Raw genomic sequence first — 42,492 nt, forward strand, 5'->3', positions numbered from 1 at the left:
CATGCAGTCCGGCACCGTCGAGGAGGCGCTGACCAAGGCCGCCGCCGTCGGCGTGACGACGGTCGTCCAGGTCGGCTGCGACCTGAAGGGCTCGCAGTGGGCCGCCGACACCGCCGCCGCCCACGCGAACGTGCACGCGGCCGTCGCCCTGCACCCCAACGAGGCGCCCAGGATCGTCCTCGGCGACCCGGACGGCTGGTCACGCCAGGGCGCCCGCGAGGCCGGCGGCGAGACGGCGCTCGACGACGCCCTCGCCGAGATCGAGCGGCTCGCGGCCCTGCCGCACGTGCGCGCCGTCGGCGAGACCGGCCTCGACCGCTTCCGTACGGGCCCCGAGGGCATGGCCGCGCAGGAGCGTTCCTTCCGCGCCCACATCGAGATCGCCAAGCGGCAGGGCAAGGCCCTCGTCATCCACGACCGCGAGGCCCACGCCGACGTGCTGCGGGTCCTCGACGAGGAGGGCGCCCCGGAGCGGACCGTCTTCCACTGCTACTCCGGCGACGCCGAGATGGCCGAGATCTGCGCCGCCAAGGGCTACTACATGTCCTTCGCCGGCAACGTCACCTTCAAGAACGCCCAGCCGCTGCGCGACGCCCTCGCCGTCGCCCCCCTGGAGCTCGTCCTCGTCGAGACGGACGCCCCGTTCCTCACCCCCGCCCCCTACCGGGGCCGCCCGAACGCCCCGTACCTGATCCCGGTGACCGTCCGGGCCATGGCGGCGGTGCGCGGGATCACCGAGGAGGAGCTGGCCGGGGCCATCGCCGCCAACACCGCACGGGCCTTCGACTACTGATCACGCCCGCTGTCCCGCCACTGATCGCGCGGGATGGTTGCTGATCCATAACGGTTACAGCGGGTGTACGGGTCGCTTTGGAGAGTGACCGTAACTCCCGCTAGGGTCCCGGCCTCGTGAGCACCCCTCAGACCGGTCACCGCGCCGGAGCCCGCCGGGCCGCCCGGCGGCGCAAGGCGTCCCCGCCCGCCGGAGAGGGCCTGCGGCGGATCCTCCCGCAGGCCCTCGTCGTCGCCTTCCTCGCCGGCGGAACCAGCGCCTTCGTCGCGGACGACAAGGCGGTCCGGCTCTCCGTCGACGGCGTCCCGCGCACCCTGCACACCTTCGCCGACGACGTCGAGGAGCTCCTCGCCGACGAGGGCCTGACCGTCGGCGGCCACGACATCGTCGCCCCCGCCGCCGGTGCCGCCCTGGCCAGCGGCGACGAGATCGTCGTCCGCTACGGCCGCCCGGTCGCCCTCACCCTCGACGGCCAGCGCCGCCAGGTGTGGACCACCGCCCGCACCGTCGACGGCGCCCTGCGCCAGCTCGGGGTGCGCGCCGAGGGCGCCTATCTGTCGGTCTCCCGATCCGCGCCCATCTCCCGGCAGGGCCTCGCCCTCGACGTCCGCACCGAGCGGACGGTCACCTTCCTCGCGGACGGCCGCGAGCGGACCGTCCGCACCAACGCGGCCACCGTCCGCGAGGCCGTCGAGGAGGCCGGACTCACCCTCGCGGGCCAGGACACCACCTCCGTACCGCCCGGCTCCTTCCCGCGCGACGGCCAGACGATCACCGTCCTGCGGATCACCGGCACCCAGGAGATCCGCGAGGAGCCCGTCCCGTACGCCGTCGAGCGGGTCCGCGACCCCGGGCTCTTCGCCGGCACCGAGGTCGTCGAACGGCAGGGCGTCCCGGGCGTGCGCCGGGTCACGTACACCCTGCGGACCGTCAACGGCGTCCGCCAGAAGCCCCGTCGCGTCGGCGAGGAGACCGTGCGCGAACCCGTCACCCAGAAGGTCCGGATCGGCACCCGCCCGCTGCCCACCTCCGTCGCCGGGGCCGACGGACTGGACTGGGGCGCGCTCGCCGCCTGCGAGTCCGGCGGCCGCCCGAACGCCGTCGACCCCTCCGGCACCTACGGCGGCCTCTACCAGTTCGACCCGGGCACCTGGCGCTCCCTCGGCGGCAGCGGGGTCGCCCAGAACGCGCCCGCCTCGGAGCAGACGTACCGGGCGAAGAAGCTGTACGTGACGCGGGGGGCGAGTCCGTGGCCCCACTGCGGCCGTAGGCTGTACCGGTGAGCACCACCGATCCTGACGCCCTCCTCGGCCCCGCCGACATCCGTGAGCTGGCCGCCGCCCTCGGCGTGCGCCCGACCAAGCAGCGCGGCCAGAACTTCGTCATCGACGCCAACACGGTCCGGCGGATCGTCCGCACGGCCCAGGTGCGCCCCGACGACGTGGTCGTGGAGGTGGGCCCCGGGCTCGGCTCCCTCACCCTCGCGCTCCTGGAGGCCGCGGACCGGGTGACGGCCGTCGAGATCGACGACGTCCTCGCCGGCGCCCTGCCGGCCACCATCGCCGCCCGCATGCCGCAGAAGAAGGACCGCTTCGCGCTGGTCCACTCCGACGCCATGCACGTCGAGGAGCTGCCCGGACCTCCGCCCACCGCGCTCGTCGCCAACCTGCCGTACAACGTCGCCGTGCCGGTCCTGCTGCACATGCTGGACCGCTTCCCGAGCATCGAGCGGACCCTCGTCATGGTCCAGGCCGAGGTCGCCGACCGGCTCGCCGCGCAGCCCGGCAACAAGGTGTACGGCGTGCCGTCGGTGAAGGCCAACTGGTACGCGGAGGTCAAGCGGGCCGGCGCCATCGGCCGCAACGTCTTCTGGCCCGCGCCGAACGTCGACTCCGGCCTCGTGTCCCTGGTGCGGCGCACCGAGCCGGTCGAGACCACCGCCTCCAAGAAGGAGGTGTTCGCCGTCGTCGACGCGGCCTTCGCCCAGCGCCGCAAGACCCTGCGCGCCGCGCTCTCCGGCTGGGCCGGCTCGCCCGCCGCGGCCGAGGAGGCCCTGGTGAAGGCCGGGGTCTCGCCGCAGGCGCGCGGCGAGGCGCTGACGGTGGAGGAGTTCGCCCGCATCGCGGAGAACAAGCCGGGCGGCGAGCCGGCGGGCGCGCCGCGGAAGACGTCGTCGAACGAGGAGGGCGGCGCGTGAGCGTCACCGTACGGGTCCCCGCGAAGGTCAACGTCCAGCTCGCGGTCGGCGGCGCCCGCCCCGACGGCTTCCACGACCTGGCCAACGTCTTCCTCGCCGTCTCGCTGTACGACGAGGTGACCGCCACCCCCGCCGGGACGCTGACGATCACCTGTGAGGGGCCGGACGCGGACAAGGTGCCGCTCGACCGGACCAACCTGGCGGCGCGGGCGGCCGAACTGCTCGCCGCCCGGCACGGCATCGCTCCCGACGTGCACCTGCACATCGCCAAGGACATCCCCGTCGCGGGCGGCATGGCCGGCGGCAGCGCGGACGGCGCGGGCGCCCTGCTCGCCTGCGACGCGCTGTGGGGCCTGAACTCCTCGCGCGGTGAACTCCTGGAGATCTGCGCCGAGCTGGGCAGCGACGTGCCGTTCAGCCTGGTCGGCGGCGCCGCCCTCGGCGTCGGGCGGGGCGAGCAGCTGACCGGGCTCGAGGTCGGCGGCGCCTTCCACTGGGTCTTCGCCGTCGCCGACGGCGGGCTCTCCACCCCCGCCGTGTACGGCGAGTTCGACCGCCTCACCGCGGGTGTGGACGTGCCCGAGCCGGTCGCCTCACCGGTCCTGCTCGACGCCCTGCGCACCGGCGACACCACCGCCCTGGCCGGCGCCCTCGCCAACGACCTGCAGCCCGCCGCCCTCTCCCTGCGGCCCTCGCTGGCCGCGACCCTGGAGACCGGGCTCACGGCCGGGGCCCTGGCCTCCCTGGTGTCCGGCTCGGGCCCGACGACCGCGTTCCTGGTGAAGGACGCGGAGTCCGCCGAGTCCGTCGCCGCCGCCCTGATCGCCTCGGGGACCTGCCGTACGGCACGGGTGGCGACCTCCCCGGCGGGCGGGGCGACGATCCTCTAGGAAGCCCGCCGCTCAGGGGCCGCCGACAACAGTCGACGGCCCCTGACGATCAGCGACGGTCAGCCGTCGCATCGGGCCGAGGCCGCTTGCTACGGCTCGAGCAACTCCGCCTGGAGCTGCGGCGACGTGACCTTGCCGAGGGTTCTGGTGATCGAAGTCGCGGCGAAACCTGTGTTCTGGAACGCGTTCAGGGAGATCGCATCGCCGACGTTCAGCTGGACGATCGTGGACACCTCCTGCGAGTCCTGGCCCCCGAGGGTGGGGCCGATGGTCGCGGTATCCAAGGCGAACGGGGAGTCGTTGACGTCAATGGTGAGCTGGCGGATGGACTCGACCGTGTCGTTCTGGGCGATGAACCACAGAAGCCTTCCCTTGAGGAGGTAGCGCCCGGGAGTCTTGACCACCAGAGTGTCGGTCGCATTGTCGAACATCGTGTCCGTGTCGATGTCGGCTGCGTCGAAATTGACCTTGGTTCTGATCGCGCTCGGGATGTTCTGGTCCGTAGTGGCGTAGATGCTCGCGCCGACGTCGACCGTGTTCCCGGCAGGTCCGGTGGCGCCGGTTGCACCTGTGGCTCCGGTGGCTCCGGTGGGGCCGGTGGCTCCGGTGGGGCCGGTGGCTCCGGTGGGGCCGGTTGGGCCGGTGGCTCCGGTGGGGCCTGTGGGGCCGGTGGGGCCGGTGGCTCCGGTGGGGCCTGTGGGGCCGGTTGGGCCGGTGGCTCCGGCGGGTCCGGTGGAGCCGGTTGGGCCGGTGGCCCCGGCGGGTCCGGTGGAGCCGGCAGGTCCCGTCGCGCCATCCATACCGTCCGTGCCGGTGGGTCCGGTGGGTCCGGTGGGTCCGGTGGGTCCGGTCGGCCCCGTCGCCCCGGCAGGGCCTGTCGCCCCGGTCGGACCCGTGGCACCCGCTTCGCCCGGAGGGCCGGTGGGCCCGGTGGGGCCCGTGGGGCCGACCTGGCCGTTGGGTCCGTCGTGGTTCCCGCCGTGGTCGGGCCGACCGTGGTGGTCGTGACAGCGTTCCTTGGATATCCACCAGGCCTCGCATTCGTCCCCGCGCAGGACGCCGGCGGCTCCGAACGGGGCCCAGGCCCGGAGGTCAGGCTCGACCGCGTCCAGCGTGGGCGTTGCCGCGGGGGTCCGTGGGGCAGCGACGGCGGAGGTCGAGATGCCCAACAGCGCAATGGCCAGCGTGGCCATGGTTCCGCTGACCAGCCACCTTCGGCCACGGGGAAGAGGGCCGAGGCCCAACCGGGTCCTGTTCTCAGGACTCATTGATCACTCCTTGTGAAGTCCGGGGTATTGACTCCAGAGGCGCGGATGCCTCCAGAGGCATGCATGGGTCGCCAGGAGGCGGCGCTACCGCGCCTACGCCGTTCCTCAGGCCAATGGCAGACAACGGCGGGGGCCGATCGGGCGAATGCCCGGCGCGCTGTTCCGCCGTCGGGGAGGACCACCTCTATCTTTCGCGCCTATTCCCCGGCTTCGACCGCCCATCGCGGATCACCCACACCCCAGGCCGGACCACTGCGGTCAGGAGCCGGCGATCCGCCGCCGCACCGGCAGCGGATCCGACGGCGACTCGTTCACGAACTGCGGAAGGGCATGCTTGTCCCGTCCGGCAGCCTTCAGTCCTTGTTCTTGGAGATCCGGGCCAGGAGCAGGTTCGGGTCCGGGTTCACCGTGGCGAAGTAGGCCGCGCTGTTCACGTAGACGCTCTTGTGGCGCACGGCCACGGAGGTCGGGTTGCGCAGGCCGTCCTGTTCGGTGAGGACGGTCTTGTGGGTGCCGTCGGGGCGGACGAACTCGATCTCGCTGTCCATGATCAGCGCGGCGAGGACCGTGTCGCCGTGCCCGGTGAAGGCGAAGTCGTCGATCGCCGTGAGCCCGGTCGCCCGCGTCTCGACCGGGCCGGCGGGCCGGTCGTCGCCGGGGCCGATCGGGATGCGCAACAGGGTCCCGCGGTCGGAGTTGGACACCCACACCGCACCGTCGTGCAGCTTGAGCCCGTTGGCGCCGAAGCCGCCCGCCGCGGCGGGCTCGAGCGCGGGCCCCTCGGCCCACACCGTGGGCTCACCGCCGTCCTGGCGGATGCTCCACACCCTGCCGAGCGCCGAGTCGGCGGTGTAGAGGGTGCCGCACTCCTCGTCGAGGGCGAGGCCGTTGGGGAACGAGCCGGCCGGCAGCTGCGCGATCTGCTCGGGCGCGCCGCCGTCGCGGGGGATGCGCCAGATGCCGGTCTCGGCGGTCCCGGTGGCGAAGCCGACGTACAGGGTGCCGTCGTGGGCGCGGGCGATGCCGGTGACGATCGCGGCGCCGATGTTCGGCGTCTGCGGGTTCGTCACGGCGGGCAGGGTGGCGAGGACGGTCGTGCCGCCCTTCCGGTCGACGCGGACGACCTGCCGGGCGAAGGCGAAGGTCAGGTCGGCGGAGCCGTCGGGTTCGAGGGCGATGTTCTCCGGGGTCTGCCCGGCGGCGAAGTCGAAGTGGGCGACGACCTGCGCGTTCGTCACGGTCGGGTCGCCGCCCGAGGCGGGGCCGGCGGCGAGCACGGTGAGGGCGGCGCCGGCCACGGCGAGGGCGGTCAGGCGGGTGGAGCGGGGCATGGTCTCTCCTTAGGGGAGTCGCGACACCAGACGAACATGACGGATCGTCGGTTCGGGGGTGCGGCAGCCGGGGCCGGGGGGTCGCCCACGTGGCCGAGGGCGGCCCGCCATCCGTACTCATGCGCGGGATGAGTATCCGGACGCTGACGGCGGGCGGGGCGGGCGCGGGACCGTGCCCGCATGGGAATCAGCGAACTCGCCGCCGCCACGCCCGCGTCGCGCGACCGGTACGTCGATCTGCTGCGGGTCGCCTCGCTCGCGGTCGTGGTGCTCGGCCACTGGCTGATGGCCGCCGTGACGGCCGACGGGCAGGTCGGAAACCTCCTCGCCGTCGCCCCCGGCCTCCAGGCGCTGACCTGGGCGCTGCAGGTGATGCCGGTCTTCTTCTTCGTCGGCGGCTTCTCGCACGCCCTCGCCCACCGCTCCCGCCCGCGGTACGCGGCCTTCCTGCGGGCCAGGCTGCAGCGGCTGCTGCGCCCGACGATGGTCTTCATCGGCGTGTGGGGCGCCGCCGCGCTCGCCCTCCAGCTGCTCGGCGCGGACGGAGGCCTGACCGGCGTCGCGCTGCGTCTGGTCACCCAGCCGCTGTGGTTCATCGGCATCTACCTGGCCATGGTGGCCTTCACCCCACCGCTGCTCGGGCTCCACGAGCGGTACGGCTGGGGCGCGTTCGCCGGTCTGGTGGCGGGCGCGGTCCTGGTGGACGTGCTGCGGTTCGCGGCCGGGGTGCCGTACGTCGCGTTCCTGAACTTCGCCTTCGTCTGGCTGGCGGTCCATCAGCTCGGCTTCCTGCGCGCCGACGGCATGATCCGCCGCCCCGCGCTGCTGGCCGTGGCGGGCCTCGCGGGTGCGGGGCTGCTCGTGGCCCTCGGGCCGTATCCGCTGTCGATGGTCGGCATGCCGGGCGAGAAGGTCTCCAACATGGCCCCGCCCACGCTCGCCCTGCTCTGCCACGGCCTGTGGCTGGTCGGCGCGGTCGAGCTGCTGAAGGGGCCGGGGGCCCGGCTCACCGCCCGGGCGGGCGTCTGGCGCACGGTGGTCGGCGCCAACGGGATCGCGATGACCGCCTTCCTGTGGCACCTGACGGCCATGCTCGGCGTGTACGGGGCGCTGCTCGCCCTCGACGTGGCGCTGCCGGCGCCCGCCACGGCCGGCTGGTGGGCCCAGGTGCCGCTCCGGATCGGCGCCGCGGCCGTTCTCACCGCCCTGCTGGTCGCCGCCTTCCGGCGCTTCGAGCATCCGGTGCCGGCCGCCCCGTCGGCCCGCACCGGGGGCCTCCCCCCGGTCTCCGGCCGGGGGGAGGCCCATCTCGCTTCGCTCGCCGCGCTCGGCGTCACCCTGGCCCTGCTCGGCGTCCTGGGCCTGTCGATGACCGGCTTCGGCGGCCTCCTGGAGGGCCACACGGCGACCCTGGTGGTCCTCCGCGTGACGGCCCCGGCCGCCGTGGCGATGGCGCTCACGGGCTGGTTCCTGGTGGAGCGGGCGGGCCGCGGCTAGTGCCTCAAGCGGGCTTCGAAGCCGTCGAGGACCGCCCTGAGCCCGAACGCGAAGGTGCTGTCGGGCGCCGTGGCGCAGTCCGCCCCGCGGGTGGCGCCGGCGACGCGCTCGCGCAGGCGCGGGAAGGCCATGGCGACCTCCGCGGCCGCCGCCATGGTGTCGGCCGGCTCCTTCTCCGGGTCTCCGGACCTGCCCAGCCGCCGGGTCAGCGAGACCTGGGCGGCGGAGCCCAGCGCGCTGCCGAGCACGAAGACGAACCGCATGCCCCCGAACCTACTTGAACAAAGTTCAGGCCCTTGTCTACCGCCGTCCGACCGTGCAGCCGTGTGCCTTCGCCGAACGCTCGGCGAAGGCCCGCAGGGCGGTGCGGAGGCCGGGGTGGTCCAGGGCGAGGCCGGAGACGGTGAAGGAACCGCCGCGGGCGGGGGCGACGGCGTAGGCGGCGCGGTCCGCCGCGCCACGGCAGTCGGCCCACAGGACGTAGCGGCCGTCCGGGGCGTCGCCCGCCGGCCCGTCGGCCAGGTCCTCCAGGCGCTCCCTCTGGGCCCAGTCGAGGGCCTGGCCGTACGACGCGGTGAACGTGTAGAGCGGTGCGCCCCGCAGGCCGCCCAGCGTGCAGCCCTCGACCGGCTTCGGCCCCGGCGCGGTCTCGACGGCCGTACGGACGCCCCAGCGGGCGGCGGTCCCGGCGTCCACGATGCCGGCGCAGCTCCCGGACACCGACCCGAACGGCTCGTAGTCCCACGCGTTCACCGAGACCCCGACCTCCCGCACCGCCTCGCCCTCGGCGGCCTCGCACCCCTTCTGCCGGGCGTAGGCCGTCGCCGTCCGGGTCAGCACGGCGGCGAGCCCGGCGCGGGTCTCCGGCCGGCCGAAGTCGGCGCGGGCGATCCTGGCGCGCACCTCGGCGGTGACCGCGCCGCCCGGCTCGCCGCCGCAGTCGAGCAGGAGGGAGGCGCTCGCCTCGCCGCGCCTGTCCTGGTCGGGGTCGAACGAGAAGCCGCCGGTCCAGCCGTGGCCGAGCGGTGCGTCGGTGCGGGCCGCCGCCAGGTCGGCGGACCGGTCGTCCGAGTGGCTCACCGTCACGCGCAGGTCGACGCGGCCGGCCTCCTCGTCGTCGACCTCGCTCACCCGGCACTGCCACCAGTTCCGGTCCGACCTGATCCCCGCCGTCACCTCGGCCCCGCCCGCCAGCTCCCGCACCGGGTCGGCCGCCAGGGCGCCGTCGCACGCCGAGTCCAGGGCCCGGTCGTGGCGCCAGGCGTCCCAGCCTCCCGACAGCCAGAACAGGCCCCCCGCGACGGCGACGGCGCCCGCCGTCAGGCCCGCGGCGAGGCGCAGCCGGCGCCGCCGCCGGAAACGCTCCAGGATCTCGTCGCTCATGTCCACACCTTCCCGAGGACCTTCGTGTCACGGCAGTCGCCCGACGCGTCGAGGTAGCGCGCGAGGAGCGCGTCGGCGCGGGCGAGCAGCAGCTCGCGGTCCGCGCCCTCCAGGCCCAGCCGGTGCAGGGTCCGGCCGCCCGCGCACCGCGACTCGGCCCAGACGGCGAGCTCGTGCTTCTTCGCCCGCGCGTCCGGTGCCTTGCCCCGCCCCGCGCCGGCCAGTTCGTGCCCGTACTCGGTGCGCACCTCCGGCAGGACCTCGCCCCACCAGCTCGCGGAGCTCACGGCCACACCGCCGCCCGCCTGGGAGAGCGTCGTGGAACAGGCCCGGGCCCACGCGTGGGTGGCTCCGTACGCGGACTGCTCGGCGCCCTTCAGGCCGGGGCCCAGCGCCGGACGGAACCAGGCGCACTCCGCCGGGGGCCCGTCCGCCGCGTCGTCCTCGCCGGACGGCGTCACCGGCCGTACGTCGGTCTCCCGTACCGGGGCACCGCCGCAGCGCCCGCTCGTGCGGACGTCCTCGGCGACGGCGGCGACCAGCGCACCGAGGTGTTCGACGGCCTCGCTGCCCGTCGAGGCGTGCACGCGGAAGGAGGTGACGGGCCTGGGGTAGCCGGGCAGCCCGTGGGGGCAGGGCACCGTGATCCGCTCGTCGGCCCGCTCGTGCTCCCGGGCCCAGTCCGGCGTCTCCTCGTACGGCGTGCGCCCCACGACGTCCTCCGCCCGTACGCCCTTCAGCGGCGGGTCGAGCACCGGCTCCGCCGTCACGGAGAACCCGGGGTCGTCCTCGCCTTCCCCGTGGAGCGAGCACGCCACCAGACCCCGGGGCCCCGGCCCGGTCAGCAGCCTCCACCGGGAGTCGTCCGGCAGCAGCTCCACCGCGTCCTCCCGCGGCAGCACGCCACCACAGGCCCGCCCCAGCGCGTCCTCGTTGTGCCGGTCCCGCTGCTCACCCCGTACGAGCACGAACCCCGCGATCACCACCGCGGCCACGAGGACCAGGGCCGCCTGCGGCAGCCACCGGTGCCGGCGGAACCGCACCCACGCCGAATCGTCCATCCCCGCCCCCGTTTCGGCATCGCACTAGCGAACGAATCACCGCACGCTATCCCACCCGCCCCTCCCGTCTACCCTGGACATCGATCGATCCCCCGGTACAGGAGTGAAATGGCCGTCAACCTGGTCAATGTCGAGTCCGTCAGCAAGGTGTACGGCACCCGTGCCCTGCTCGACGGGGTGTCCCTCGGCGTCTCCGAAGGGGACCGGATCGGGGTCGTCGGCCGGAACGGCGACGGGAAGACCACCCTCATCCGGATGCTCGCCAAGCTGGAGGAGGCCGACACCGGCCGGGTCACGCACAGTGGCGGACTGCGGCTCGGGGTGCTGACCCAGCACGACTCGCTCGACCCGAAGGCGACCATCCGCCACGAGGTCATCGGCGTCATGGCCGACCACGAGTGGGCGGGCAGCGCCAAGATCCGTGACGTGCTCACCGGGCTCTTCGGCGGGCTCGACCTGCCCGGCTTCGAGAACGGGCTCGACACCGTCATCGGTCCGCTGTCCGGCGGCGAGCGGCGGCGCATCGCGCTCGCCAGGCTGCTCATCGAGGACCAGGACCTGATCGTCCTCGACGAGCCCACCAACCACCTCGACGTCGAGGGCATCGCCTGGCTCGCCAAGCACCTCCAGGAGCGCCGCTCCGCGCTCGTCTGCGTCACCCACGACCGGTGGTTCCTCGACCAGGTCTGCACCCGCATGTGGGACGTGCAGCGCGGTGACGTGCACGAGTACGAGGGCGGCTACTCCGACTACGTGTTCGCCCGCGCCGAGCGCGAGCGCATCGCGGCGACCGAGGAGGCCAAGCGGCAGAACCTGATGCGCAAGGAGCTCGCCTGGCTGCGGCGCGGCGCCCCCGCCCGTACCTCCAAGCCCCGCTACCGCATCGAGGCCGCCAACGAGCTGATCGCCGACGTGCCGCCGCCCCGCGACACCTCCGAGCTGATGAAGTTCGCCAACGCCCGGCTCGGCAAGACGGTCTTCGACCTGGAGAACGTCACCGTCACCGCGGGACCCAAGACCCTGCTCAGGCACCTCACCTGGCAGCTCGGCCCCGGCGACCGCATCGGTCTGGTCGGCGTCAACGGAGCCGGCAAGACCTCCCTGCTGCGCTCCCTCGCCGACGCGGCCGTCAGCCAGGGCGAGGAGCAGCCCGCCGAGGGGAAGATCGTCGTCGGCAAGACTGTACGGCTCGCCTACCTCTCCCAGGACGTCACCGAGCTGCCCGCGACGCTGCGCGTCCTGGAGGCCGTGCAGCAGATCCGTGACCGGGTCGACCTCGGCAAGGGCCGGGAGATGACCGCGGGTCAGCTGTGCGAGCAGTTCGGCTTCTCCAAGGAGAAGCAGTGGACGCCGGTCGGCGACCTCTCCGGTGGCGAGCGCCGCCGCCTCCAGCTGCTGCGGCTCCTGATGGACGAGCCCAACGTCCTCTTCCTCGACGAGCCGACCAACGACCTCGACATCGAGACCCTGACCCAGCTGGAGGACCTGCTCGACGGCTGGCCCGGCTCGATGGTCGTCATCTCCCACGACCGGTTCTTCATCGAGCGCACCACGGACCGGACCTTCGCGCTGCTCGGCGACCAGACCCTGCGCATGCTGCCGCGCGGCATCGACGAATACCTGGAGCGGCGACAGCGGATGATCGAGGCCGCCACGCCGGCCCCGGCCGCCCCCGCCGCGCCGAAGTCCGGTGCGTCGGCCGCCGAGTCGCGCGCCGCGAAGAAGGAGCTGCAGAAGGTCGAGCGGCAGATCGACAAGCTCTCCGAGAAGGAGACCAAGCTGCACGCCCAGATCGCCGAAAACGCCACGGACTTCGAGAAGGTGGCGAAACTGGACGCGGAGCTCCGGGAACTCGCAGGTGAGCGCGAGGAGTTGGAGATGCGATGGCTGGAGCTCGCCGAGGACGCGTAGAGAAGTCGTAGAGGACGCGTAACGACGGCATCACGGGCCGGTCCTCCCTTGGGAACAAGGGACGGACCGGTCACTTTTGCGCCATCCCCCGAGTGGTAGAAAGAAAACCCGCTCACTTTCTAGGGGGAAGCGCTGATGACCCAGCCGCCCAGCAACCAGCCGCCGGGAGGCTTCGGCGCTCCGGATCCCGGTCAGGGGCAGAGCGTCCCGCCGATGCCTCCGGTCCCGCCGCAGGCTCCGCCGGTGCCGCCGCAGGCCCCGGGCCAGGCTCCGCAGACGCCGCCGCCCGCCCAGCCGGGACCGTACGGATACCCGCAGCAGGCCCCGCAGCAGCCGGGCCCGTACGGCTACCCGCAGCAGCAGCAGCCCGGCCCGTACCAACAGCCCGGCCCGTACGGCCAGCAGCCGGGCCCGTACGGCCAGCAGCCCGGTCCCTACGGCCAGCAGCAGAACCCGTACGGGGGCTACCCGACCGCCGCGATGCAGCCCCCGCCCCCCGGCGGCGGCAAGAACCCGTTCAAGGGCAAGCCGGGCGTCGTCATCGCGGCGGCCGCCGCCGCGCTGCTCGTCATCGGCGGCGGCACCTGGTTCGCGCTCGGCGGTGACGACGAGAAGGAGCCGGTCGCCAAGCCGACCAGTTCCTCCAGTTCCGTGCCCAAGCCGACCGAGTCGGTCGACCAGGGCAACGGCAGCGGCGACGGCGAGAACGGCGACCAGAGCCTCAACGCCGGCCGCAAGGACGGCGAAGCCAAGATCAACTGGCTGCTCAAGAACGACACCGACCTGCCCAAGAACGGCTCCGACGTCTTCGGCCCGTGGATCGTCGGTGACACCGTCGTCAAGGCCATGTACAAGGGCGTCGACGGCTACAGCCTCGCCGACGGCTCCGCCAAGTGGCACATCGACCTGCCGTTCGAGCTGTGCGCCGCCCCGCCGGAGCCCTCCGCGACCGGCGTCATGGTCTTCGGCTACAACGACAGCGCCGGCGACCGCGCCAAGTGCACCCAGCTCCAGCAGGTCGACCTCAAGACCGGCAAGGCGGGCTGGAAGAAGGCCGTGCCGAAGGCCACCGGCCTCTTCGCCTTCTCCGACAACACCCTCGCCATCAGCGGTAACACGGTCACGGCGGCCGGCTCCAGCTCCGCCTACGGCTTCTCGCTCACCGACGGCCACCAGCTGTTCACCGGCCCCACCAGCGGCTGCAAGCCCTTCGCGTACGCGGGCGGCAGCAAGCTGATCGCCGCGTCCAAGTGCCCCTCGGGCGACGTCAACAAGGAGTCGCAGGCGGTCAGCGAGGTCGACCCCAACACGGGCAAGGCCAAGTGGACGTTCAAGCTCCAGGTCAACTGGGAGGTGGACCGGGTCTACTCCGTCGATCCGCTCGTCGTCTCCGCCACCCAGCGCGAGGAGAAGAAGTGGGCCATCTTCTCGCTCAACGCCAACGGCACCGAGCGCTCGCAGATCCAGGGCGGCAAGGACAAGTTCTCCCCGCGCTGCGGCGGCGCCTTCGTCGTCTTCGGCAAGAACCTCCAGGGCTGCACCGGCGTCGCGGCCGACGCGAACACCTTCTACATGGCGACCGAGACCGCGTACGGCACGCCCAACGAGGTCATCGCCTTCGACCTGAGCAACGGCAAGCCCAAGTGGCGCTCCAAGGCGCCCGGTGAGCAGCAGATGACGCCGCTGCGCATGGAGGGCTCGGAGGTGCTGCTCTACATCGAGCCGCGCTACGACACGGGCGGCGCGGTCGCGACCCTCGCCCCGACGGGCGGCGCGCCCAAGGTGCTGCTGCAGCACCAGGCGGCCGTGTCCACGGTCGAGAGCTCGTTCTTCGACGCGGGCTTCGCCTACGGCAACGGCACCTTCGTGATCGCCGCCGGCCGGGTCTCCGCGGCGAACGACAAGGACGAGAAGGAGACCAAGACGATGATGGCCTACGGCAAGTGACGCCCCGCCCGTCCCGCCCGCTCTCCGACACCTCCGAGGTACCGACGCCATGACGCAGCCGCCCCCGCCCCCGCCGCCGAACCAGCCACCGGGCCCGCCGCCGGGACAGCCCCCGGCCGGTGGCTTCGGCGCGCCGCAGGATCCGCCGCCGGGCGGGTTCGGCGCGCCGGCGCCGCCTCCGGAGCAGCCCGGGCAGTACGGGCAGTACGGGTACCCCCAGCAGGCGCCGGAGCAGGCGCCGTACGGGTATCCCCAGCAGCCGCCCGCGCCGCCGGCCCAGCCGCCCGCCCAGCCGCAGTACGGCTACCCGCAGCAGCCGCCCACCCAGCAGGAGTACGGGTACCCGCAGCAGCAGCCGCCCGCGCAGCCGGGCCAGTTCGGCTACCCGACCCAGCCGCAGTACCCGCAGTACCAGCAGACGCCCCCGCCGGGCTCCGGCGGCGGCAGGAAGCTGTCGGCGCAGCTGCAGATCGTCATCGCGGCGGTCGTCGCCGTCGTCCTGCTCGTCGGCGGCGGCATCTGGTACGCGAGCTCCGGCGACGGCGACGAGCCGGGCAAGGAGGCCAAGGGCACCTCCGGCGCCGCCACCGGCGGCAAGGACGGCGGTACCAACGGCCTCGGCGGGGGCGGCAAGGAGAAGGTCCCGGCCAAGACCGCGGCCAGGATGACCGTCCAGCTGCCGCAGCCCGCCGTCGGCGACGTGACGGACGTCGCCGGCTCCTGGCTCACCGACAAGGCGTACGTGAAGACCGGGGTCAACTCGATCGTCGGCTACGACCGCGACAAGGGCACCGTGCTGTGGACGCTGCCGCTGACCGGCCAGGTCTGCGGCACCTCCAAGCACGTCACCGCCGACGGGAGGACGCCGATCCTGTTCGAGGCGACCAAGCGCGTCGCGCCGAAGTTCTTCCAGCCCTGCACCGAGGTCGGTCTGATCGACCTCGGCACCGGCAAGCTGATCTGGTCGACTTCCGTCACCGGCGGCACGTCAGGCGACAGCAAGGCCAAGTTCAGCGAGGTCACGCTGAGCGGCGCTACGGTCGCGGCCGGCGGCACCGACGGCGGCGCGGCCTTCGACGTGGCCAACGGCAACCCGCGGTGGAAGCCGCAGGCCGACGACCAGAGCTGCTTCGACATGGGCTACGGCGGCGGCGAGGGCCTGGTCGCGGCCCGCAAGTGCGGCCGGTACCCCAGCCAGTACGTGCTGATCCAGAACCTCAACCCGGCCACCGGCGCCCCGATCTCGCAGTTCCGCATGCCCGCGGGCGTCGACTACGCCTCGATCGTCTCCACCAAGCCGCTGGTCGTGGCCGCCGACGTCGGCGACACCGCGGACGACGGCTCCGGCATCTCGGACTTCTTCTCCATCGACGAGAAGACCGGCAAGCTGAAGGTGAAGATCACGGCGGACGCCGACCGCTACGGGGCCCGCTGCCGCTCCACCGAGGTGGAGAACTGCACCAAGGTCGTCGTCGGCAACGGCCGGCTCTACCTTCCGACCGAGGAGCACGAGGGCAGCACCGGCGAGTACGGCGACGAGACCAACGAGATCGTCGCCTTCGACCTGAACACCGGCAGGACGGCGCCGGAGAAGGCCGACGCGGGCGACCGCTACACGCTGGTCCCGCTGCGCATGGACGGCGGCAACATCCTCGCGTACAAGGAGGCGCCCTACGACAAGGGCGGGCAGATCGTCTCCATCGACGGCGGCACCATGAAGGAGACGCTGCTCCTGGAGAACCCGTCCGACGCCTCCATCCGCAGCGCCGAGCGGACCTTCTCCTCGGACTACGTCGAGGTCGTGTACGCGGACGGGCGGCTGTTCCTGTCCGAGGTCATGATCTCCAAGCCGAGCACCTCGTCCTCCAGCACCAAGGAGTACCTGGTCGTGGGGTACAGCACGCACTGACCCCGCACGCATGTTCGCGTTGACGTTCCGTCATCCGGCAAGCCCGGCGCACCGATTCACATCGGTGCGCCGGGCTGTTTGCATGTGACCCTCTTTGGCGAAGAATTCGACAGTCTGGGGGGTCAGGGAGAGATGGGGGTCAGATCGATGGGCGTTCGGCTCGTGGTGGTCGACGACCACCGATTGCACGCCGAGGCGCTGGCCTCGGCACTGAAGCTGCGCGGGCACCGGGTGCTCGCGTCGGCGGCGCCGGTGGCGGGGGCGGCGGAGCTGGTGGTGAGCCGTGCGCCGGAGGTCTGTCTGCTCGGCACCTCGGCGCCCGCCGAGCCCGGCGCCTTCGACCCGGTCGTACGGATCAAGCGGGAGCGGCCGCAGGTGGCGGTCGTGGTCCTCGGGCCGGTGCCCTCGCCGCGCGGGATCGCGGCCGCCTTCGCGGCCGGGGCCTCGGGCTATGTCCGGCACGACGAGCGGATCGAGGGGGTCGAGCGCGCGCTGGTGAAGGCGCGGGCGGGGGAGGCGGCGGTGGCGCCGCAGCTGCTGCACGCCGCGTTCGCGGAGCTGCTCAACCCGGCGGCGCAGCCGGACGACGAGGGGCAGCGGCTGTTGCGGCTGCTCACCCCGCGCGAGGTGGAGGTGCTCGTCCGGGTGGCGGAGGGGGAGGACACCCGGCTGATCGCGGCGGGGATGGCGATCGCGCCGAGCACGGCGCGGACGCATGTGCAGCGGGTGCTGATGAAGCTGGGGGTCGGGTCGCGGCTGGAGGCGGCGGCGCTGGCGGCGCGGAGCGGGTTGCTGGACCGGGCTTTCGTGCCCGGGTTGGTGCCGGGGCCTCGGCTGTAGTTCGTTCGGGTGGTCGGGCGTGGGTGAGCGTTGACCTTCGCTGTTTGATTGTGGTTTTTTATGGGTGGTTCTGTGCGATGCTCGATGGGAGCCCCCGTGAAAAGGCCCGCCGTGAAGAAGACCGTCCGCCGCCTCGCCGACGGGCGTGAGCTCATCTACTTCGACCGGCACGACGACGCCGTGCGCGACGCCGTGGACCGCCGTCCGCTCGAGCCCGTCACGTCCGCGTCCGAGATCCGCCACGACCCGCTCCTCGGCGAGAACGTCGCCATCGCCTCCCACCGACAGGGCCGCATCTACCACCCGCCGGCCGACACCTGCCCGCTCTGCCCGTCCACCGAGGACTGGCAGAGCGAGATCCCCGCCGCCGACTACGAGGTCGCCGTCTTCGAGAACCGGTTCCCCTCCCTCTCCGGGGAGAACGGGCGCTGCGAGGTCGTCTGCTTCACCGCCGACCACAAGGCGTCCTTCGCCGACCTCGGCGAGGACCAGGCCGCCCTCGTCCTCGCCGCCTGGACCGACCGCACCGCCGAGCTCTCCGCCCGCCCCGGCGTCGAGCAGGTCTACTGCTTCGAGAACCGCGGCGCCGAGATCGGCGTCACCCTGGCCCACCCGCACGGCCAGATCTACGCCTTCCCCTTCACCACCCCCCGCACCGCCACCATGCTCCGCAACGCGGTCGAACACCGCGCCCGCACCGGCCGCAACCTCTTCGAGGACGTCCTGGCCCACGAGCGTGCCGAGGGCGGCCGGGTGGTCCTCGCCGGCGAGCACTGGACCGCCTACGTCCCGTACGCCGCCCGCTGGCCCTACGAGGTGCACCTCCAGCCGCACCGGCGGGTCGCCGACCTCACCGGCCTCGACGAGGAGGCCCGCACGGAGTTCCCGCGGCTCTATCTGGAACTCCTGCGGCGCTTCGACCGGATCTTCGGTACGGACGAGCCGCCGACGCCCTACATCGCCGCCTGGCACCAGGCGCCGGTCACCGGCGCGGGCCGCGAGGAGTTCGCCCTGCACCTGGAGCTTTTCACCGTCCGCCGGGCCTCTGGCAAGCTGAAGTACCTCGCGGGCACCGAGTCCGGCATGGGCGCGTTCATGAACGACGTGTCGCCGGAGTCCGCGGCCGACAGACTCCGAGAGGTGGCAAGCAGTTGAGTAAGTACCTGGTGACGGGTGGAGCCGGCTATGTGGGCAGCACGGTCGCCGCCCACCTCCTCGAGGCGGGACACGAGGTCACCGTCCTCGACGACCTCTCCACCGGCTTCCGCGAGGGCGTCCCCGCCGGGGCCGCCTTCATCGAGGGGCGCATCCAGGACGCCGCGAAGTGGCTCGACGCCTCCTTCGACGGTGTGCTGCACTTCGCCGCCTTCTCGCAGGTCGGCGAGTCCGTCGCCAAGCCGGAGAAGTACTGGGACAACAACGTCGGCGGCACGATGGCGCTGATCGCCGCCATGCGCGAGGCCGGGGTGCGGCGGCTGGTCTTCTCCTCCACCGCCGCCACGTACGGCGAGCCGCAGACCGTGCCGATCACCGAGTCCGCGCCCACCGCGCCGACCAACCCCTACGGCGCCACCAAGCTCGCCGTCGACCACATGATCAGCGGCGAGTGCGCCGCGCACGGCCTCGCCGCCGTCTCGCTGCGCTACTTCAACGTCGCAGGTGCCTACAAGGAGTGCGGCGAGCGGCACGACCCCGAGTCGCACCTGATCCCGCTCGTCCTCCAGGTCGCCCTCGGCAAGCGCGAGGCGATCAACGTCTACGGCGACGACTACCCGACGCCCGACGGCACGTGCGTCCGCGACTACATCCACGTCGCCGACCTCGCCGAGGCCCACCTCCTCGCGCTCGGCGCGATGACCCCGGGCGAGCACCTGATCTGCAACCTCGGCAACGGCAACGGATTCTCCGTGCGGGAGGTCGTCGAGACCGTCCGCAAGGTCACCGGCCACCCCGTGCCCGAGGTCATGGCCGAGCGCCGCGCCGGAGACCCGGCCGTGCTCGTCGCCTCGGCCGGGTCCGCGCGCGAGCGGCTCGGCTGGAACCCGTCCCGCCCGGACCTGGCGGCCATCGTCGAGGACGCGTGGGCGTTCGCACGGAAGAAGGAGCAGGGGTAGGCATGAGCGGTGCCGGGGCCGGCGTGGCGGCGGAGTTCCGTGAGCTGTACGGGGCAGGGCCCGAAGGGGTCTGGGCCGCGCCGGGGCGGGTCAACCTGATCGGCGAGTACACCGACTTCAACGAGGGGTTCGTCCTGCCGCTGGCCCTGCCGCACACCGTCGTGGCGGCGGTGTCGCGGCGCGCTGACGGCGTGCTGCGGCTGCACTCCGCCGAGGCCGGCGGCGGGGTCGTCCGGCTGGACGTCGCCCGTCTGGAGCCCGGCTCCGTCCAGGGGTGGGCCGCCTATCCGGCGGGGGTGGTGTGGGCGCTGCGGGAGGCCGGGCATCCGGTGGGGGGTGTGGACGTCCATCTGACGTCCACGGTGCCGACCGGTGCGGGCCTCTCGTCGTCCGCCGCGCTGGAGGTCGTCACCGCGCTCGCCCTGAGCGATCTGTTCGGGCTCGGTCTTTCGCGGCCCGAGCTCGCCGTGATCGCCCAGGCCGCCGAGAACCGCTTCGTCGGTGTGCCGTGCGGCGTGATGGACCAGATGGCCTCCGCGTGTGCCACCGAGGGGCACGCGCTGTATCTGGACACCCGGGATCTGTCGTACCGGCAGGTGCCCTTCGACCTCGCGGCGCAGGGGCTGCGGCTCCTCGTCGTCGACACCCGCGTGCAGCACGCGCTGGGGGACGGCGCGTACGCGGAGCGGCGCGCCGGGTGCGAGGCCGGTGCGCGGGCGCTCGGCGTGCGCGCGCTGCGTGACATCAGCGCCGTGCAACTGTCCGACGCCCTCGGACGTTTGAGTGATGAAACGGTTCGTCGCTATGTCCGGCACGTGGTTTCGGACAACGAGCGGGTCGAGCGGATCATCGGGCTGCTCGACGCCGGGGACGCGCGTGGCGTCGGTCCGGTCCTCACGGAGGGACATCTCTCGCTCCGCGACGACCTGCGGGTCTCGTGCGAGGAACTGGACCTCGCGGTCGCCTCGGCCAACGCGGCGGGGGCGCTGGGGGCGCGGATGACCGGGGGCGGGTTCGGGGGATCGGCCGTCGTCCTGGTGGCGGCGGAGGCCGCCGGCGTCGTCGCGTCCGCGGTGGAGAAGGCCTTCGCGGCGGCCGGGTTCGCCGCCCCGGGGGTTTTCGTCGCCACCCCGTCGGTGGGCGCGCGGCGCGTGGGCTGACGCGGCGGCCCCGACCGGCCCCGGCCGGCCCCGACTTCGGATACTTCCGAGAATCCGCCACCCTCGCCCCCTCCCACCCGTACCCTGGTGCGCAGCGCCGGTGGGGGCCGGCGCTGATCAGGGGTATCGAGACCCGCCGGGTACGGCGCCCGGGGCGGGGTAACTGTCATGGCACGGCGGCGGCCGTGTGACCGGCGGACCCGCCCCCGGCGCCGTGCCCGCGCCGGGCCGTTCCTCGAGCTTTGGGGGTGTCCGTGGCCCGTATCCGGGTTCTGGTGGTGGACGATCACCGCATTTTCGCCGAGTCCCTTGCCGCCGCTCTCGCGGCGGAGCCCGACGTCGACGTGGCCGCCGCGGGCAGTGGGCCCGCCGCGCTGCGCTGCCTGGACCGAGGGGTGGCCGAGGGGCGGCGCTTCGATGTCATGCTCGTCGACTCGGACCTGGGCGCCTCGGGGGCCGGGGACGGGATCTCGTTGGTCGGCGGGGTCCGTGAGCGGGCCGGGCTGCGATGCGTGGTGCTCGCCGAGCGGGACGACGCCCATCGGGCGGCGCTCGCCCTGCAGGCCGGGGCCTGGGGGTGGGTGGCCAAGGACTCGTCGCTGCAACGGCTGCTCGCCGTCGTCCGTGGCGTGCTGCGCGACGAGACGCATCTGCCGCCCGCGCTGCTCACCGGTGTGCTGCGGGAGCTGACCGAGGTCCGCAGGCACCGGACCGAGAGCGAGCGTCTCGTCGAGTCGCTGACGCCGCGTGAGCAGGAGGTGCTGCGGTGCATGGTGGCCGGGCTCGGGCGCAAGGCGGTCGCCGAGCGGCTGTTCCTGTCGCCGCACACCGTGCGTACGCACATGCAGAACGTGCTCGGCAAGCTGGGCGTGCATTCGACGCTCGCGGCGGTCGCGCTGGCACGGCGGGCCGGTGTGGGGCCCGCGGAGGACCCGGATCCCGTCCTAGCCGGGGATGTTGTCGAACGGGGCGGTCAGCTGGCGTAGCAGGGCCGCCAGTTCGCCGCGTTCCACGCGGGAGAGCCGGGCCAGGATGGCGCGCTCCTGGGCCAGCAGGCCGGCGAGCGCCTGGTCGGCGCGGTCGCGGCCTTCGGGGGTGAGGCGGACGAGCACCCCGCGCCGGTCGCTGGGGTCGGGGAGGCGCTCGACCAGGCCCTTCTTGGTGAGCCGGTCGATGCGGTTGGTCATCGTGCCCGAGGTGACCAGGGTCTGGGTGAGCAGCTGGCCCGGCGAGAGCTGGTAGGGCGCTCCGGCTCGGCGCAGCGAGGTCAGGACGTCGAACTCCCAGGGCTCCAGCTGGTGCTCGGAGAAGGCGAGTCGACGTGCGCGGTCGAGGTGGCGGGCCAGCCGTGAGACACGACTGAGCACCTCGAGCGGTTCCACGTCGAGGTCCGGGCGCTCGCGGCGCCATGCAGCGACCAGTCGGTCGACCTCGTCCTCCATGACGATCAGTGTAGAGGGTCTGTTGACGTAAAGTCTCTTGGTATTAAGTCTCTCGTTTCCAAGAATCTTGATGTCGAGATATAGTCTTCTTGACTACGGGGAAGAGACCCGGCCGGAACTTATTCCGCTTCGGCATCTCGTTCCAGCAAGGGGGCTTCGAACATGCATTCCGTGGACTCTGCCGCACCGACATGGGACCCACAGCAGTACCTGCGGCACTCCGGGCACCGAACCCGGCCGTTCCTCGACCTGCTCGCACGAATACCGCAACTGCCGAACCACGGCCGGCCCGCCCGCATCGCCGACCTCGGCTGCGGACCCGGCAACGTCACCGTTCTCCTCGCCGACCGCTGGCCCGACGCACACATCACCGGTCTCGATCTGTCTCCCGAGATGCTGGAACGGGCCGAGAAGGACTGGGCGGGCACCACCTCGGGCGGCGGCTGGCTCGACTTCCGGCCGGCCGACGCCGCGCACTGGACGCCCGAGGAGCCGTACGACCTGATCGTCTCCAACGCCGCCCTGCAGTGGGTGCCCAACCATCCCGAGTCCTTCGCCACCTGGATCGACGGTCTGCGCCCCGGCGGCACCCTCGCCTTCCAGGTGCCCGGCAACTTCACCGCGCCCAGCCACGCCCTGCTCGGGGAGCTGTGCGAGAGCCCCGAATGGCGCGACCGGATCGGCGACCAGGGGCGGCGCTTCGTACACATCCTGGATCCCGACGAGTACCTCCAGCGGCTCACCGAGCTGGGCTGCGAGACCGATGTCTGGGAGACCACCTACTACCAGATGCTCGTGGGGGAGGACCCCGTCCTCGACTGGGTCAAGGGCACCGCCCTGCGGCCCGTGCTCACGGCGCTCAAGGACGACCGGGGCGCCGCCGACGCCTTCCTCGCCCAGTACCGCGAGCGGCTGCGCGAGGCCTATCCACCGGGCCCGCACGGCACCGCGTTCCCGTTCCGCCGGATCTTCGCCCTCGCACGGAAGGCCGCCTGATGTTACGAGGCTTCGAGTACGGCCGGCTCACCGTTCCGGGCAGCACCGAGACCTCGGTCCGTGCCGTACGCGACGGCTGCCGGTCCAGCGGGGCGGGAGGTGCCGGTGTGCGGGGCGACTACGCGGCCCGCCTGGAGAAACGCGGGGGAGACGACGCTCCCTGATCGGTCGGGTGCCGCCGGGTCCGTCCCGGCGGCACCCGCGCCACCCGCGGTCAGCTCTTGCGGTGGCCTATCAGGCGCGGCTTCTGCTCCAGGCCGTCCAGGCCGTGCCACGCCAGGTTCACCAGATGCGCCGCCACCTCCGCCTTCTTCGGCTTGCGGACGTCCAGCCACCACTGGCCCGTCAGGGCCACACTGCCGACCAGCGCCTGGGCGTACAGCGGGGCCAGCTTCGGGTCGAAGCCGCGGGCCTTGAACTCCAGGCCCAGGATGTCCTCCACCTGCGTGGCGATGTCGCTGATCAGCGAGGCGAAGGTGCCCGTGGACTGCGCCACCGGCGAGTCCCGGACCAGGATCCGGAAGCCGTCCGTATAGCGCTCGATGTAGTCGAGGAGCGCGAACGCCGCCTGCTCCAGGAGCTCGCGCGGATGGCCGGCGGTCAGGGCGCCGGTCACCATGTCGAGGAGCTGGCGCATCTCCCGGTCGACCACGACCGCGTACAGGCCCTCCTTGCCGCCGAAGTGCTCGTACACCACCGGCTTGGACACCCCGGCCTTCGCCGCGATCTCCTCCACCGACGTGCCCTCGAAGCCCTTCTCGGCGAACAGCGTGCGACCGATGTCGAGGAGCTGCTCCCGGCGCTCGGCGCCCGTCATCCTCACCCGGCGGCCGCGCCGGGGCTTCTGTTCACTCGTACTGCCGTCGATCGCCACGTCTTCCATCATGCCGCGTCGGCGGGCGCACTCCGGCGCCGGGCGTCGATCCGCTCCCTGGCCGGCCAGCGCACGTCGTACGCCCAGCCCAGCTGCTCGAACCAGCGGATGATCCGGGCGCTGGAGTCGACCTGGCCGCGCAGCACCCCGTGCCGCGCCGAGGTCGGCTCCGCGTGGTGCAGGTTGTGCCACGACTCGCCGCACGACAGCACCGCGAGCCACCACACGTTGCCCGAACGGTCACGGGACTTGAAGGGGCGCTTGCCGACCGCGTGACAGATCGAGTTGATCGACCACGTGACGTGGTGCAGCAGCGCCACCCGGACCAGGGAACCCCAGAAGAACGCCGTGAACGAGCCCCACCACGACATCGTCACCAGACCGCCCACCACCGGCGGGATGAGGAGGGAGACCAGCGTCCACAGCACGAACTGGCGCGAGACCGCGCGGATCGCCGGGTCCTTGATCAGGTCGGGCGCGTACTTGTGCTGCGGGGTCTGCTCCTCGTCGAACATCCACCCGATGTGCGCCCACCACAGCCCCTTCATCAGGGCCGGCACCGTCTCACCGAACCGCCACGGCGAATGCGGGTCGCCCACCGCGTCGGAGAACTTGTGGTGCTTGCGGTGGTCCGCCACCCACCGCACCAGCGGACCCTCCACCGCCAGCGAGCCCATCACCGCGAGCGCGATGCGCAAGGGACGCTTCGCCTTGAAGGAACCGTGCGTGAAATAGCGGTGGAAACCGATCGTGATGCCGTGACAGCCGATGTAGTACATCGCCGTCATCAGCCCCAGATCCAGCCAGCTCACCCCCCACCCCCAGGCCAGCGGCACCGCCGCGACCAGGGCCAGGAAGGGCACCGTGATGAACAGCAGCAGCGTGATCTGCTCGATCGAACGCTTGTTGTCCCCGCCCAGCGTGGCGGAGGGCAGGCCGGGGGCGTCGTCGCGTACCCCGGAATCCGAGGTCACCTCGGGGCTTGTGGTCATGGGTGTCCCCTGGGGGGTGAGGGTGAGGGTGACGTAGGGAAAAGACGCCGTTGCTACGGTTCCGTAACCTACGGCGACGTAAGTATGGCAGCGCGTCGGCACGCGGCAAGAGCGCGTAAGGCGGGGCGTGGCCCGTGCCGCGGAGCGGGACACCTATCCTGTGTGCGTCGGACAGCGCGGTCCGCAAGCCTCCAGTACCCCTCCAGACGTGCTCAAACACTGCAAGGAGCCGCACCTGTGAGCAGTGCCGACCAGACCTCCACCGCCAGCGCCGAGCTGCGCTCCGACATCCGCCGACTGGGCGATCTCCTCGGCGAGACGCTCGTCCGCCAGGAGGGCCCGGAGCTCCTGGAACTCGTCGAGAAGGTCCGCCGCCTCACCCGCGAGGACGGCGAGGCCGCCGCCGAGCTGCTGCGCGGCGTCGAGCTGGAGACCGCCGCCCGCCTCGTCCGGGCCTTCTCCACCTACTTCCACCTCGCCAACGTCACCGAGCAGGTCCACCGCGGCCGCGAGATGCGCGACAAGCGCGCCGCCGAAGGCGGGCTCCTCGCCCGCACGGCCGACATGCTCAAGGACGGCGACCACGCCCACGTACGCGAGACGATCAAGAACCTCAACGTACGGCCCGTGTTCACCGCCCACCCCACCGAGGCCGCCCGGCGTTCCGTCCTCAACAAGCTGCGCCGGATCGCCGCCCTTCTGGAGACCCCGGTCATCGACGCCGACCGGCGCCGCCACGACCTCCGGCTCGCCGAGAACATCGACCTCATCTGGCAGACCGACGAGCTCCGGGTCGTCCGGCCCGAGCCCGCCGACGAGGCCCGCAACGCCATCTACTACCTCGACGAGCTGCACGCCAACGCCGTCGGCGACGTCCTGGAGGACCTCGCCGCCGAGCTGGAGCGGGTCGGCTTCGAACTGCCCGCCGGCACCCGACCCCTCACCTTCGGCACCTGGATCGGCGGCGACCGCGACGGCAACCCCAACGTCACCCCGCAGGTCACCTGGGACGTGCTGATCCTCCAGCACGAGCACGGCATCACCGACGCCCTCGAACTCGTCGACTTCCTGCGCGGACTGCTCTCCAACTCCATCCGCTACACCGGCGCCACCGAGGAGCTCCTGGAGTCCCTCCAGGCCGACCTCGAGCGCCTGCCGGAGATCAGCCCCCGCTACAAGCGCCTCAACGCCGAGGAGCCCTACCGGCTCAAGGCCACCTGCATCCGGCAGAAGCTCGTCAACACCCGCGAGCGCCTCGCCTCCGGCACCCCGCACCAGGACGGCCGCGACTACCTCGGCACCGCCGAACTCCTCCGCGACCTCACCCTCATCCAGACCTCGCTGCGCGAGCACCGCGGCGGCCTGTTCGCCGACGGCCGGATGGACCGCACCATCCGCACCCTGTCCGCCTTCGGCCTCCAGCTCGCCACCATGGACGTCCGCGAGCACGCCGACGCCCACCACCACGCCCTCGGCCAGCTCTTCGACCGGCTCGGCGAGGAGTCCTGGCGGTACGCCGACATGCCGCGCGACTACCGGCAGAAGCTGCTCGCCAAGGAACTCAGGTCGCGCCGCCCGCTCGCACCGACGCCCGCGCCGCTGGACGCCGCAGGGCAGAAGACCCTCGGCGTCTTCCACACCGTCAAGGAGGCCTTCGAGCGCTTCGGCCCCGAGGTCATCGAGTCGTACATCATCTCCATGTGCCAGGGCGCCGACGACGTCTTCGCCGCCACCGTCCTCGCCCGCGAGGCCGGCCTGATCGACCTGCACGCCGGCTGGGCCAGGATCGGCATCGTGCCGCTCCTGGAGACCACCGACGAGCTCAAGGCCGCCGACGTCATCCTCAACGACATGCTCGCCGACCCCTCCTACCGGCGCCTCGTCTCACTGCGCGGCGACGTCCAGGAGGTCATGCTCGGCTACTCGGACTCCTCCAAGTTCGGCGGCATCACGACCTCCCAGTGGGAGATCCACCGCGCCCAGCGCCGCCTGCGCGACGTCGCCCACCGGTACGGGGTCAGGCTGCGCCTCTTCCACGGCCGCGGCGGCACCGTCGGCCGCGGCGGCGGCCCCTCGCACGACGCCATCCTCGCCCAGCCCTGGGGCACCCTGGAGGGCGAGATCAAGGTGACCGAGCAGGGCGAGGTCATCTCCGACAAGTACCTCATCCCCTCGCTCGCGCGGGAGAACCTGGAACTGACGGTCGCCGCCACCCTCCAGGCCTCCGCCCTGCACACCGCGCCGCGCCAGTCCGACGAGGCCCTCGCCCGCTGGGACGCGGCCATGGACACCGTCTCCGACGCCGCCCACGGCGCGTACCGCAGGCTCGTCGAGGACCCCGACCTGCCCGCGTACTTCTTCGCCTCCACCCCCGTCGACCAGCTCGCCGACCTGCACCTGGGATCGCGCCCCTCGCGCCGCCCCGACTCCGGCGCCGGGCTCGACGGACTGCGCGCCATCCCGTGGGTGTTCGGCTGGACCCAGTCCCGGCAGATCGTCCCCGGCTGGTTCGGCGTCGGCTCCGGCCTGAAGGCCCTGCGCGAGGCCGGTCTGGACGCCGTGCTCGGCGAGATGTACGAACGCTGGCACTTCTTCCGCAACTTCCTCTCCAACGTCGAGATGACGCTGGCCAAGACGGACCTGCGGATCGCCCGCCACTACGTCGACACCCTCGTACCGGACGAGCTGAAGCACGTCTTCGAGACCATCGAGACCGAGCACGCGCTCACGGTCGCCGAGGTCCTGAAGGTGACCGGCGGGCAGAAGCTGCTCGACTCCAACCCCGTCCTCCAGCAGACCTTCGCCATCCGCGACGCCTACCTGGACCCGATCTCCTACCTCCAGGTCGCCCTGCTCGACCGCCAGCGGTCCGCCGCCGAACGCGGCGAGGACGCCGACCCGCTGCTCGCCCGGGCACTCCTGCTCACGGTGAACGGTGTGGCGGCGGGGCTGCGCAACACCGGCTGACACCTGCGGCGTCATCGCCGTACGCAGGAGAGTGCCCCCGCGGAGTACTTCCACGGGGGCACTCTCCTGACGTCGTACGTCAGTGCTGCCGGGCCTTGCGACGGCGGCTCACCAGGAACGCGCCGGCACCCGCGAGGGCGACGGCGACCGCGGCGAGGACGCCGACCGGGGCACTGGAGCCGGTCTGGGCGAGGCCGCCCTCCGCGGACTCGGAGGCGCTCGGCGCGGGCCCGCCCGCGGCGGAGCCCTCCGAGGACGAGGCGGTCGGCGAGACCGACCCGCCCGGGGTGCCGGACGGCGTGCCGCCGGGGGTCTGGGACGGCGTACCGGAAGGCGTGCCGGTCGGGGTGCCGGTCGGGGTGCCGGGCGTACCGGGGTTCTCCTCGCCCGGCTTGTCCTCACAGTCGACCCAGAAGGTCTTCTGCTTGGCCTTGCCGTTCTCGCCGTCGAAGTTCCAGTACAGCTTGTAGTGGCCGTTCGGCAGCGAGATGTCGGCCGTCCGCCCGTGACCGGAGCCGTCGAGGGTCAGCGTGCCCTCGGTGCCCTTGAGGCCGGCGGTCGGAGCGTGGCCCTCGATGTGCCACGTCACCTTCTGCGCGGAGTCGAACTTGAAACCGTCGAGGTAGAACGCGCAGACGTGCGGCTCGTTCTTCATGAGCTCTTCGCCGGTCTTGGCGTCGTGGATCTTCACCGTGCCGTTGTCGCCGTGCGGCTTTCCGGTGGCGGAGGCCGCCGGCGCCAGCATCAGGGAGCCCGCCACGGCCGCGACAAGCGCGCCGGCGGGAATGAGGGATCGTCGCATGTGCAGTCGTCCATCTGGGGTGAGGGGGATGCCGTGGGGGGCAGCGCGGAGGCAGCCTAGCCGCCTCTTCAAGTCGCCCTTAACCCAGAGGTCATAACGATCCGATCAGATCGCGACACGCTGTCCGAAACACATCAGAGTGCGAAGAACGCCCCCAGCAACAGCGCCGCCCCCGCCCCCGCCACCGACCACGCCGTCCGCGGCAACCGCATCCCGCCACCGATCAGCGGCGCCGCCAGCAACAGCGCCCCGCCCAGCGGCAGCCACGCGTGCAGACCCCCGCCCCAGCCCGTACGGACCGCCTCCTCCGTACCCGGCTTCACCACCACCGGCAGCGTCTCGCCCTTCTCCGCCGCCACCGAATGCGCGATCGTCAACGCCCGGTGCTTCGACGCCGGATCCTCCGGCACATAACGGCCGCTGCACGTCTCCTCGTTGCAGCCCGTCACCGTCAGCGTGCCGTGCTCACGGCCCTTCGCGAGCAGGACGTGCTGGGCCGTGTCCCAGGACGACCAGGCCCCCGCGACGAGCAGGAGCAGGACGACGAGGGCCATGGCCGCGTTACGGGCAAGCATCATGACCCGCGATCGTACAGTCGTACCCCACAGCGGGGGACCTAGGAGTTGTACGCCGACTGCGCCCGCTCCAGACCCTCCGTCACCAGGCACTCCACCGCGTCCGCCGCCCGGTCCACGAAGTAGTCCAGCTCCTTGCGCTCGGTCGACGAGAAGTCCTTCAGGACGAAGTCCGCGACCTGCATCCGGCCCGGCGGCCGGCCGATGCCGAACCGCAGCCGGTGGTACTCCGCGCCCATCGCCTTCGTCATCGACTTCAGACCGTTGTGGCCGTTGTCGCCACCGCCGATCTTCAGCCGCAACACCCCGAAGTCGATGTCCAGCTCGTCATGGATCGCCACGACGTGCGCCGTCGGCACCTTGTAGAAATCACGCAGCGCCGTCACCGGACCGCCCGACAGGTTCATGTACGACATGGGCTTCGCGAGGACCACCCGGCGGTTGTCCGGACCTGGCGCCCCCATACGGCCCTCGACCACCTGCGCCTGCGCCTTCTGCGCCCGCTTGAACCTGCCGCCGATACGGTCGGCGAGCAGGTCCGCCACCATGAAGCCCACGTTGTGCCGGTTGGCCGCGTAGTCCGGGCCCGGGTTGCCGAGGCCGACGATCAGCCAGGGGGCGTTCGCGTCGTCCGTCATCTGCGTCTCGTCTCCTCGTGTGTACGCGTGGTCGCAAGAGAAACGGGGCGACAGGCCGTTCCCGGCCCGTCACCCCGTCACGTCAGGCAGAGCCTACGGCTCAGGCCTCGGCGCCCTCGGCGGCCTCGCCCTCGGTGGCGGCCTCGGCGGCCGGCTCCTCGGCCTGCGCGGCCAGGACCTGCAGGACCACGGCGTCGGCCTCGGTCACCAGGGTCACGCCGGACGGCAGGGCGATGTCCTGCGCCAGGACGGAGGCACCGGCCTCCAGGCCCTCGACGGAGACCGTGACGGCCTCGGGCAGGTGGGTGGCCTCGGCCTCGACCGAAAGGGTGTTCAGGACGTGCTCCAGCAGGTTGCCGCCGGCGGCGAGCTCACCCTCGGCCTGGACCGGAACCTCGACGGTGACCTTCTCGCCACGCTTGACCAGGAGCAGGTCGACGTGCTCCAGGAAGCCCTTCAGCGGGTCGCGCTGGGCGGCCTTCGGGATCGCCAGCTCGTTGCGGCCCTCGATGTCCAGGGACAGCAGGACGTTCGGGGTGCGCAGCGCCATCTGGAGCTCGTGGCCCGGCAGGGTGACGTGAACCGGGTCCGAACCGTGACCGTAGAGGACACCGGGGACCTTGTTGTCACGACGGATCTTGCGGGCGGCGCCCTTGCCGAACTCGCTGCGGACGGACGCGGTGATCTTCACCTCGGACATGTGCACTCCTCGTAGTGTGGTGACGAAAGACGACTGTCACCCGGCCACGACTGGCGATGGCCTGCTACGAAGAGCGCGTCGATAACGGACCGCCGGGACCGCGTACGACGTACGCATGGGTCCGGCCTCCCTCGCCGAGCAACCACGACAGTCTAGCGGCCAGCCACGGACCGCCCAAATGGATCACCGGCGGACCCCCTCCCGGGAGCCCCGGAGCCCCTCCGGGCACGCGACCGGAGCCCCCTCCAGGCACGCGACCGGAGCCCCCTCCAGGCACGCGACCGGGCCCCTTCCGGGCACCAGAAAGGCCCGCCTCCCGTGCGAAAAGGAAGCGGGCCCTCTCTCCGGATTTACTCGGAGACTCAGTGCTCCTCGAAGAGGCTCGTCACCGAACCGTCCTCGAACACCTCACGCACCGCGCGCGCGATCGTCGGCGCGATCGACAGCACCGTGATCTTGTCCAGCTCCAGCGAGCTCGGATCCGGCAGCGTGTCCGTGAAGACGAACTCGCTCACCTTCGAATTCTTCAGGCGATCGGCCGCCGGGCCCGACAGGATGCCGTGCGTCGCCGTCACGATGACGTCCTCCGCACCGTGCGCGAACAGCGCGTCCGCAGCGGCGCAGATCGTGCCGGCCGTGTCCACCATGTCGTCCACCAGGACACACACACGGCCCCGCACGTCACCCACGACCTCGTGGACCGTCACCTGATTGGCCACGTCCTTGTCACGACGCTTGTGCACGATCGCCAGCGGCGCGTCCAGACGGTCGCACCAACGGTCCGCCACCCGCACACGACCCGCGTCCGGAGACACGATCGTCAGCTTCTCGCGGTCCACCTTCGCACCCACGTAGTCCGCGAGCACCGGCAGCGCCGACAGGTGGTCCACCGGACCGTCGAAGAAGCCCTGGATCTGGTCCGTGTGCAGATCCACCGTGAGGATCCGGTCCGCACCGGCCGTCTTCAGCAGATCCGCCACCAGACGCGCCGAGATCGGCTCACGACCACGGTGCTTCTTGTCCTGACGGGCGTACCCGTACGACGGGATGATCACGGTGATGCTCCGGGCCGAGGCCCGCTTCAGAGCATCGATCATGATCAACTGCTCCATGATCCACTTGTTGATCGGAGCCGTGTGGCTCTGGATCAGGAAGCAGTCCGCGCCACGCGCCGACTCCTGGAAGCGGACGTAGATCTCACCGTTGGCGAAGTCGAAAGCCTTGGTCGGCACGATGCCGACACCCAGCTGGTGTGCGACCTCCTCGGCCAGCTCGGGGTGGGCGCGGCCGGAGAAGAGCATCAGCTTCTTCTCGCCGGTCGTCTTGATCCCGGTCACAGCACTGTCTCCTCGACGGGTTCTCTGGCCGCAACCGCGCTCCCGTGCGCGTGTACGAGCCAGCCGAATTTGTGTGCACGTATCACGGTACGCCGAGTTCGACGTACTCGTTTCCGGTCAGCTTTCGCCGGCGGACGTCTCTGCGGCAGCCTGAGCAGCCTGCGCGGCGGCACTACCCGGCCGCTTGCGGGCCACCCAACCCTCGATATTCCGCTGCTGGCCACGGGCGACGGCCAGCGAACCGGGCGGCACATCCTTCGTGATGACGGAACCGGCAGCGGTGTACGCCCCGTCCCCGATCGTGATGGGTGCCACAAACATGTTGTCCGAACCGGTCCGGCAGTGCGAACCGATCGTCGTGTGGTGCTTCGCCTCACCGTCGTAATTCACGAACACGCTCGCCGCGCCGATGTTCGTGAAATCGCCGATCGTCGCGTCACCGACATACGACAGATGCGGAACCTTCGTCCCCTCCCCGATGACGGCGTTCTTCATCTCCACGTACGTACCGGCCTTCGACCCCGCCCCGAGATCCGTCCCCGGACGCAGATACGTGTACGGACCGACCGACGCACCCTCACCGACCACGGCCGAATCCGCCACCGTGTTGTCCACCCGCGCCCCCCGCGCGACCCTGGTGTCCTTCAGGCGGCTGTTCGGACCCACCACGGCATCCTCACCGACGTGCGTCGCACCCAGCAACAGCGTGTTCGGCAGCACCACGGCGTCCGGCTCGAACGTCACCGTCACGTCCACGAACGTCGACCCCGGGTCGACCACCGTCACACCCGCCAGCATCGCCCGCTCAAGAAGGCGGGCGTTCAGCAGCGCACGAGCCTCCGCCAACTGCACACGATTGTTGATCCCCAGGATCTCCCGGTGATCCCCGGCAACCGAAGCACCCACCCGGTGCCCCGCCTCGCGGAGGATCGACAGCACGTCCGTGAGGTACTCCTCGCCCTGGCTGTTGTCCGTCCGCACCTTGCCCAGCGCGTCCGCGAGGAGCGCACCGTCGAAGGCGAACACCCCGGAGTTGATCTCCCTGATCGCCCGCTGCGCGTCGGAGGCGTCCTTGTGCTCGACGATCTCCTTCACGGCCCCCGTTGCCGCATCCCGCACGATCCGCCCGTACCCCGTGGAGTCCGGCACCTCGGCCGTCAACACGGTCACGGCGTTGCCGTCCGCCTCATGCGTCGCAGCCAGCGCCCGCAGCGTCTCCCCGGCCAGCAGCGGCGTGTCACCGCACACCACGACCACGGTGCCCTCAGGCGTCCGCCCGAGCTCCTGCAGCGCCATCCGCACCGCGTGCCCGGTCCCGTTCTGCTCCTCCTGCACCGCGGTCCGCGTCCCGGCGTAATGGGCGTCCAGATGCCCCCTGACCTGCTCCCGCGCATGCCCGACGACCACGACCAGGTCCTCGGGCTCCAGCTCACGAGCGGCGGACACGACATGCCCCACGAGCGACCGCCCTGCGATCTCGTGCAGGACCTTGGGAGTCTTCGACTTCATGCGGGTGCCCTCACCCGCTGCGAGGACGACGACGGCTGCCGGGCGGTTGGCGCTCACGGGAATGCCCTTCGGCTTCGGGTGGTGGACTTCCGAAGGATAGCGGGGGGTGCCGGGCGGAGAACGAGCGCGGGTCCTGACCGAGGAGGTCAGGACCCGAATGTGAGCATGGGCTCCCCTGCCAGGACTCGAACCCGGACATAGGACTCCAAAGGTCCCAGTGCTGCCGATTACACCACAGGGGATAGCGGACTGGATCAAATCGGACATTGAGTCCCGTTGATCGAGTCGACGGCTCCTACTATGCCGCACCACCAGCCCTCGATGCGACGGTACAGCTCGGCACCCTGGAGAACGCGCACGGATAGACAGCCGTGATAGTCGGCCCCCACGTTCTTCCGGTTCGTCTTCGGGTTGTGCCTCTTGAGCGAGGTCTTGCCGAACTGCTCCGGCTTCGCATCGGTAACGCTGGCCCAGTAGGCCTCGGCGGCGGCGACGTCCGCCGACTCGTGGATCTGGACGAAGAAGCGGAGTCGGTCCTCCGCAATGCCTAAGAGGCGCAGCCATCGCAGGAAGAGCCGCACCATGTTCGGGTCGCTATTCGCGAAGTTGATGTATGCCTGCGGCCTGGCCTTCGCACCCTCGGCCCAGTAGAGGGCCGTTCCGATGAGGAATAGCTCCCGGTCTGTGAGCGTGCCGATCTCGCCCATCGCGGTCTGTCGTGTCGCTGCGTACTCGATGAGTCGGCGCTCGTGGGCCTCGCGCCTTCCTTGCTGCGCCCGACGCATATCGGTGCAGACGGGCAGTGCCCGCCGCTCCGGCTTCGGCAGGTCCCGTACCCACAGCGAGATCGAGCTCTTCGAGCAGCCCAGCTCGACCTGGATCTGGTCGTACGTCTTGCCCTCCAGGCGCAGCTCGCGTGCTCGGGCGCGGGGGCCGTCCTTGGCGTTGGGGCGGCGGGTCCAGTCCGGTGGGGGCTCTCCCTGCAAGAGGCGGTTGAGGACGTCGTTGTTGTCGACGCGGAGGCGGTCACGGATCTGGCGGCGGCTTAGCCCTTCGCGGCGTAACGCGATGGCCGTTTCGCGAAGCTTCTCGAAGTCCGCGTACTTGCTCGTGCTGGAGGTCATGCGAACACCCTCGTCCGGAATGCGGACGGCCGGGTCGAAAACGCTGTCGATTCACCAGTTCGAGGGACTGGTGTGTGCACACGTTGACGTGCGCCGCTCCGGGTCCCGTCGGCGGCGGGAAAATCGGTGGCCCTCGCCCGTAGGGTGGAAGGCATGACCACAACGGGGGCGGACCAGGACGCGGCGGGCATGCAAGCCCCGCGTACGTGGTGGTGGTGGGGGAGACGGCGCAGTGTGGTGCTGGATGTCGGGCTGGCCGTGGTGTCCGCGCTGGAGTGCGGGCTCGAAGGGGTCGGGTTCGCCCGGCAGGCTTCGCTGCCGGTGCCGGTCGGGGTGCTGTTCGGGCTGATCGTCGGGTCCGTGCTGCTGGTGCGGCGACGGTGGCCGATCACCGTCGTGCTGGTCTCGATCGCCGTCACGCCCGCCGAGATGGGCTACCTGATGGGGATCGTCGGCCTGTACTCGCTGGCCGCCTCCGAGGTCCCGCGCCGTTTCACGGCCGCGCTCGCCGGCATGTCGACGGTCGCCGTGTACATCGTGACGATGGTCCGGCTCCGCCAGGACGTCGCCCAGGCCGACGTGAACCAGCAGGACTTCGACCCGAGCGGCTGGTACGTCCCTGTCGTCTCGCTCTTCATGACGCTCGGCCTCAACGCCCCGCCGCTCCTCTTCGGCCTCTACATAGGCGCCCGGCGCCGGCTCATGGAGTCGTTGCGGGAGCGGGCCGACAGCCTGGAGCAGGAGCTGTCGCTGCTCGCGGACCGGGCGGAGCAGCGGGCGCAGTGGGCGCGGCAGGAGGAGCGGACGCGGATCGCGCGGGAGATGCACGATGTGGTGGCGCACCGGGTGTCGTTGATGGTGGTGCACGCGGCCGCGTTGCAGGCGGTGGCGTTGAAGGATCCGCAGAAGGCGGTGAAGAACGCGGCGCTGGTGGGTGACATGGGCCGGCAGGCGTTGACCGAGTTGCGGGAGATGCTGGGGGTGCTGCGGGAGGAGATCCCGTCGGCTTCCACGGCGTTGCCGCTGGCCGCGGTCGGCCGTGCGGCGGCGGCTGCCGCCGAGGCCGCGGCGGAGGACGGGGGTCCGTGTCTGGAGGCGCTGGAGGCGTTGGTCGAGCAGTCGCGGCAGGCGGGTGCGGTGGTCGACCTCGTGGTGATGGGCGAGGTGCGGGTGTACGGGGCCGAGGTGGAGCAGACGGCGTACCGGGTGGTCCAGGAGGCGTTGACGAACGTCCACAAACATGCGGCCGGCGCGAAAGTGGTGGTGCGTCTGGCGCACCGTGAGGCGGAGGTCGCGATGCAGGTGGAGAACGGTCCGTCGGACGCCACGGCCGCGGATGCGCATTTGCCGAGCGGTGGGAACGGTCTGGTGGGGATGCGGGAGCGGGTGACCCGGCTGGGTGGGGTGTTCGTTTCGGGTCCGACGGACGCGGGGGGTTTCCGGGTGAGCGCGGTGCTGCCGGTGGGGCAGGGCGCTTAGGCCGTGGCTCTTGCGGCCTCGCCGCCAGCGTCGTCGGCTGGGGGGCGCTGAGGCCCTGGCTCCTGCGGGTCCGCCACCAGCGTCGTCGGCTGGGGCGCTGAAGCCCTGGCTCCTACGGGCCCGCCACCAGCGTCGTCGGCTGGGGCGGTGAGGCTCCGGCTCCTACGGGGCTGCCACCAGCCTCGTCGGCTGTGACCCCGTGACGAGGGTCGACAGGGCGGTGTCGATGTCCTGGCCCAGGTACCAGTCGCCGGTGTGGTCGATGCTGTAGACGCGGCCCTCGATGTCCATCGCGAGGACCGCCCGGTGGTCGCCCTCCTCGCCGAGCGGGGAGAGTTCCGTGTCGAGGGCGCGGCCGAGGTCGCCGAGGGTGCGGGCGAGGTGGAGTCCGGCGAGGGGGTCGAAGCGTACGGTCGAGGGTGCGATCTGGCGGCCCTGGCCGGGTGCGGTGATGTGCAGGCCGCCGAATTCGGCCCACGCCTCGACGGCCGCGGGGAAGACGCTGTGCCGGTGTCCGGCGGGGGAGACGTGGGCGCGCAGGGCGTCGGCCCATTCTTCGGCGAGCTTGATGTCCCAGCGGCCGGGCTGCCAGCCGGCTTCGCGCAGGGCGGCGTCGACGTTGACCGGGAATCGGGTGCTGTTGAGGTCGGGCATGGGGTTGGGGTGAGCCGTTCTAGCCGTTGGTCGGTGCGGTGGTCGGGTCGACGGTGCGGACTCCGAAGTGCGCGAGCATCGCCGTACAGGAGCGGCAGGGCGCGGCGTAGCTGCCGTGCAGCGGGTCGCCGTCCTCGCGGATGCGGCGGGCGGTGAGCTTGGCGTGTTTGAGGGAGCGGCGGGCCTCGCCGGGGGTGAGTGGCTTGCGCTGGGCGCGCTTGGAGCGGGTGCTCTCGGTGGCGGCGAGGTGTCGGGACAGCAGGATGGCTTCGGGGCAGCGTCCGGTGAAGCGTTCGCGCTGGCCGCTGGTGAGGGTGTCGAGGAAGTCCTGGACGAGTGGGTGGAGGGTGGGTGCCTGGTCGCCGCGGGCGGCGGTGCAGGTGAGGGTCTCGCCGCGGACGGAGAGGGCGGCGCCGACGGTGGGCAGGATGCCGTCGCGGCGTTGACGCAGTAACGGTGCGCGGTGGCTGTCGGTGTCGCTGCCCCAGTTGAGGCGTGGGTCACCCTGTGTGGGCAGTGGTGCTGGTGTGGTGGTTGCGTGCATGGTGCTGGTCTTCCCCTCCTGCAATCCCCCGAGTTGCTGGAACAGCCTGCCAAACAGGGTGCCGGATGGGGAAGCCGGGCCGCTGAAACGTGGCTTCGGTGTGTCGGAACCATGGCGGTGCTGTCATGCCGTCGTGACACTTGGTCACCATGGGCGGGGTGGCGGCCTCGGGCCGGGTCTGGGCCTTGTGGCACCGCTTAGGCTGTGCGGACCAGCCAGTAGAAGCCACTCAGGGGGCAACCGCCATGACGACAGGTCGGCTCGGCCAGGACACCGCGCCGCCGAACGCGGCGTACGCCGGGCAGGTCGTGCACTTCCCGGACCCGGTCCGGGCCTCCCGTCACCCCAGAGGGGTGCGGGTGGACGAGCGTGGCCACCCGGACTTCTCTCCGTACGCGCGGGCGGCGGCGGAGATCGCGGATCCGCCGGAGGGTTTCGGCGTCGACGAACTGCGCCTGACGGATTACGTGTCGGCGAACGCGGCGCTGGCCGCGACCGGCCACGAGCTGTGGGACACGATTCCGTCGGTGGCGACGCCGCACGGCTGGACGTGGCACCACGTGGCGCACTCGCGCCGTCTGGAGCTGGTCCCGGTCGAGGTGAAGGCGTTGCTGCGGCATCATGCCGGGGTGACGACGGCTGCCGTGGACCAGTCGAAGCGTGGTACGCGGCCGCTGCAGGAGACCCGGCCGGCGCATTTCGGGCTGCCGAAGCGTGTGGTGTCGGTGTCGGAGCAGCAGCTTCAGGGCGTGGAGGAGGATCTGGGCTACCGGCTGCCGGGCGCGTACCGCTCCTTCCTGAAGGCGGCGGGCGGTTGTGCTCCGCTGGGTGCGGCGCTCGACGCGGAGCTGGGGCTGCTGGTGGACCAGCCGTTCTTCACGGTGCGCGAGGAGGCGGGTGTCAACGACCTCGTCTACGTCAACAAGTGCCTGCGGGACCACCTGACGAAGGACTACCTGGGGGTGGCGTTCGTGCAGGGCGGTCTGCTGGCGGTGAAGGTGAAGGGCGAGGCGGTCGGTTCGGTGTGGTTCTGCGTCTATGACGACGCCCGGGACCGGGACGGCTGGACGGTGAACGAGCGGGCGGAGCGGCTGCTGCTGCCCTGTGGTGCGGATTTCGACGATTTCCTGCAGCGTCTCGCGGGCAATCCGCCGGAGCTGGAGACGGTGGCGAACCTGATGGTGGACGGCGGCTTCGCGCGCGCCGTGCCCGTGGTCCCGGTGGGGGAGTGAACTGGCTGTGGTGACGTTCGCGCAGGCGCAGGAGCGCGCCGAGGAGTGGATCAACGGCGATGTGCCGGCGTATCTGCACCGTGAGGTGCGGGTGCGGGAGTTCGGGCTGGGCTTCGTGGTCTGGGCCGAGGACCGTGAGGAGGCGCCGACCCCGGACGGGGGCCGGCAGCGTCTGGTCATCGCCCGCGACAGCGGCGAGGCGACGCTGTGGCCGGGGCTGCCGGTGGGTGAGGTGATCCGCCGGTACGAGGAGGAGTACGGGGCTGCCGCGGAGCCGTCCGCCCCGATCCCGGCCCAGGCGGCGCGTATCGACCTGAACCAGACGTCGTTCCTGTTGAGCCCGCCGGAGTGGCTCCAGGAGGCGGCGGACAAGATCGGCCTGCCGCCGGTGTCCTCGAACGCGTCGCAGGCGTCGGCGGGGGCGTCGGCGGAGGGTGTGTCGACGTCGCCGGAGGGCGGGGTGCCGGCCGAGGCTGCCGGTGCCGCCGCCGGTGGTTCGGCTGTGGCTGGTGCGCCGGGCGGTGCGAGCGGGGCTGCGGCGCCTGTTGCTGGGCCGGGTGCGTCCGGGGCGTCTGGTGGGCAGGAGTCGGCCCAGGGCGCTGCGGTGGATGCGCCGGGTGCGCCTGGTGCGCCGGGTGTGCCTGGGGTTCAGGGCGGTGCTGATGTGCCTGGTGGTGGTTCGGCTGGGGCTGGTGCGCCGGTTGTCGCGGCTTCCGCGCCTGCCGGGCTCGGCGCCTCGCCCGAGGCCGGTGCGCCGGGCTTCGGGTCTTCCGCGCCGGAGGCCCCGTCCGCTGAAGCCGGCTCCGCCGCTTCCGGTGCCTCGTCCGAGGTGTCCGGCTCCTCCGGTTCCGGAGTGCCGTCGTCCGACGCGGCCGCTTCGGGCGCCCCCGCGGCCTCGCCGTGGTCCGGCCCCGCGTCGTCGCCCTCGGCCGCCGGCGACTCCGACGGCGCCGGCCACGAGCCGACCGCGTCCGGCGGTGTGCCCGCGCAGAGCCCCTGGGCGGACGCGAACGCGAGCGCCGGCGGTGCCGACGGAGCCGTACCGCTGCCGGCGACGGTGTTCGCACCGCCGCTTTCGGGGGCGGACGACGAGGACACGCCGCCGCCGTCGGTGGGGGCGGACGCGCCCACCGCGCTGATGAAGGGGGGCAGCGCGCTGCCGCCCACGGCCATCGCGCCGCGCCTGAACACGGACGGGACCTTCTCGAGGGGCGGGGCCGCCGTGCCGTCGCCCCCGCCCGGGGCGCCCGGCGCCGCGGACATCGCCGACGCGGTGACGAGCAAGGCGCCCACGACGCCGCCCGCAGGGGCGTACGTCCGCACGCAGTTGGTGTCGCAGCTTCCCCCCGAGGGCCTCCAGTCGCCGGGTACGCCGCCCGGTACGCCGCCGGGACCGCCCGCGCCGCCGGCCCCGCCCGGGCCTCCCGCGCCGCCGTCGGCGACGCCGCCTCCCGCAGTGCACCAGGCGGCGACGATGCTGGCGCATCCGAGCCAGGGTGGGCCGGGCGCGCCGCCGCCTCCGCCCCCGCCGCCGGGGGTGCCGGGTACGCCTGGCACGCCGCCCGGTGGGGTCGCGTACGCCGCGACGATGCTGGCGCATCCGAGCCAGGGTGGGCCGGGCGCGCCGCCGCCCCCGCCCCCGCCGCCGGGCATGCCGGGTGCGCCGGGTGCGCCGGGCACTCCGCCGGGCGGGATCGCGCATGCCGCGACGATGCTGGCGAGCCCCGGTCCGGCCGGCCCGCCCCCGCCGCCCGGCCCTGCTCCGGCGCTTGCCCAGGCGCCGGGGCAGCCGCAGCCGCAGGCGCCCGCGTACGGGTACCCGCAGCCGGCCGGGCTGCCGATCGTCGGTCCGGGCTACCAGGCCGTGCTGCGCTACCGCGCGCCCGACGGTTCGGAGCAGCAGATCATCCGCCGCTCCGCGCCCGGCACGCCGCACCCGGAGTGGCAGATCCTGCACGAGCTGCGGGCCATGAACGTGCCGCCGCAGCAAGTGCTTGAACTGCACACGGAGTTGGAGTCCTGTGAGCTGCCGGGCGGTTACTGTGCGCGGATGATCCGGGAGACCTGGCCGCAGGCGCGGATCACCAACATCGCGCCGTACGGCCGTGATCACGCGGGCCGCCAGCAGGGCATGCGTCAACTCCTCACCCATCAGGGCGAGTTGCATCAGGTCGCGGACGGCCCGGCGCGGCCCGCGCCGGTGCGGGCGCCGTTGCCGCAGGTGCAGCCGGCGCCGCCGCTGCCGCCGGACGGGGTGGCGCAGGAGCTGGCCGGGGCGTTCGGCCCGGGCATCCTGCGCTTCGACCAGCGCGCGGTGTCCCGGCAGGGCGTACCGGAGCTGGTCGCGGTCACGCTCGTCTGGGCGGGCCTGCCGGCCGACTTCGGGCCGTTCTTCTGGGCGCAGCCGGCGATGCCGGTGGTGCCGACGCTGGCGGAGCTGGCGGCGCAGCGGCAGATCCAGCCGGCGCCGGACGCGGGTTCGTACCTGGTGCTCGGTTCGGACTTCGGCCGGGCGATCTGCGTCCAGTACGGTACGGCGCACATCGTCGCCGTACCGGTGGAGGCCGGTCCCGGCGGGCAGTCGGTGGCGCCGCAGTTCGTGAACACCGGGCTGCCGGAGTTCGTGCGCTGCCTGGCACTGCTCGGCCGGATGTGGCGGCTGCGGTTCGGGCTCAACCCGGAGCAGGCGGGGCGCTGGACGGTCGACTTCCAGGCGCAGTTGGCGATGCTGGACCCGGCGGCGCTGTCGTCGCCGGAGAACTGGTGGTCGGTGCTGCTGGAGCAGATGTGGGACGGCCTGCTCTAGGGGGTGTCCGGTCCTGATCCGGCCGGACACGCCCCGGCCCCTCCATGGGGGCGGGATGTGACGAAAGGCGCTCGGCGTGTGCTCACGTCGCGCGCCTTTTGTCCCTTCTGATGCCGCATCCTTGATGTTTGAGGGCATGAGGGAGTCGAAGGGGCGTCAGGGATGAGTTTCGCCGTCGGACGGGGCCGCGGTTACCGCCCCGAACAGGTCGACCGCTACCTGGCCGCGCTCTCCGAGGAACGCGACGGCGCGTGGGAGCGGGCGGCGCGCCTGACCGTCCTCGCCGAGGAGCTGGAGGCGGAGGCGGCCCGGCTGCGCGAGGCCGTCGCCGGGCTCGCCCCGCAGCGTTACGAGTCCCTGGGGGAGCGGGCCCGCCGGATCCTGGAGCTCGCCGAGGCCGAGGACGAGACCCTGGTGCGCGCCGCGGAGGCCGAGGCCCAGGCGCTCGCCGAGGCGGCCGACGCGGCGGGCCGGGCGGCGGCCGAGGCGGCGGGCGCGTACGCGGACGGGGTCACCGCGGCCGCGGACTCGGCGGCCCGCGCGGCCCTGAAGGAGGCCGAGGTCCAGGCGGAGTCACTTCGTTCCGCCGCCCGCCGTGACGCCGAGAAGGAACGATCCGCCGCCCGCACCGCCCACGAGACGGCCCAGCGCGAGAGCGCCGCCCTCCTCGACGCCCAGCGCGCGGAACAGGCGGCGGCCCGCGAGGAGGCCGACCGGTCGGCGGCCGAGCGTGCGACCGCCCTCGACGCCCGCCACGCCGAGCTCGTCACGTACGCGGAGGCCGGACTCGCCGACGCCCGGCGCACCCTCGCCGAGGCGGAGGAAGCCGCCCGCCACGGCCAGGAGAACGCGGACGCGAAGGCCTCCGAACTCCTCACCGAGGCCCGCCTGGAGCGGGAACGCACCGAACGCGCGACGGACCGCCTGCTCCGCGAGCACGCCGAGGCCCGCGACGACATCCACTCTCACATGGAGCACATCCGCTCCTCCCTCGCCACCCTGACCGGCCGCGCGGACCCCGGGGCGAAGGACGACGACGCCGGCGAGTAGGGCGGGCGGACCGGGCCGTGCGGGCGGAAATCCCGTTCCGCCGCCGGGTTTCGCCGATCTACGCTCGGGCCATGTCGCAGCCGATACGCCTCCACGTCCTGATCACCACTCTCCCGGGCCGCGGCCGGGACCAGATCGAGGCGTACGAGCGCCTCGCGCCTCTCGTACGGGCCGAAGACGGGTGCCTGCAGTACGACCTGCACCAGGTGAGCGGCGACCCCGACCGTTTCGTCCTGGTCGAGCACTGGTCGTCGAGGGAGGCGCTCGCCGCGCACGACGTCGCGCCCCACATGGCCGAGGCCGACGCGGCCGCCCCGGCGTTCCGGGCGGGCCCCGCCCAGGTCGTCGAGCTCGTCGCCGAGCCCCTGGCCTAGGTGTTCTGTCCAGGGAGGTTGTGGACGGGTGATGCAGGTCTCGGCTGAGGGATCTTGAACGGGTGAGGGCCTTCCGGGTTCGGTGTGGATTGCGAC

Annotated in this window: 38 protein-coding genes and 1 tRNA gene (1 of these 39 cut by a window edge); 21 read left to right on the forward strand and 18 right to left on the reverse strand. The window is 72.3% G+C overall.

The window, feature by feature from the left end; all coding sequences use genetic code 11:
- The 4 genes from ACIGEZ_RS27270 to ACIGEZ_RS27285 form a co-directional block, all read left to right on the forward strand.
- Positions 1–793 carry the 3' portion of a TatD family hydrolase gene (locus tag ACIGEZ_RS27270; protein WP_399835764.1) on the forward strand. 77 nt of this gene lie to the left of the window's left edge, so 793 of the gene's 870 nt are visible here — the last part of the coding sequence; the start codon falls outside the window, past its left edge; the stop codon is at positions 791–793.
- Positions 794–909: 116 nt separating this feature from the next.
- Positions 910–2,076, forward strand: a complete 1,167-nt coding sequence (locus ACIGEZ_RS27275; RefSeq protein ID WP_399835766.1) for a ubiquitin-like domain-containing protein — start codon at positions 910–912, stop codon at positions 2,074–2,076.
- Positions 2,073–2,990: a 16S rRNA (adenine(1518)-N(6)/adenine(1519)-N(6))-dimethyltransferase RsmA gene (rsmA, locus tag ACIGEZ_RS27280; protein ID WP_399835768.1), complete on the forward strand. Its 918-nt coding sequence runs from the start codon at positions 2,073–2,075 to the stop codon at positions 2,988–2,990. The genes ACIGEZ_RS27275 and rsmA overlap by 4 nt, the downstream gene beginning before the upstream one ends.
- Positions 2,987–3,880: a 4-(cytidine 5'-diphospho)-2-C-methyl-D-erythritol kinase gene (locus ACIGEZ_RS27285; protein ID WP_399835771.1), complete on the forward strand. Its 894-nt coding sequence runs from the start codon at positions 2,987–2,989 to the stop codon at positions 3,878–3,880. The genes rsmA and ACIGEZ_RS27285 overlap by 4 nt, the downstream gene beginning before the upstream one ends.
- A gap of 89 nt (positions 3,881–3,969) precedes the next feature.
- Here ACIGEZ_RS27285 and ACIGEZ_RS27290 read toward each other — a convergent pair whose 3' ends face one another.
- The gene (locus tag ACIGEZ_RS27290) at positions 3,970–4,680 is read right to left on the reverse strand and encodes a hypothetical protein (RefSeq protein WP_399835773.1); all 711 of its coding nucleotides are present in this window, start codon (positions 4,678–4,680) and stop codon (positions 3,970–3,972) included.
- Positions 4,681–5,501: 821 nt separating this feature from the next.
- A complete protein-coding gene (locus ACIGEZ_RS27295) occupies positions 5,502–6,479 on the reverse strand; it encodes a hypothetical protein (RefSeq protein WP_399835776.1) in 978 nt (325 codons plus the stop codon).
- A gap of 180 nt (positions 6,480–6,659) precedes the next feature.
- Here ACIGEZ_RS27295 and ACIGEZ_RS27300 point away from each other — a divergent pair, with 180 nt between their 5' ends.
- The gene (locus tag ACIGEZ_RS27300; protein WP_399835778.1) at positions 6,660–7,976 is read left to right on the forward strand and encodes an acyltransferase; all 1,317 of its coding nucleotides are present in this window, start codon (positions 6,660–6,662) and stop codon (positions 7,974–7,976) included.
- Here ACIGEZ_RS27300 and ACIGEZ_RS27305 read toward each other — a convergent pair.
- Genes ACIGEZ_RS27305 through ACIGEZ_RS27315 form a run of 3 tightly spaced genes read right to left on the reverse strand, consistent with a single transcriptional unit; the run spans position 7,973 to position 10,420 of the window.
- Positions 7,973–8,239: a hypothetical protein gene (locus ACIGEZ_RS27305; RefSeq protein ID WP_399835780.1), complete on the reverse strand. Its 267-nt coding sequence runs from the start codon at positions 8,237–8,239 to the stop codon at positions 7,973–7,975. The two genes, ACIGEZ_RS27300 and ACIGEZ_RS27305, sit on opposite strands and share 4 nt — an antisense overlap.
- A 37-nt stretch (positions 8,240–8,276) precedes the next feature.
- Complete coding sequence (locus ACIGEZ_RS27310) at positions 8,277–9,359, reverse strand: hypothetical protein (protein ID WP_399835782.1); 1,083 nt, start codon at positions 9,357–9,359, stop codon at positions 8,277–8,279.
- Complete coding sequence (locus tag ACIGEZ_RS27315) at positions 9,356–10,420, reverse strand: hypothetical protein (protein WP_399835785.1); 1,065 nt, start codon at positions 10,418–10,420, stop codon at positions 9,356–9,358. Before ACIGEZ_RS27315 ends, ACIGEZ_RS27310 begins: the two co-directional genes overlap by 4 nt.
- Before the next feature lie 108 nt (positions 10,421–10,528).
- Here ACIGEZ_RS27315 and ACIGEZ_RS27320 point away from each other — a divergent pair, with 108 nt between their 5' ends.
- The 8 genes from ACIGEZ_RS27320 to ACIGEZ_RS27355 all read left to right on the forward strand — a co-directional run bounded on the left by ACIGEZ_RS27320 (position 10,529) and on the right by ACIGEZ_RS27355 (position 21,287).
- Entirely contained in the window at positions 10,529–12,331 is a 1,803-nt protein-coding gene (locus ACIGEZ_RS27320) for an ABC-F family ATP-binding cassette domain-containing protein (protein ID WP_399835788.1), read from the forward strand.
- A gap of 135 nt (positions 12,332–12,466) precedes the next feature.
- Positions 12,467–14,278 (forward strand): hypothetical protein, encoded by a 1,812-nt coding sequence (locus ACIGEZ_RS27325; RefSeq protein ID WP_399835790.1) that lies wholly within the window; start codon positions 12,467–12,469, stop codon positions 14,276–14,278.
- A 49-nt stretch (positions 14,279–14,327) separates the two neighbouring features.
- The gene (locus ACIGEZ_RS27330; RefSeq protein ID WP_399835793.1) at positions 14,328–16,187 is read left to right on the forward strand and encodes a PQQ-binding-like beta-propeller repeat protein; all 1,860 of its coding nucleotides are present in this window, start codon (positions 14,328–14,330) and stop codon (positions 16,185–16,187) included.
- A 147-nt stretch (positions 16,188–16,334) separates the two neighbouring features.
- Entirely contained in the window at positions 16,335–17,027 is a 693-nt protein-coding gene (locus ACIGEZ_RS27335) for a LuxR C-terminal-related transcriptional regulator (RefSeq protein WP_399835795.1), read from the forward strand.
- A gap of 111 nt (positions 17,028–17,138) precedes the next feature.
- Positions 17,139–18,182, forward strand: coding sequence for a galactose-1-phosphate uridylyltransferase (gene galT / locus ACIGEZ_RS27340; protein ID WP_399835875.1), 1,044 nt, complete (start codon positions 17,139–17,141; stop codon positions 18,180–18,182).
- Positions 18,179–19,141: a UDP-glucose 4-epimerase GalE gene (gene galE / locus ACIGEZ_RS27345; protein WP_399835797.1), complete on the forward strand. Its 963-nt coding sequence runs from the start codon at positions 18,179–18,181 to the stop codon at positions 19,139–19,141. The genes galT and galE overlap by 4 nt, the downstream gene beginning before the upstream one ends.
- Before the next feature lie 2 nt (positions 19,142–19,143).
- Positions 19,144–20,301, forward strand: coding sequence for a galactokinase (galK, locus tag ACIGEZ_RS27350; protein WP_399835800.1), 1,158 nt, complete (start codon positions 19,144–19,146; stop codon positions 20,299–20,301).
- A 242-nt stretch (positions 20,302–20,543) separates the two neighbouring features.
- Complete coding sequence (locus ACIGEZ_RS27355; RefSeq protein WP_399835803.1) at positions 20,544–21,287, forward strand: LuxR C-terminal-related transcriptional regulator; 744 nt, start codon at positions 20,544–20,546, stop codon at positions 21,285–21,287.
- Here the strand turns inward: ACIGEZ_RS27355 and ACIGEZ_RS27360 are convergent.
- Complete coding sequence (locus ACIGEZ_RS27360) at positions 21,246–21,743, reverse strand: MarR family winged helix-turn-helix transcriptional regulator (protein ID WP_399835806.1); 498 nt, start codon at positions 21,741–21,743, stop codon at positions 21,246–21,248. The genes ACIGEZ_RS27355 and ACIGEZ_RS27360 overlap by 42 nt on opposite strands.
- Before the next feature lie 162 nt (positions 21,744–21,905).
- Between ACIGEZ_RS27360 and ACIGEZ_RS27365 the strand changes: the two genes are divergently transcribed.
- Complete coding sequence (locus ACIGEZ_RS27365; RefSeq protein WP_399835808.1) at positions 21,906–22,739, forward strand: trans-aconitate 2-methyltransferase; 834 nt, start codon at positions 21,906–21,908, stop codon at positions 22,737–22,739.
- Entirely contained in the window at positions 22,739–22,903 is a 165-nt protein-coding gene (locus ACIGEZ_RS27370) for a hypothetical protein (protein ID WP_399835811.1), read from the forward strand. Before ACIGEZ_RS27365 ends, ACIGEZ_RS27370 begins: the two co-directional genes overlap by 1 nt.
- A gap of 50 nt (positions 22,904–22,953) precedes the next feature.
- Here ACIGEZ_RS27370 and ACIGEZ_RS27375 read toward each other — a convergent pair whose 3' ends face one another.
- Positions 22,954–23,625, reverse strand: a complete 672-nt coding sequence (locus ACIGEZ_RS27375) for a TetR/AcrR family transcriptional regulator (protein WP_389658438.1) — start codon at positions 23,623–23,625, stop codon at positions 22,954–22,956.
- Positions 23,622–24,605: an acyl-CoA desaturase gene (locus ACIGEZ_RS27380; protein ID WP_399835814.1), complete on the reverse strand. Its 984-nt coding sequence runs from the start codon at positions 24,603–24,605 to the stop codon at positions 23,622–23,624. The genes ACIGEZ_RS27375 and ACIGEZ_RS27380 overlap by 4 nt, the downstream gene beginning before the upstream one ends.
- A gap of 237 nt (positions 24,606–24,842) precedes the next feature.
- Between ACIGEZ_RS27380 and ppc the strand changes: the two genes are divergently transcribed.
- Positions 24,843–27,572: a phosphoenolpyruvate carboxylase gene (gene ppc / locus ACIGEZ_RS27385; protein ID WP_399835816.1), complete on the forward strand. Its 2,730-nt coding sequence runs from the start codon at positions 24,843–24,845 to the stop codon at positions 27,570–27,572.
- Positions 27,573–27,651: 79 nt separating this feature from the next.
- Here ppc and ACIGEZ_RS27390 read toward each other — a convergent pair whose 3' ends face one another.
- The 8 genes from ACIGEZ_RS27390 to ACIGEZ_RS27425 all read right to left on the reverse strand — a co-directional run bounded on the left by ACIGEZ_RS27390 (position 27,652) and on the right by ACIGEZ_RS27425 (position 34,257).
- Entirely contained in the window at positions 27,652–28,374 is a 723-nt protein-coding gene (locus tag ACIGEZ_RS27390) for an LPXTG cell wall anchor domain-containing protein (protein WP_399835818.1), read from the reverse strand.
- 134 nt (positions 28,375–28,508) lie between these two features.
- Positions 28,509–28,952 carry a hypothetical protein gene (locus ACIGEZ_RS27395; protein WP_399835821.1) on the reverse strand — a complete coding sequence of 148 codons (444 nt, stop codon included), beginning with the start codon at positions 28,950–28,952 and terminating at the stop codon, positions 28,509–28,511.
- Between the two features lie 38 nt (positions 28,953–28,990).
- Positions 28,991–29,587, reverse strand: a complete 597-nt coding sequence (pth, locus tag ACIGEZ_RS27400; RefSeq protein ID WP_399835824.1) for an aminoacyl-tRNA hydrolase — start codon at positions 29,585–29,587, stop codon at positions 28,991–28,993.
- A gap of 100 nt (positions 29,588–29,687) precedes the next feature.
- Entirely contained in the window at positions 29,688–30,287 is a 600-nt protein-coding gene (locus ACIGEZ_RS27405) for a 50S ribosomal protein L25/general stress protein Ctc (RefSeq protein ID WP_399835826.1), read from the reverse strand.
- Positions 30,288–30,649: 362 nt separating this feature from the next.
- Positions 30,650–31,624, reverse strand: coding sequence for a ribose-phosphate diphosphokinase (locus ACIGEZ_RS27410; protein WP_399835829.1), 975 nt, complete (start codon positions 31,622–31,624; stop codon positions 30,650–30,652).
- 117 nt (positions 31,625–31,741) lie between these two features.
- Positions 31,742–33,190 (reverse strand): bifunctional UDP-N-acetylglucosamine diphosphorylase/glucosamine-1-phosphate N-acetyltransferase GlmU, encoded by a 1,449-nt coding sequence (gene glmU / locus ACIGEZ_RS27415; protein WP_399835832.1) that lies wholly within the window; start codon positions 33,188–33,190, stop codon positions 31,742–31,744.
- Between the two features lie 113 nt (positions 33,191–33,303).
- Positions 33,304–33,375: transfer RNA gene (locus ACIGEZ_RS27420), tRNA-Gln, on the reverse strand.
- A gap of 12 nt (positions 33,376–33,387) precedes the next feature.
- Complete coding sequence (locus ACIGEZ_RS27425) at positions 33,388–34,257, reverse strand: hypothetical protein (RefSeq protein WP_399835834.1); 870 nt, start codon at positions 34,255–34,257, stop codon at positions 33,388–33,390.
- A 153-nt stretch (positions 34,258–34,410) separates the two neighbouring features.
- Here ACIGEZ_RS27425 and ACIGEZ_RS27430 point away from each other — a divergent pair, with 153 nt between their 5' ends.
- Positions 34,411–35,736, forward strand: coding sequence for a sensor histidine kinase (locus ACIGEZ_RS27430; protein ID WP_399835835.1), 1,326 nt, complete (start codon positions 34,411–34,413; stop codon positions 35,734–35,736).
- Between the two features lie 162 nt (positions 35,737–35,898).
- On the opposite strand, the gene ACIGEZ_RS27435 is transcribed toward ACIGEZ_RS27430, so the two are convergent.
- The gene (locus tag ACIGEZ_RS27435; RefSeq protein ID WP_399835838.1) at positions 35,899–36,390 is read right to left on the reverse strand and encodes an SUKH-3 domain-containing protein; all 492 of its coding nucleotides are present in this window, start codon (positions 36,388–36,390) and stop codon (positions 35,899–35,901) included.
- A 19-nt stretch (positions 36,391–36,409) separates the two neighbouring features.
- Positions 36,410–36,934, reverse strand: a complete 525-nt coding sequence (locus ACIGEZ_RS27440) for a YwqJ-related putative deaminase (RefSeq protein ID WP_399835840.1) — start codon at positions 36,932–36,934, stop codon at positions 36,410–36,412.
- 245 nt (positions 36,935–37,179) lie between these two features.
- Between ACIGEZ_RS27440 and ACIGEZ_RS27445 the strand changes: the two genes are divergently transcribed.
- The 4 genes from ACIGEZ_RS27445 (at position 37,180) to ACIGEZ_RS27460 (ending at position 42,396) form a co-directional block, all read left to right on the forward strand.
- Positions 37,180–38,166, forward strand: coding sequence for an SMI1/KNR4 family protein (locus ACIGEZ_RS27445; protein WP_399835878.1), 987 nt, complete (start codon positions 37,180–37,182; stop codon positions 38,164–38,166).
- Positions 38,167–38,173: 7 nt separating this feature from the next.
- Positions 38,174–40,972, forward strand: a complete 2,799-nt coding sequence (locus tag ACIGEZ_RS27450) for an SUKH-4 family immunity protein (RefSeq protein ID WP_399835842.1) — start codon at positions 38,174–38,176, stop codon at positions 40,970–40,972.
- A gap of 162 nt (positions 40,973–41,134) precedes the next feature.
- Positions 41,135–42,022 (forward strand): cellulose-binding protein, encoded by an 888-nt coding sequence (locus ACIGEZ_RS27455; RefSeq protein WP_399835845.1) that lies wholly within the window; start codon positions 41,135–41,137, stop codon positions 42,020–42,022.
- A gap of 71 nt (positions 42,023–42,093) precedes the next feature.
- Positions 42,094–42,396, forward strand: a complete 303-nt coding sequence (locus ACIGEZ_RS27460) for a putative quinol monooxygenase (RefSeq protein WP_399835848.1) — start codon at positions 42,094–42,096, stop codon at positions 42,394–42,396.
- The last annotated feature ends 96 nt before the right edge of the window (positions 42,397–42,492 follow it).

The sequence above is a fragment of the Streptomyces sp. NPDC085481 genome, assembly GCF_044541845.1.
Lineage (GTDB): Bacteria > Actinomycetota > Actinomycetes > Streptomycetales > Streptomycetaceae > Streptomyces.

Excerpts from the sequence above, each read along its gene's own strand:
- ACIGEZ_RS27290 (WP_399835773.1), bottom strand. The coding sequence starts at position 4,680 with ATGGATGGCGCGACGGGACCTGCCGGCTCCACCGGACCCGCCGGGGCC.
- ACIGEZ_RS27295 (WP_399835776.1), bottom strand. The coding sequence starts at position 6,479 with ATGCCCCGCTCCACCCGCCTGACCGCCCTCGCCGTGGCCGGCGCCGCC.
- ACIGEZ_RS27300 (WP_399835778.1), top strand. The coding sequence starts at position 6,660 with ATGGGAATCAGCGAACTCGCCGCCGCCACGCCCGCGTCGCGCGACCGG.
- ACIGEZ_RS27305 (WP_399835780.1), bottom strand. The coding sequence starts at position 8,239 with ATGCGGTTCGTCTTCGTGCTCGGCAGCGCGCTGGGCTCCGCCGCCCAG.
- ACIGEZ_RS27310 (WP_399835782.1), bottom strand. The coding sequence starts at position 9,359 with ATGAGCGACGAGATCCTGGAGCGTTTCCGGCGGCGGCGCCGGCTGCGC.
- ACIGEZ_RS27315 (WP_399835785.1), bottom strand. The coding sequence starts at position 10,420 with ATGGACGATTCGGCGTGGGTGCGGTTCCGCCGGCACCGGTGGCTGCCG.
- ACIGEZ_RS27320 (WP_399835788.1), top strand. The coding sequence starts at position 10,529 with ATGGCCGTCAACCTGGTCAATGTCGAGTCCGTCAGCAAGGTGTACGGC.
- ACIGEZ_RS27325 (WP_399835790.1), top strand. The coding sequence starts at position 12,467 with ATGACCCAGCCGCCCAGCAACCAGCCGCCGGGAGGCTTCGGCGCTCCG.
- ACIGEZ_RS27330 (WP_399835793.1), top strand. The coding sequence starts at position 14,328 with ATGACGCAGCCGCCCCCGCCCCCGCCGCCGAACCAGCCACCGGGCCCG.
- ACIGEZ_RS27335 (WP_399835795.1), top strand. The coding sequence starts at position 16,335 with ATGGGCGTTCGGCTCGTGGTGGTCGACGACCACCGATTGCACGCCGAG.
- galK (WP_399835800.1), top strand. The coding sequence starts at position 19,144 with ATGAGCGGTGCCGGGGCCGGCGTGGCGGCGGAGTTCCGTGAGCTGTAC.
- ACIGEZ_RS27360 (WP_399835806.1), bottom strand. The coding sequence starts at position 21,743 with ATGGAGGACGAGGTCGACCGACTGGTCGCTGCATGGCGCCGCGAGCGC.
- ACIGEZ_RS27365 (WP_399835808.1), top strand. The coding sequence starts at position 21,906 with ATGCATTCCGTGGACTCTGCCGCACCGACATGGGACCCACAGCAGTAC.
- ACIGEZ_RS27370 (WP_399835811.1), top strand. The coding sequence starts at position 22,739 with ATGTTACGAGGCTTCGAGTACGGCCGGCTCACCGTTCCGGGCAGCACC.
- ACIGEZ_RS27375 (WP_389658438.1), bottom strand. The coding sequence starts at position 23,625 with ATGATGGAAGACGTGGCGATCGACGGCAGTACGAGTGAACAGAAGCCC.
- ACIGEZ_RS27380 (WP_399835814.1), bottom strand. The coding sequence starts at position 24,605 with ATGACCACAAGCCCCGAGGTGACCTCGGATTCCGGGGTACGCGACGAC.
- ACIGEZ_RS27390 (WP_399835818.1), bottom strand. The coding sequence starts at position 28,374 with ATGCGACGATCCCTCATTCCCGCCGGCGCGCTTGTCGCGGCCGTGGCG.
- ACIGEZ_RS27395 (WP_399835821.1), bottom strand. The coding sequence starts at position 28,952 with ATGATGCTTGCCCGTAACGCGGCCATGGCCCTCGTCGTCCTGCTCCTG.
- pth (WP_399835824.1), bottom strand. The coding sequence starts at position 29,587 with ATGACGGACGACGCGAACGCCCCCTGGCTGATCGTCGGCCTCGGCAAC.
- ACIGEZ_RS27405 (WP_399835826.1), bottom strand. The coding sequence starts at position 30,287 with ATGTCCGAGGTGAAGATCACCGCGTCCGTCCGCAGCGAGTTCGGCAAG.
- ACIGEZ_RS27425 (WP_399835834.1), bottom strand. The coding sequence starts at position 34,257 with ATGACCTCCAGCACGAGCAAGTACGCGGACTTCGAGAAGCTTCGCGAA.
- ACIGEZ_RS27430 (WP_399835835.1), top strand. The coding sequence starts at position 34,411 with ATGACCACAACGGGGGCGGACCAGGACGCGGCGGGCATGCAAGCCCCG.
- ACIGEZ_RS27435 (WP_399835838.1), bottom strand. The coding sequence starts at position 36,390 with ATGCCCGACCTCAACAGCACCCGATTCCCGGTCAACGTCGACGCCGCC.
- ACIGEZ_RS27440 (WP_399835840.1), bottom strand. The coding sequence starts at position 36,934 with ATGCACGCAACCACCACACCAGCACCACTGCCCACACAGGGTGACCCA.
- ACIGEZ_RS27445 (WP_399835878.1), top strand. The coding sequence starts at position 37,180 with ATGACGACAGGTCGGCTCGGCCAGGACACCGCGCCGCCGAACGCGGCG.
- ACIGEZ_RS27455 (WP_399835845.1), top strand. The coding sequence starts at position 41,135 with ATGAGTTTCGCCGTCGGACGGGGCCGCGGTTACCGCCCCGAACAGGTC.
- ACIGEZ_RS27460 (WP_399835848.1), top strand. The coding sequence starts at position 42,094 with ATGTCGCAGCCGATACGCCTCCACGTCCTGATCACCACTCTCCCGGGC.